Below are 57,469 nucleotides of genomic sequence, written 5' to 3'. Positions count from 1 at the left end.
CCGGGCAATAAAAAAAGAAGACCCTGAAGGCGAGTTTATTCAGCGCTATAACTTAAGCTCACTGAAACGCATTTATATGGCCGGAGAGCGTTTAGATCCGGCAACCTATGAATGGACAACCGAACTAACCGACCTGCCGGTTTACGACCACTGGTGGCAGACCGAGAGCGGCTGGCCAATGTGCGCTAACCCGGTTGGTATTGGAGCGGTAAAAGTGAGACCCGGCTCTTCCACCTTTCCGGTTCCCGGCTATGAGATTAGTGTACTGGACCCACTGGGGAAAAGTTCAGGCAGCAAAGAAGAAGGTGCAATTTGCGTGCGCTTACCTTTACCTCCCGGTTGCCTGACCACCGTATGGGGCGATGAACAACGCCTGCACAGCAGTTATCTCAATGCCTTTCCGGGTTATTACTGCAGTGGCGACGGAGGGTACATCGACGAACAAGGCTATGTTTTTATCATGGGTCGTACAGACGATGTAATAAACGTTGCAGGCCATCGCTTATCCACCGGGGAAATGGAAGAAATTTTGGCAGCCCATAAAGACGTTGCCGAATGCGCTGTTGTTGCACAACCGGATGAGCTAAAAGGCGAATTACCGGTTGGTTTTGTTATTCTTAAAAACTCTTCCACAATTGATCATGAGCAATTACAACAGGAACTTATCCAGTCAATACGCGAAGAAATTGGCGCAATTGCCTGCCTGAAAACCCTGCACATTGTGCCCCGGCTACCTAAAACACGGTCAGGAAAAATATTGAGACGCCTTATCCGACAGGTTCTGCAGCGCGAAGACGTAGCAGTTCCCTCGACTATTGACGACCCAACAAGTATTGATGCTATTAAGGAAACTCTGCGTTAAACTATCGCCCTTTCTTTTTAACAGGAACAGGGTGTTATGACGTTATCGATTGTTGCGGTCATTGTGGGTTTGGCTGTTTTGGTCTGGAGTGCAGACCGCTTTGTTGAAGGCGCAGCCGCAGTAGCAAAACACCTGGGCATGGCGCCGTTAGTTATCGGTATGGTCATTATTGGATTTGGTACGTCAGCGCCGGAAATGGTCGTATCGGCACTGGCATCAATGCAGGGTAACCCTGCGTTGGCACTGGGTAATGCCTATGGCTCGAACATAACCAACATAGCTTTGGTCTTAGGTATTACCGCTATGCTCGCTCCTATTGCGGTTAAATCTGTGGTTATACGTCGCGAGATGCCAGTCTTAATCGCTATAACCCTGTTAAGTGCCGTATTCCTGCTGGACTACCAAATCACCCGGTTGGAAGCCATTCTCTTACTGGTCGTTTTTGCTGCTTACATGGGTTGGTCAATTTGGGTAGGTTCAAAAAGCAGCGACGACAGCTTAGCCGAGGAATTCACTGAAGAACTGGACTCTAATCCTCTGCCAATGAAACCCGCCATTATTTGGCTTATTGTTGGCTTATTACTGCTAATTGTCAGTTCACGCGCTCTAGTCTGGGGTGCCGTAAATATTGCGGTGTCACTCGGCGTCAGCGATTTAGTCATAGGTTTGACTGTGGTCGCCATTGGTACCTCCTTACCGGAACTGGCTTCAGCTATTGCGGCAACCCGCAAAAATGAGCATGACCTGGCCCTGGGCAACGTCATTGGTTCGAATATGTTTAACACATTAGCGGTAGTCGGTATCGCCGGAGTTATCGAGCCGGTTTCGCTAGAACCTTTAGTGTTAAGCCGTGACTGGGTTGCCATGGCCATACTGACATTACTGCTAATGGCCTTTGGTATTCGCAAAGCACGACAAGGACGTATCAATCGCGTACACGGTTTTATCTTTATTTGCCTGTACCTGCTCTATACCCTGTATTTATTGAAAACAGGCTTTATCGCACCGCAATAAAACACTATTGCAAATCGTTCGCATTTAACATAGACTGTCACTATCAAGTGAGGTGATAGTCTATGTATGTTTGTCTTTGTAAAGGTATTAACGATAAAGTCATCCATCAGGCCGTAGTTTCTGGTGAGGTGAACTCAATGCGAGACTTACGCCAGCAATACGGTGTAGCCTCACAGTGCGGCTGTTGTAAAAACTGTGCCAAAGATGTTCTTCACGAAGCCCTCGAACAACGTTCTAATCAAGCAGGTAAAGAGACTCAACTTCCGGTTTCCGTATGCTACACTTAATTCATACCTAGTGAATTAAGGAGTAATACGGCTATGAAAGGTGATGCTAAAGTCATCCAGCAACTGAATAAAATACTGACGCTCAAACTTACCGCCATTAATCAGTACTTTCTTCATGCCCGCATGTATCGTAACTGGGGCTTCGAAAGTCTGAACAAGCCTGTTTATAAAGCCTCTATTAACGAAATGAAGCACGCCGATGTGCTTATCGAACGCATTTTGTTCCTGGAAGGCATTCCTAATTTGCAGGAACTGGGTAAGTTATACGTTGGTGAAGACCCAAGAGAAATGCTGGAAATGGACCATAAAGTCCAGTTTAACGATGTCAGCGCAATACGCGAAGCCATAAAAGAGTGTGAGATACACAAAGACTATGTCAGCCGTAACGCATTACGCGATATTCTCGACTCGCAGGAAGAACATCTCGACTGGATTGAAACTCAAATTGATTTGATATCGCGCCTGGGTAACGAGGTCTATTTGCAAACAAAAATTCAAGGAGCTGAATAATGCGCAGAGATAACAATGTCGTTGAGCAGCTAAATCGCCTGCTGGCCTTTGAACTCACGTCAATTGACCAGTACACCTCACATTCGCGTCAGTACGAAGACATGGGTTTAATGAAGCTTTATGAGCGCATTAACCATGAAATTGACGACGAGCGCGGTCATGCAGACTTGCTCATTCGCAGAATTTTATTTCTGGAAGGCAAACCCAACATGAGCAATCGCGAACCTCATACCATAGGTTCGGATGTCCGGGAGATGCTGGAAAACGATTTAAAGCTTGAGCACAACAACGCCAAAACACTGCGTGAAGTCATTGAATACTGCGAAGAAGTGGATGATTACGTTACTCGCGAAATGCTGGTCGGTATTTTAAAAGATACCGAAGAAGATCACGCGTACTGGCTACAGATACAACTGAACTTAATGGATCGACTGGGTGAACAGCTGTATTTACAAAGCATGATGTAATCCAGTTCTCATACAGTCCCCTCTTTCTGCAGACACAAAAAAACCGCCTCAAGGGCGGTTTCTTTTGTATCTGGCGGAGAGAGAGGGATTCGAACCCTCGATACGTTGCCGTATACACACTTTCCAGGCGTGCTCCTTCAGCCACTCGGACACCTCTCCAGAACGGCCGCTATGGTAGGGGTTTTAGCCGTTCTAATCAAGGGGTTTAAGCAATTTTAAAGCGTTTCATGCCATTATTTAATCGTTTTGCCAGTTCGTTCAGCTCACGGCTGGCTTCACTAATTTGCTCTGAGCCTGCTGCGGTTTGCTCAGCAGCCTGAGTAATGGATGTGAAGTTCTGGTTTATCTCTTCCGCTACGGCAGTTTGTTCTTCCGCTGCAGTCGCAATTTGCGCGTTCATGTCGCTCATTTTTGCAACCGAGCTATTCACGGCATGCAGAGACTTACCGGCGGAGCGTGCCTGTTCAACACTTTCTGCGGCTTTTTCTCTGCCTTTTTCCATAACGGTAACAGCGTCGTTGGCACTCACTCGCATGGTTTCAATTAAGCTTTGAATATTACGGGTTGAGTCCTGAGTTCGGTTCGCTAGTGCGCGGACTTCATCAGCAACCACGGAGAAGCCGCGGCCATGTTCGCCGGCACGGGCGGCCTCAATTGCGGCATTCAACGCCAGTAAATTGGTCTGGTCTGCAATGCCTTCTATTACTTCCAGTACTTTATGAATTTCTGCCGTGTTATCAGACAACTGACCAATAACTTTTGATGCACCTTCAACCTGGTTTGCCAACTCTTCAATAGAGCGAATGGTCGCTTCAACTTCACGGCTACCACCAACAGTCTCTTTATCAGTGTCGTCCGCCAGCTGAGCCGCCTGCTCTGTATGCTGAGCAACTTCTCGCACCGTCTGCGCCATCTGATGAATTGCCGTTGCACCCTGAGTGGTCTGCTCTTGCTGCTGAACTACTAGTTGCTGGTTATCATTCGCTGTTTCAGACAACTCGTTCGATGAGTTCAGAATCGTATCAGCAGAATCATTAACATCCTGCAGAATTTCTCTAAGTTGACGAGCCATGCGGTTAACGTCTGCCATCATGCTATCTTCATAGCGTGTCCGGGTTGAAACCGTTAAGTCACCGTCTGCAATGCGCTGCAATACCTCGGCGGCCTCTTCGGGCTCACCGCCTATGGTATGAGTCAGCTTGGCCACTATCCGCCAGGCGGCAATACCACCACTAATAATGGCAAAAGCAGTCACCCACCACATTAAAGTGGCAAAGTTTTCGCTACGGTCCATAACACCTTCGGTACCTGACGCTATATTCTGCTCCTGATAATCGATGAAGGTATTAATACGATTCAGCCATTCAGCATAAACCGGAGACAGTTCATTCAGTACGTATTCCTGCGCCTGTTGTCGTTGACCTGAACTCAGCAAACGCTCTGTTTCATCAGCGGCGGCCAGTCCACGCACTTGTACGTCTTCAATAGCAGCCAATAATTCACGTTCTTTACTGCTAACTAAAGTGCTGTCAGAAAAAATAGCACTCATACCCTTATCTGCTGTGTTGTAATTCGCCTTTAAATCATCAATTAACTCACGCAGCGGAGGGCGATCCGCGGCATCATCCACAAGTACTAAATCGCGCAGAGCAATAGCACGGTCATGGACACTGCCACGGTAATTAATAGCAAAGCGTTGTTTTTCACTTCCTACTTCATTCACTCTTGTTAGTGTTTTATCGATTTCGCTAACCTGATACGTACCGACAATGGTCGTTATAACAAGTAACAGCAGAATAAAGGCAAACCCCGCGTACAACCGATTTGCTATGGTCATGTAATGCTCCAGAAAGTGATGATGATATATTTATCTATGTAATTGAACGATTATACTAATCAGGCTCAAGGATGGATCAAAAAAATTGATATATTGACGACGGTATAATCGGAATGTTCAATTATTGTTTGATAAGCCAACGGAAGATTCTGAGCTGGCTGGGCACATAAAAAAGATACTCAGGATGCCACTGCACACCAATAATAGTTTGTTCGGACTGCCCTTCAGAAGCCTGTAGAAAACCATCGAGATCCCAACCCACGGCAAGCATACCGACGCCGGTTTGCTTAACAATTTGTGAGTGCAGACTGTTAACTCTCAGCTTTTGTTTTTTACAAATTTTCGCCAACTGGCTCCGGGGCTCAATAAACACTTGTTTGGTTGGCAATAACCCGGGCCGATTATAGGTTAGCTGTCGTAGCTCCCGGATATTCTGATTCAGTTCACCACCCAGCACTACATTAATCAGCTGCGAGCCACGACAAATACCTAACAGAGGCTTTTTTTCTTCCAGTGCCCAACGTATCCAGGCAATTTCAAGCTCATCTCTGTCGGGGTCGTATTCGCCGTCACGCTCCGGTGGTTGATTGTACTCAGATGGACTAATGTCATCGCCGCCGCCAATAATCACGGCGTCGATACCTTCGTGGTCACAGCTGTGTCTGACACTCGCGCGCACAGGGGTTGCCCCAAGACACTTAAGAATAAGCCAGGTACACCACCAGGAAGGAGACCACCGTCTGGCGGTTCCTGTTACAACCACTCGCGGTCTTTGAGCCATTGCTGCAACCTTTCCTTCCAGTCTTTTTCTGAAACCCCTATTAGCGGGCGTTCAGCATCAGTGAACGCTTGCTTCCAGTAATCTAAAGCCTGTTCGTCGTTCGCCAGAGCATCCACTATCCACCAAATTTTCCATGGTTCGGTTAAATCCCAGTCAGGGTGTTCAAGCTGACAATTCGGTAAACGATAATGAAATGTCGGGCGGGCTTTAATCTTATTATCTTCCACCGCTTTCATAATTTTTTCTTCATTCAGAAAAGCAAACAGCGGCAACATATCCAGCGCCCGGTTACGGGTGGCATTATGTTCCAGATAATCATTAATTAGTTGCTCCCGGCTTACCTCCTGCTGAGAAACCAGCAAGCGAATGTAGGCTTCAGGATATTTATCAATATAAGGACTCAGCTTTCGTGTTGTATCAACCCGGTGAGCCTCTACCAGCCACCATTGCAACAAAGAAAATGCCTGCAAATAACGCAGCAGGACATTTGGCTCTAACGACGGCACCTCCGGGTTAATATGCACACCATAAGCAGCAATCCAGGACTCATCAGTGCCCTTCGCACCTGCTTCCCGTAAAGCATCGGTCACAGGAATTAACCGCTCACACTGCTCAAGAGTCAATGGCGGGCAAACAATTTCGATAGGTACCAGGTTCTCAGCTATGCTGCCTAACTCGCGCACCCAGGCAGAATTGTCTCCGCCTTCTGCTTTCGCTTTTCGCTTTAAATAGTCCCAGTCTATCTCAACTGTAAATGAACCCAGTTCATCCACTTCAACTTTTTGTTCCGCTTTAGAGACCGCAACCCGTTTCCCCGACAACTGTTGTTGCAGAACTTCGACAGTTCTCTCCAGAGTTAAACCGCTAAACTCCAGTTCGAAACCGACTCTTCGGTCTTCCCCTTCATAATTTAGCGGCTCGGTTAATGCTTTGAACAACGTTTTACTCAATAGAAAATGTCCCCGCTGGTCCCGGAAATACAACTGGGCTTTCAAAGCCATCGTTACTGACACTAGCTACACCGAAAATGTAATTATCGATCACCACATTCTCCAGTGTGTATTCGTTTACGTTACCCACATAGCGGCTGAACTGCCACTGAGGAGCACTGGTTAAGCGCCAGTAAACTTTATAACCCGCAATATTTTCTTTATCTTCCTCTTGCGCCGTCCAGCGCAGGGTTGTATCCGGTTTTACTGCACCTTCTATTTCGACATTAGCAGGAGGCCTTGGCGCCCAAGACATGCTTGCCATAGAAACCGCGTTCAGCGCTGTCAGTTTAGCGGCGTAGTCAAAGTCTACGCCATCGATGGTATCGCCATATTCAATGCCATCTTCCACCCGAAGGTCCTGGTGCTGACGGTTATAATTTTCGTTGGTTTCCATAATGCGGATACCGGCATAGCCTAAATCATTAAAAGGTCTATGATGCCCACCACGACCAAAGCGATCTAAGCGATAAACAATCATAGTGTCTAAATTATTGATGTAACGATCAGCCACTGTATCAATGTAGCGGGCTAAGTTGCGTGAAGGAGAATCCACTTCGCCACCATAAAAACGGCGCATGGTTGCTTCGCGATCCGATTCATTCATACGGGTGCCTTCAGCAAAAATACGTGCAGTGGTGTTATCAATAACCCCGTTAATACCTTCAATATTACCAATCATGTCATTATTAAGCACAGCGGTCAGATGCCAGTCGTCATCTTTCGCTTTTTTGGCCAGAATTTTGCCGCCAAACAGACCTTGTTCCTCGCCTGCCAGTGCCGCATAAACAATAGAACCATCAAATTCGTACTGGGTTAGCACTCGTGCCGCTTCTAACGCGCCAGCGACACCAGAGGCATTATCGTTTGCGCCCGGGGCGTCGGAGGTATAATCCATGACATCACTAACTCGCGAGTCGATGTCCCCGGACATCATCACATAACGATTAGGGTCTGTTTTGCCACGCTGAACCGCAATGACACTTTTCACTTCCACAGGATCCGGTATACGCTCTTCTCCCGAAATCGTGTCGCTGACGTACATCACTTCAAGGCAACCTCCACAGGCTTCGGATATGCGCTCAAATTCAGCATAAATCCAACGCCGCGCAGCACCAATGCCTCGCGTATCAGATTCCGTTTCAGATAAGGTATGGCGCGTGCCGAAATCCACCAGCGTCTGAATATCGCTTTCAATGCGATCAGCCTGCATGGCACCGGCTATTTCATGTAACTTTTCCTGCTCTTTATAGTCAATGCCATCCTGAGCCATAACACTTAGCGGAGTGGCTAAACCAACACTTACCGCCAGTAATGAACTTGTCCACGATTTGAACATAATTGAATACCTGTTAATTAATGAGCTTGTTTCGATTATGAGGTATACAGCGGAGGATGGAAAGCCGCGCACAGGAGCAGCAGACAACAACCTTTATGGCTGCTCCGTTAGTTGTGCAAGCCCACTTAGAGTCTGAGTCACGTCTGTCAGGGTTATGACGCCGCGCAGTTGTTTAAAACTGGATTCCAGCTCTTTAGCCCGATGCGGTAAGTAGCGTTGAATATAAGACAAGTCTGTCATCAACTCGGCTGATATTTGATTCTGACAGGGCTGCCCTGCTACCAGCAGCGCAAGAAAGTTATCATCTTCATCAAGAAAGCGAATGTATTCTGCCGCCTCTTCAAAGCTGTCGTACTCGCTGATTTCTCGCCCCATAACGCCGTCTTTCTGAGTGGCCTGAGTAACTCTTAACAGTAATATACGCGGCGACAAACTGCTGTTCTCCGACACCCGACGCAATGACTTTCTTAGTTCTGAGCTCAGGCGCCGTCCGCCAAGTAAGCGTGCGTTGTTTGCTAACCAAAATTCAGTGTCATCAAACAATTTCGGTAAACCTTCAGAAATAGACATTAATGCGGCCAGTTGAGGCTCCCAGTCAACGCCGTTTTTATACAAAAACAAGGCGCTGGATAAAGCGTAACGAAACATATTCTGCTCTGCTGACGCTTCAGGACTAAGCAGTTTACAACTCAGTGCTTTAGCTCCTTTGGTCTGGTAGTCCTGTAGTACCGATAATTTCAGCTTCTCATTGGAATGTTCGCGCCAAAGAGGTGTTTTTATCGCATTCAATTCGCCGTAGCTTAACTCATCGTCTTTGCTGTAAGTGAGCGTCAGTTGATAACACCTTGCCCCGTAACCCGCCGCACGCAATGCGTTTAGCGTAGCAATTAAGCTTTTTTCTTTTTGTATAGCCTGCAGCGGCAGTAAGTACTCACGCCAGACTTTATTTATGGGCAAGCTAATACGAAACAAGGTAACTTGTCGGCGTGTTGGTTTTCTGGATTCTTGCAACTCATTTACCACAGATTGAACCCATGGTTGCTCAATAAGCTCCGCAATAAGATCTCTCTGGTGTTGCTGCCAGCTGTTCAACAGGGTTTGATTTGAGTTTGTCTGAACTAAAGCGCAGCTCGCTGAGCCAGCTTTTAGAATAATAGGCACAGCCTGAACGGCATCAAACCAGTAGCTTTCATGCCCCCGGGCTGTAACCCTCTGGGCTAAATGCTCAACATTAACTTTATAGCGACGCCGGGACTTGCTCAACATAGCCGCTAAAAACCGGCCTAGTTCGTCATCGCCAGCTTCATCCATGCGCCTTAAGCGTAAGTAAAGACAAAAGTCTTTTTCTTTGAGCCCAACTACCCGGTATTCATATTCCTGGGTTGCGTCAAACACAAAGTCGTCGCTAAGTCCTGAAAAGTAAACCTTTACGCGTGCATACTTCAAGCCGGTTAGCTGGGGATCAAAACCTAGCTTTAACTGCAGTCCATTATTAGAGATGTCCACAGTCATAGCGCTGAATTCCTGGCCATCGGCCAGCTCCATGGTCACAGCGCTGACCAGGTTAATCCGTTGCTCACAACGTTGGTACTCACGCCCGGCCACGAAACTGGCAAGCGCCTTCTCTTGTTCCTGCTGGGCTAAGGCTTTGTCTTCCGCTAACTGCTGATGCTGTGTTTTTAACGCTAATATTTGCTGTTTCGTGTCGTTTGTAAAAACGCCCTTATACAGTCGTAAGCCGTCTTCAAATAATCGTTTCGCAGCTAAATCAAAATAATGTACGCGCCCCTGAAAAGGGTAGGGTTCAATTTCGGACTGGATTTTCTTTCGAAGATCTATAACACCCAAAGCTGGTTTCGCTAACTCGGTAATGCGCATACGCGCCTGCAGCCTCTCGGGCCCGCTAAGATGTTTTGTTTTACGTTTAAACAGAGACTCAAATTGAGAGCGGTGATAATCTGTTTTAAGCTCATCAATCAGACTTTCTATTGAAGGGTCACTGCTCATAATGGGCTATTGTTCAGTATCTATATTAAGTTCAACATTTCTTTTACATTAACGCCAAGAGGATCTTCATGCAAACGCTTTTACTCGGTTACGGCGATATTGCAGACCGCGTTGCGCAACGGCTGAGCGGGCAAAACGAGCAAGTCACCGGAGTTTGCAGAACCCCGGAGAGCAAGCCGGTACGCCAGGGGGTCAATTTAGTTGCAGCAGACTTAAACAGTGAACAAGAGCTTTACCAACTGTTCCAGAATAAATGGGATAATGTTGTCATTACCCTGACTCCTGCAAAAGGCGCAGAAGATAGCTATCATCAGGGCTATGTCGTTCCCTGTCGTCACCTGCAACAGGTACTGTCGCAGCAAAGGCATCAGCCTAATATTATTTACGTTTCCAGCACCGGCGTTTACGCACAACGCGACGGCGAGTGGATTGATGAAAACAGTGCAACGGAACCGACGTCAGACTCTGGTAAAGCTCTATTACAGGCTGAATCCATTATCAATGCCTTACCGGGGCAAACCTCAATTCTTCGTTGCAGTGGTATTTACGGCGAGGGACGTGATTTTTTATTGCGTCAATTAACTCAGGGCAATGTCCAGCTTCGTGACAGCTGGACTAACCGCATACATCAGGACGATGTCGCTGGCTTTATTGTGCATTTACTTACCCAGGTTAATCAGCCCAAACCTGTTTATTTAGTTAATGACGATGAACCAGTCAAACAATACGAAGTTTATCAGTGGCTGGCTGAGCAGCTTGGAATTGAGCTGGCAGGAAACATTAATAAGAAAGTTGGTCCCAGAGGCTCTAAACGCTGTATGAACAAGGGTTTGAAAGACAGTGGTTACCAACTTCAGTATGCGAATTTTCGCGAAGGTTATGCGCCGGTTATTAAACAATGGCAGCGCTGATTGCGCTGCTCATAACTTATACGGCGTCGAAATAATCCAGCATTCCCTCGGCGGCGTTGCGTCCTTCTGCTATCGCCGTCACGACCAGATCGGCGCCGCGCACCATATCGCCACCGGCAAATATTTTCGGGTTGCTGGTTTGCATCGCAAACTCCGTGTCGCCAGTGGCCAGCACAGTGCCCCAGTTGCTTAGCTCCACTTTATGTTGTTGTAACCATTCTGGCGGGCTGGGCTGATAGCCAAAAGCAATAATCACCGCCGTTGCAGACATTATGAATTCTGAATCCGGCACAGGTTGTGGACGTCTGCGGCCATCCGCGTCCGCCGGGCCAAGTTCAGTACGCATCATTTTCACGCCGCTAACCTTACCCGAATTGTCCGTGACTACTTCCAGCGGCTGCAGGTTAAACTCAAAAGACACGCCCTCTTCGCGAGCATTCTGCACTTCTTTGCGCGACCCTGGCATATTACCTTCGTCGCGGCGATAAGCGCAGACAACCGAACTCGCTCCCTGCCTGATTGAGGTTCTGACGCAGTCCATTGCAGTATCGCCACCACCAAGCACAACCACGGTCTCGTCTTTCACATCAATAAGTGGATACTGAGACATAGGCTCATGAGCCATAAGCTTTTGTGTATTGCCAATGAGAAACGGCAAGGCAGGATAAACCCCATCTGCGTCCAGACCTTTTAGTTTTCCATCCAGCGCTTTATAAGTCCCCAGAGCTAAGAATACCGCATCATAATTGGCTTCCAGCTCAGCAAAACTGATGTCTTTACCCACTTCGACACCCAGCTTAAACTCAATACCCATGTCGGTGAATATTTCACGACGCAACGTCATGACCGCTTTATCCAGCTTAAATGGCGGAATGCCGTAGGTTAGCAGGCCTCCAATTTCCGGGTAACGATCGTAAACGACAGCTTTGACACCATTACGCGTCAATACGTCAGCACAGGCAAGACCTGCAGGCCCGGCTCCAATGACAGCAACCCGTTCCTGACGCTGAGTCACACCGCTTAAATCTGGTCGCCACCCTTGTTTAAAGGCTTCGTCGACCATTTGCTTTTCAATACTGCCAATAGTTACTGCGCCGAAACCGTCATTCAGCGTACAGGCTCCTTCACACAAACGGTCCTGCGGACATACCCGGCCACAAACCTCAGGCAGACTGTTGGTTTTATGCATCAGTTCAGCGGCTTCAATAACCCGCCCTTCATTGGCCAGCTCCAGCCACTGAGGAATATAGTTGTGAACCGGGCATTGCCACTCACAATAAGGGTTTCCGCAGTCCAGGCAACGATCTGCCTGGCCTTTTAGCTGCACGTCAGGCATTGGATCATAAACTTCTTTAAACTCAATGCGGCGCTCTTCAACCGGACGTTTCGGCGGATCAATGCGCTGCACGTCCAAAAACTGATAAATATTCTTGTTCATTACATCACCTGCACACGTAATTCTGCGGTTGACCGCGCCCGATGCCCTAAAAGCTCTTTCACATCTGCTGCTTTTGGTTTGACGATATAAAAGCTGTCCACTACTTGCTCGAAGTTGTTTAATAACTCGCGCGAGTAGTGACTTCCCGTTGCTTCGTGATGCTCATGAATTAAACCACGCAAGTGTTCCTGAATAATCGGGGTATCCACGGCAACGGCCTCAACCAATTCGTGGTTAAGCCGACGATGTAAGTCGCCGTCGCTGTCTCTTAAATAAGCAAAACCGCCGGTCATGCCGCCACCAAAGTTGATGCCGCACTCACCCAGTACCACCACAATACCGCCGGTCATATATTCACAACCATGGTCACCAATACCCTCTACCACAGCTGTCGCGCCGGAGTTACGCACCGCGAAACGTTCACCGGTACAACCGGCAGCATAAAGTTTTCCGCCAGTCGCGCCATACAAACAGGTATTGCCCATAATGACGGCTTCGTGCGTGTTATAACGACAGCCTGCTGGCGGCTTAATAGTAATTTCACCACCGGCCATACCTTTCCCAACGTAGTCGTTGGCGTCTCCGGTCAGATGAAGCTTTAAGCCTCCGGCATTCCATGCACCAAAGCTTTGTCCTGCGGTACCGATGAAACCTAAAGTAATTGGCGCAACAGCCATTCCCTGATTTCCATGCTGGCTGGCAATGTAACCCGATACACTTGCAGCAACCGAACGGTCGTCATTACGGATAGTCAAAGACCAATGACCTCCGCTGCGCTTATCGATAGACTCCTTGCACAACTCCAGCAATCGCTGGTTCAGCTGGCCCTGATCAAACGGCGGGTTCTTCTCGGTGCAATATAAAGAATGCTCTGAGCGAACCCCGGCTGACTGCAACAAGGCAATTAACTGTAACTGCTGCTGACGTTTGGTTTCACCAGTCAGCCGTTCCAGTAGGTCAACCCGGCCAATAGCGTCGGTTAACTTTTCCAGCCCCAATTGAGCGAGAATGTCACGCACCTCTTCCGCCATAAACTCAAACAGTTTCACCACACGTTCCGGCAAGCCGGAAAAATGCTCCCGCCGCAGGGTTTCATCCTGAGTGGCCACGCCTGTTGCACAGTTGTTCAAATGACAAATGCGTAAATACTTACAGCCCAGAGCAATCATAGGGGCGGTGCCAAAACCAAAGCTCTCAGCGCCTAAAATAGCCGCCTTCACAATATCCATACCGGTTTTTAAGCCGCCATCGACCTGCAACCGAATTTTGTGGCGCAAGTTATTCGCCACCAGGGCTTCGTGCACCTCAACCAAACCAAGCTCCCAGGGCGAGCCGGCATACTTGACCGAGGTCATGGGGCTAGCACCAGTTCCGCCATCGTAGCCGGACACAGTAATTAAATCGGCATACGCTTTCGCGACACCTGTAGCAATGGTGCCAATGCCAGGCGTAGAAACCAGCTTGACTGAAACTAAGGCTTTCGGATTCACCTGCTTTAAGTCAAAAATCAGCTGAGCTAAATCTTCAATGGAATAAATATCGTGATGCGGCGGCGGCGATATCAAGGTAGTACCAGCCACGGCGTATCGCAGTTGGGCAATTTCCGCAGTCACTTTTTCGCCGGGCAGTTGACCTCCCTCACCGGGTTTGGCTCCTTGCGCAACCTTTATCTGAATAACATCGGCATTAACCAAATAATGCGGCGTGACACCAAAGCGCCCCGAGGCCACTTGCTTAATTCGCGAGTTTTTTGCGTTGTTAAAGCGCTTCGGATCTTCCCCACCCTCGCCAGAATTTGAATGCCCGCCAATAGTATTCATGGCAATAGCTAAGGCTTCGTGAGCTTCGGCGCTTAACGCGCCTATCGACATAGCTGCTGTATCGAAACGCTGAAACAGGAGTTCTTTGGCTTCTACTTTTTCTTTTTTAATTTTTGCCTTTTCAGGCAATTTGATACTGAGCAAATCACGCAGGTGAGTCACCGGCCTCTCGTTAACAAACTTAGCGTAAACGTCGTAATCTCGCTGCTCGCCTGTTGCCACCGCGCGTTGCAGCGACGTCACAACATCCGGGTTATAAGCGTGGTACTCCCCACCATGCACATATTTCAGTAAACCGCCCTGAGCCAGTTTTTTTCGTGTTAACCAGGCGCGATGGAAGCTCTGCTGAAGATCCTGCTGTATATCGTCAAATCCGGTACCATCAATGCGTGCTGGTACGTTCTCAAAGCAAAGACGGCGCACATCTTCGTTCAGCCCAACCGCCTCAAACAAGGAGGAGCCCCGGTAACCTGCCACGGTCGCAATACCCATTTTCGAGAGTATTTTCAGTAAGCCTTTATTCAGGCCTTTACGGTAGTTGAGCAATGCTTCTTTTATGTCCAGCTGAACTTTGCCCCGGGCGACCAGTTGCTCCACGGTTTCATACGCAAGGTAGGGATAAACCGCAGTGGCGCCTAAGCCTATTAATACCGCCATATGGTGCGGATCACGCGCGGATGCGGTTTCAATAATAATGTTTGAGTCACAGCGAAGATCATTCTTCACCAGCACTTGTTGCACCGCCCCAACGGCCATGGCTGCCGGTATCGTCAGCTGTTCTCGCTGTAAATCCCGGTCACTGAGAACCAGAATAACCGTTTGCTCATCCTTAACCGCGGTTTTTGCCTGCTCAACCAGGCTATCGATGGCTTGTTGTAAATTCTGCTGCTCTGGTTTAAAACCCAGCGACAAGGTGGTTGCCCGGTAATGTTGTTCATCAAGTTCCCGTAGCTGCTTTAAATCGGTGTACATGAGGATAGGAGATTCAAATACTACCCTGTCGGCATCGCCGGATGCCTCGTTAAATACATTATGCTCACGGCCTATGATAGTGGAAAGCGACATAACATGGCGTTCACGGATAGGGTCAATAGCCGGGTTAGTCACCTGAGCAAACTGCTGCCGGAAATAGTCGTAAAGCAAACGCGGCTGCTTTGAAAGCACGGCGGTGGGTGTATCGTCCCCCATAGAACCCACGGCTTCCTGACCATCTTTCGCCAGAACACTGATAATTTGCTGTATTTCTTCTTCGGAGTACAAATACGCTTTATGAAAAACCAGCATGGTCTCGTCGTCATACAAACGCTTACCCAGCTTGTCGGCGTGGCTGCGTTCAAACGGTATCAAGTGGCGACGGTGTTGTTCCAGCCATTGTTTATAAGGGTGACGCTGCTTGAGTTCTTCTTCAATTTGGTCGTTATACCAAATTTTGCCGGTATAGGTATCCACCGCCATCATTTGTCCCGGTCCTAAGCGGCCTTTTTCAATCACTTCCTGCTCGTCGTAATCCCAGATACCCACTTCTGAGGCAATGGTCAGAATACCCGAACGGGTAAGAACATACCGCGCCGGACGCAGACCATTTCTATCCAGACTGCAGGCCACATGCCGACCGTTACTCATAACCACGCCGGCAGGCCCATCCCAGGGCTCCATATGCAGGGAGTTAAACTCGTAAAAGGCACGCATGTCATCAGACATGGTGGCATCGCCCTGCCATGCTGGTGGGATCAACAGGCGCATTGCCCGGAATAAATCCATGCCGCCAGCCAGCAATAGCTCCAGCATATTGTCTAAAGACGCAGAATCGGAGCCTGACAGTCCCACCAGTGGCTTTGCGTCCTGTAAGTCAGGCAGTAAGGGGGTCTGGAATTTATAAGCTCTTGCCTGCGTCCACTGTCGATTCCCGCGTATAGTATTAATTTCGCCGTTGTGGGCAAGGAACCGGAACGGCTGAGCCAGCGGCCAGCGCGGTTCCGTATTAGTAGAAAAGCGCTGATGGAAAACACAAATAGAGGTTTTCATTTCGGCATCGGCTAAGTCAGTGTAATAAGCCGGCAAGTCAGCTGCCATCATCAGGCCTTTATAGACTAAGACCAGACTCGACAACGAGGAAATATAGAGCTCATCCTGATTAGGCATCAGCTTTTCGACGCGTCTACGCGCCATATACAAGCGTCTTTCCAAATCTTTTTTACGCCAGCCCGGCGGAGCCGACACCAGAACCTGCTCAATAACCGGCTCAGACGATTTAGCGCCTTCACCCAGTACTTGGTTGTTGACCGGAACTTTACGCCAGCCAGTGACCGCTAAAGTCTCTCGTTGAAGCTCTTGCTCAATAAGGTGGCGGGCAGACTCGCGCTTATCCTTATCGCGACTAAAAAATACCATACCGACAGCGAATTTCTTACTGAGCTGCCAACCTTGAGTTTCTGCGTACTGGCGGAAAAACTGCTCGGGCATTTGCAGTAGTAGTCCGCAGCCATCTCCGGTTTTACCGTCGGCACCAATACCACCACGATGTTGCATACGGTCCAGCGCTTTTACTGCGGTAGAAATTAAACCTTGCTGAGCTTCGCCATTAATATCAGCGATAAGGCCGAAGCCGCAGTTATCACGGACATCAGCTGGATCATAAAGTCCCATGCTTATACCACTCGAATAATTATTCAATAAAGCTAGATTACCATGCAGGCATCAGCTTCGGTAGGCACTGGGGCTATTATTGTTACAAATATGTTGTATAGACAAAAAGTAAAAAGGCTCCCGAAGGAGCCTTTTAAATCACTTTAAAGTCGCTGCAAATTCCAGCATTCGGTCTAGCGGCACCATGGCTTTTTTGCCCAGAGCTTCATCGACATGAATCTCATGTGTTTCTCCACCGTCCGTTAACGCTTCTTCTATCGCTTTTAAGCCGTTCATTGCCATCCAGGGGCAATGCGCACAACTGCGACACGTTGCGCCGTTACCCGCAGTGGGGGCTTCAATAAAGGTCTTATTCGGTTGCAGCTGCTGCATTTTATAAAAAATGCCTTTGTCGGTAGCCACTATGAAGGTTTCATTTGGCAATTCCTGACTCGCCTTAATAAGCTGCGAGGTAGAACCGACCGCATCCGCCATCGCGACAATATTCTCCGGAGACTCCGGGTGCACGAGAATAGCCGCCTCGGGGTGAAGCTTTTTCATATCCTGCAGGGCTTTCGCTTTAAACTCATCATGCACGACGCAGGCGCCCTGCCACAACAACATATCAGCTCCGGTTTCCCGTGCAATATAACCGCCTAAATGCTTATCTGGTGCCCAAAGAATTTTTTCTCCTTTTGCATCCAAATGGTCAACAAGCTCAAGCGCCATACTGGATGTCACTACCCAGTCTGCACGAGCTTTTACCGCTGCTGAAGTATTCGCATAAACGACAACTGTCCGGTCAGGATGTTGATCACAAAATTCAGCAAATTTTTCTGGTGGACAGCCAAGATCAAGGGAACATTCGGCTTTCAATGTTGGCATCAACACTTGCTTATGAGGCGTAAGAATTTTAGCCGTCTCGCCCATAAAACGAACACCAGCTACAATCAGCTTCTTTGCCGGATGGTCGCGACCAAATCGAGCCATTTCTAAAGAATCGGCCACGCAGCCACCAGTTGCCTCGGCTAACGCCTGAATATCGGGGTCTGTGTAGTAGTGAGCCACCAATACAGCGTCTTCATCAATCAGAAGCTGCTTAATACGATTAATGGTTTCGGACTTCTCTTCCGCACTTAACGGTTTAGGCTTTGGCGGAAAAGTATAATCAAGGCTATCCAGAGTTTGAATCTCGGTCATGATACTACGGCTTGTTTTCCAAGTGTTCTTAATAAGTGAGGACTATTATAGCGGAATTCAAGGGATGCTTATAGCTAAGTCAGTATCACTCTTAATTCATCAGTATGGTTTGAGTGGTTTTCTTAATGGGGTATTCAGTGAAGTGGTGGGTTGTGCAGGATTCGAACCTGCGACCAATTGATTAAAAGTCAACTGCTCTACCAACTGAGCTAACAACCCATATTCTGGTAAATATTTTTATCGGCGACGTGGTGGGTTGTGCAGGATTCGAACCTGCGACCAATTGATTAAAAGTCAACTGCTCTACCAACTGAGCTAACAACCCAACGCCAATAATATTGCCCGTTTCTGCTTGGCAACGGCGGCATAGTTTACTGAAATAGTGCGCGTATGCAACTGAAAATTGAAAAAAACTGTGCGACTGCTTAATTCACGAACACATGTTGCCCAGTTGTTACTGATTTAAGCGTTGTTTTGCCAAATTAGCTTCGGTACTTTCCGGGTATTCTTCAATCACTTGCTGGTAATAAGCTTTTGCATCTGCCGATTTATCTTGCTCACTGGCGATAGCACCAAGCTTTAATAAACAATCACCACGTTTATTACTGTCTGGGTAATCATTAACGACAGTTTCAAACTGTTGCTTTGCCTGATCGTATTGACGTTTGGCAAAAAACAGCTGACCTAACCAGTAGTGAGCATTAGGAGAGTAAGTCGAGTTTGGAAAGTTCTTCAGAAAAGACTCAAATGCGGGTATAGCTTCATCATAACGCTTATCCTCAAGGACTAAAGCTATCGCCTTGTCATAAGCATCATTCTCGCTAAGGTTTGGAGAATAGCTGCTATTGTCTGTTTGTGTCGGTACCTGCTCAAGGCTATTGTAATCGTTGCCGGCAGTTTCACTCTGGTTATTGCTCGACTTCAAATTACTGAAGCGACGATCAATTTCCTGATACAGCTCGCGCTGGCGTTGCAACAATTGCTCCAGACGGTACTCGTGCTCTTCCGTTATGCCCCTTAATTCAGCAACATCTTGCTGCAAAGAACCTAACTGATTAAGCATTTCAAGCTGAGCACTGGAACGGGCTTCGAGCATGCGCTCGATTTGTTCCAGTCGTTGCTCAACACCGCCTGAAGACGACAGTCCAGAAACAGGTGCCTGGGCCATAACAGCCCCAGGCACACACAAACATACAGCTAACAGCGTTTTTCTCATTACTATCCGTTACTTTTAAATTAGTAAACTAAAACAGCGCGACGGTTTTTCGCGTATGCGCGTTCGTTTGAACCATTTACCATTGGTTTTTCTTCGCCATATGAAACAGTCGAGGTTTGAGAATCCTGAACACCCAAGTTGTGCAAGTAGCTCTCAACTGCTTTAGCACGTCTCTCACCTAACGCGATGTTATACTCAGGCGTGCCGCGCTCGTCGGTATGACCTTCAATAACCACTTTCACAGACGGGTTTTTGACTAGGTAATCAGCGTGCGCCGACAACAGGTCGGTGTACTCTGACTGAACGTTAGATTTGTCAAAAGCGAAGTAAACGATGTGTTCTTTACGTAACGCTTCCATTTTTTGCTGACGTTCTTCTTCCATTCTTTGTGCGCGGTCTGCTGCACCAACTTCAACACCAGAGTCTTGCTCAGCTTGTTGATTGGTTTCCTGACCTGCGCCCATACCTGAATCAGTTTCCTGGTTTGAGCTACAAGCGGCCAGAGTTGCCATTGGTACAACGATTGCCAGAGCTTTTAAAAGTTTATTAAGCTGCATCCTTTTCGTCCTTATCGTTTTTATCGAACAATTCAACCATTCAGGCTTTTGTTTTACATAAATGGCGACCAAGCCGGTGACTTAATTTCACCATCGGTAGCCGGTAATCGTGCTTTAAAACGCCCATCGATAGAAACCAAAGCCAGTACTTGTTTATTATTATGCGTTGTACTGTAAATAACCATACTGCCATTTGGTGCCACACTTGGTGACTCATCTAAAGACGTTTTCGTTAAAACTTGCATGTTTCCACGCGGAAACTCTTGCTTAGCGATATGATAGTTACCACGTGTCCGGTTCACTAAAATCATATCTTCGCCGGACGGCACTAAGGTACCACCTAAATTCTGCTCACCATCAAAGGTTAACCGACGAACCTGACCTGATGATAAATTTACGCTATATAGTTGCGGTCTGCCACCTCTTTCTGAGGTAAACACTAAAGATTCACCATCTGGCGTCCAGTTAGGCTCTGTATCAATCGTACGATTACGAGTAACACGTTGCAAGTCCTTAGTTTTAATATCAAACACATAAAGCTCAGGATTTCCATCCTTAGATAAAACCATAGCTAACTTTTTGCCATCTGGCGAGAAAACAGGGTTACCGTTTATCCCGGGGAACGACGTCAGCTTCTCGCGGCGGGTGGTATAAATATCCTGCATGAATATTTCTGCTGTTTTATTCTCGAAACTAACGTAAGCCAGTTTATTACCATCAGGAGACCAGGCCGGAGACATCAACGGCTCGGGTGAACGTAGCAGTATTTTCTCGTTCGCACCGTCATAATCTGCAACCGCCAGTTTGTATGGATAGCGATCATCGTGGTTTACCGTGACATAAGCGATTTTTGTCATGAAAGCACCACGTTCGCCCGTTAACGCTTCGTAAGCAACATCTGAAATTCGATGTGCATAAGAGCGAAATTGATCACCATCAATAACGCTGGAGCGAGAATCAAGAACATGATCGTTACTCTGCACCAACTCGCCATTGCGTAACATCTGCGAATTACCGCCGGTAATTTGTCCCCGGAGTACATCAATAACTTCAAACTTAACCATGTAACGGTCAACTGAATACGGTTCTATTGAACCGACTAAAATAGCTTCTACGCCCATCTTAGCCCAAGCTGAGTAATCTATCTCGTCATCGGCAGCCGGGCGTTGTGGCATTGCACTTACAGGAATCGGATTAAATTTACCACTACGCATAAGGTCCGCAGCAATAACATCGGTAAGCTCGTTTGGTGCCTTTCCTTCACCTTTCCACTGAAAAGGCACAACCGCAATCGGCCGCGCCGTATCAATACCTTCCGTGATGACGATTTCCAGTACCCCTGCACGCACAAAAGCGGTTAGCGCAACAAAGAGTAAAATGCTTCTAATTAATATATTTTTCATCGGTCACCTTGTTACAACTGCGGTTTTACAGTCAATTTAATTGTACTCATTTGTTCATAAATTTCCGGATCTTCAGAAACCGGCAGTGTTGTAGCTTTTAATACGGCATTTTGTGCAGAACGACAAACGTTCGCATCACCACTACCCGTATCAACTGACTTAACGAATCCGCTAGGAGCTACTCTTATGGTTAACTCACATGACTTACCCTGCATTGAGTCATCAACATTCCAGTTTCGCTGAATAGTCTGCTGAATGAGCGCCTGATACTTTTCAACTTCACTCAGTACTTGCTGACGACGAGCAGCTTGTCGACGCGCCCGCTCTTCTTCCATTTCTTTTTGCAACTGAGCCTCACGTTCAGCCGCTTCACGCTGTTCTTGTTCACGTTTACGCTGCTCCTCGAGACGCTTACGACGTTCTTCTTCAGCCCGACGTTCAGCTTCTTCTGCTTCGCGTTTACGCCGCTCGGCTTCTTTCGCCGCAGCCTCAGCTTTGGCACGCTCCTGCGCCAGGCGTTCAGCTTCTTTCCTTTCTCGCTCTGCCTGTTTCCGTGCTTCCGCAGCTTCTTGTTTCTCTAGTTCCTGTTGACGCTCTATTTCTTTTTTACGTTGTTCTTCTCTTTCGCGTGCTTTACGCGCTTCCTCAGCACGCCGCTCAAGTCTCTCAATACGGCGTTGTTCAGCCGCCTCTTGCTCCGCTTTTTGCTGGCGAATTTTATCTGCCTGTTGTTGAACTTTGGATTTATCAACTGTGACTGCGCTAACAATCTCTTCTGACATATCCAGCTCGCTTTGATCTAAATTGACTTCCATCGCCTCCGGCGTCGAGGGAGTAAACTCAAAGCTAAATAACAACACACCCGCGATTGTAGCGTGTATAACAATCGAATATATCAGCGGTAAGGTTAAGCTATCTGATTTTGCCACAACTAATTATCCGACGAATCTGTCATTAAACCGACTGACGGCACACCCGCTCTTTGCAGTAACACCATCAGTTGCACAATTTGATTATAAGATACGGCACCATCACCATTGACCATAACCGGAGTATCAGGTTCAACCTGCAAATGAGCGGCAACCAAAGTTGCAAGTTCATCTGCCTGCATCGGCGTATCCTGGGAGTCACCCTGATTTAAATAATAGCGACCTTCAGCATCAACCGACGCCACTAAAGGCGGTTTACTCTCTTCAGAGAGAGGTTCGGCGGTTGCTTTCGGTAAATCAACTTTAACGCCCTGAGTAATCAAAGGGGCTGTTACCATAAAGATGATCAGCAGAACCAGCATCACGTCGATGTAAGGTACTACGTTAATTTCCGCAACCGGCTTACGACGCTTGCGCGGCATTACCATCATACCGTTTCGCCCTCTACTTTACTTTTGCCTGCCTGAGCCGAAGACTGCCGCTGTAAAATTGAGATGAATTCATCAATAAAGTTCATGTACTGATTATCAACTTTTTCCACACTAGTGGTAAATCGGTTGTAAGCAATAACGGCCGGTATCGCGGCAAAAAGACCCATCGCAGTTGCAATCAAAGCTTCGGCGATACCCGGTGCAACCATGGCCAGCGTAGCCTGTTGCACGGCACCTAAAGCGATAAAGGCGTTCATAATTCCCCATACCGTTCCAAACAAACCAATATAGGGGCTTATAGAACCAATAGTTGCCAGAATACCTAAGTTATTATCCAGCTTTTCGGTTTCTCGGGCGTGAGCTACGCGCATGGCACGAAACGCACCTTCAAGCATTGTCTGCGTATTTGTTGTTGAGTGGTTGCGCAGCCGAGCGTACTCTTTAAAGCCCGCGTGAAACAGTAACTCCATTCCTCGTGCATTTTTAGCACGAGCCGAGATTTCCTGATAAAGGCGTGCAAGATCGACGCCTGACCAGAATCTATCTTCAAACTTTAGCGCGTCATTTCGAGCCTGCTTCAACACTTTCTTGCGCTGAAAAATTAACACCCAGCCCCATACCGACATCGCCAGTAACATAACCATCACCAGCTTGACTAATAAACTGGCTTGCATGAATAAATCAATAAACGATAGTTCTGCTTCCACGCTTTAAACCCCTGACTGAATACGCGATATTATCGGTTCCGGAATAGCAACAGCTTTCATCGCCTGATTATCAACACAGGCTGCTAAAACAGTTGCCTGACAATGCACGCTGCCATCCTTCGCCAAAACTTGTTGTTCGAAAACCAAAGAGGCTTTCTTAATCTTTGTTACTTTAACAGTGACCATTAATTCAGCATTAAACTTAGCCGCCTGCCGTAAATCCAGTTCTACCTTGCGAACCACAAAGGCTATATTGTGAGCTAACCAGGTATCCTGTTCAATCCCTAATGATCGTAACCACTCTGTTCGAGCTCTTTCAATGAACTTGAGATAATTAGCATAATAAACGATACCACCTGCATCCGTGTCTTCGTAGTAAACCCGGATAGGCCATTCAAATTCATAATGAGACATTACCACCTCAAGTAAAGTTCCGAAAAGTTACCTTTGTGTAATATTTTGTAAAGAAGCCCCTAAAACCATAACTGGTTACTTTGTCAGCAGACTTTTTTTTATAACAGAATGAAAAGAACAAAATATCAACACCATGATTTTTAAGATATTTTCTTTTTTGTTACAAATATGTTGCGCTTTTTTTGAACAAATAATACAACTTCCGGATTAGTTATTGTAATGCGAACATCTAATTTTTCTTGTTTGATCAGAATCAGATTAACTTTATAATACTCAGCATATCAAAGACGAAGAGATTGGTTGTCACTTTTTCTGAGATTGTTTATTCAGTAATAGTTCCCTGGATTTAACTTCCTTCTTGTTGTTCTGTTTGCCCGCACATTGTGCGGGCTTTTTTTTACCTATTTTTCCGGCTTTAACCCAAAGTGCTGATAAGCTCTGGGAGTCGCTATACGTCCACGCGGCGTGCGTTGCAAAAAGCCCTGCTGAATCAAATAAGGTTCCAGAACATCCTCAATGGTATCTTTTTCTTCGCCTATCGCTGCCGCAAGGTTATCTAACCCCACAGGCCCACCCATAAACTTTTCCATAATGGCTAATAACAGCTTCCGGTCCATATAATCAAAGCCAGCCTGATCAACGTCCACCATGGTCAAAGCGGCATTGGCTGTCACTTCATCAACGTCGCCATTACCTCTGACTTCGGCATAATCGCGTACCCGACGCAATAAGCGGTTGGCTATACGCGGCGTACCTCTTGAGCGGCGCGCTATTTCACGGGCACCACCGTCGAGCATACGGACATTCATGAAGTGAGCCGAACGCCCAACAATATCGGTTAATTCATTAACATCATAAAACTCAAGGCGCTGCACAATACCAAAGCGGTCGCGTAGCGGTGACGTCAGCGCGCCAGCACGAGTGGTAGCACCAATGAGGGTAAAGGGTGGTAAATCTAATTTAATCGAACGGGCTGCAGGACCTTCGCCTATCATAATGTCGAGCTGGTAATCTTCCATAGCCGGATACAGAATTTCTTCGACAACCGGGCTCAAACGGTGAATTTCATCAATAAATAAGACGTCGTGTGCTTCGAGGTTGGTCAACAACGCCGCTAAGTCACCGGCTTTTTCCAGAACCGGACCCGAAGTTGTTTTAATACTCACATCCAGCTCATTCGCCACAATGTTCGCCAGCGTCGTTTTACCCAACCCCGGAGGACCAAAAATTAAGAGATGATCCAGGGCTTCCTGACGCTTGCGCGCGGCCTCAATGAAAATTCCCATCTGTTCAACGACATGCTTCTGCCCCGTATAATCCGCCAGAGTTTTAGGCCGTATGGCACGATCAACAGCCTCATCTTCACCCTGTACCTCGGGTTCAATGAGCCGCTGAGTTGGTATTTGATCGGCTTCTATCATGGGGCTTCCTTACGACAGCTGCTTTAGCGCCAGTCGAATCAAGGTCTCACTGTTATGTTCTGCAGAGTACACTTTTTGCAGGGCTTTTTCAGCTTGATTTTCTTTATAGCCAAGTGACTGCAAGGCGCTAATAGCATCGGTTCTTGCATCGGCCGGATGTTCTCTTGCATCCATACCCTGGCTATCCAGCGGTGCACGGTCGGTAAATGGCGTAGACGGCTGCCAGTCTTTGAGTCGGTCACGCATTTCAATAACCAGACGTTCGGCGGTCTTTTTGCCTACACCTGGCAATTTCACCAAACGAGTAACATCGTTTTGGTTCACAGCCATGACAAACTCATCTGCTGACATGCCGGATAAAATAGCCAAAGCCAGTTTCGGGCCAACTCCCTGAGTTTTCAGTAGTAACCGGAACAGCGAACGTTCTGAAGCAGAAATAAAACCATACAATAGCTGTGCATCTTCGCGCACCACAAAATGTGTGATTAATTTTATGGTTTCGCCCACCGGCGGCAATTGATAGAAGCAGGTCATTGGCAACTGAATTTCATAACCAATGCCCTGTACATCTAATACCACTTCCGGTGGTTGCTTGCTGGTAAGTACGCCCTGAATATGACCTATCACTTTTTTACTCCGTTAACGCAAACGCCCGCGCACAGTTTTACGCGCGGCGCCTGCCATTTTAATCAGGTTTTGTGAACTGTGAGCATGACATAAGGCAACGGCGAGTGCATCTGCGGCATCTTCCTGAGGGCAACGCTGCAGATTCAGTAACGCCATCACCATATGCTGAACCTGAGACTTTTCTGCACCACCGTTACCCACCACAGACTGTTTAATTTGTCGCGCTGAATACTCCGCTACCGGAAGCTCTGCACGTGCGGCAGCTACTATCGCCGCCCCTCGCGCCTGCCCAAGCTTTAAGGCGGAATCCGGGTTCTTTGCCATGAACACTTGCTCTATTGCGAATTCGTTCGGCTTAAACTGAGTAATGAGTTCACTGACGCTGTCATGAATGCGACGCAGCTTTTCCGCCAGGGTTAAAGGCTCTTTAGTGGTACCAATAACCTTTATACAACCACTACCAAGGTAATTCAGCTGCCGTCCGCGCTGCTCTATAACGCCGTAGCCGGTCAGTCTCGAACCCGGGTCGATACCCAGAATAATCGCCACTTAGTCGTCCAGTCGCGCAATGATCTCATCAGAGATATCGGCATTGTGATAAACGTTTTGCACGTCGTCTAAGTCTTCCAGCGCATCCAACAGTTTTAAAAAGGTTCGTGCGGATTCCTCATCCAAATCAACGCGAGTGTCAGGAACCTGAGTCACTTCAGCGTTGCTGGCTTCCAATCCTTTTGCATCCAGAGCATCTTTAACTGCACCGAAGTTCTCCGGTGATGTAATGACATCGATACTCCCTTCTTCATAAGCAAGGATATCTTCCGCGCCAGCTTCCAGCGCCGGTTCCATAACCTGTTCTTCGGTCACACCGTCAGCATAGCTAATAACGCCCTTCTTATTAAATAAGTAGGCGACAGAGCCGTCGGTACCCAAGTTACCGCCTAACTTACTGAACGCGTGGCGAACATCTGACACCGTCCGGTTTCGGTTATCGGTCATGCATTCAAGCAGGACAGCCACGCCGTTGGGGCCATAACCTTCATAAGTCAACTCATCAACGTTATCGCCTTCGAGATCACCCGAACCGCGTTTGACCGCAGTATCTATGGTGTCGCGCTTCATATTATTGGATAAGGCTTTATCGATAGCCGCACGTAAACGCGGGTTGGTTTCAGGGTCTCCGCCACCTTCGCGGGCAGAGACCGTTATTTCACGAATTAACTTGGTAAAAATTTTGCCGCGCTTAGCGTCCTGCGCGGCTTTCCGGTGCTTAATATTAGACCATTTGGAATGACCAGCCATATGTCACCTCTGTTGATTACTTGTCTTCCTTCACAATACTTTTTACGCCCAGCTCTTGCAATGCTGCCGGGTTCGCTGCGCCAGGCGCATCGGTCAGAACACAAGCTGCGGTGGTTGTTTTCGGGAAGGCGATAACGTCACGAATAGAGCTTGCGCCAACCATTAACATCACCAGGCGGTCTAAACCAAAAGCTAAACCTGCATGTGGTGGCGTGCCGTACTTCAATGCTTCCAGCAGGAAGCCAAATTTTTCCTGCGCTTCGTCTTTTTCAATACCTAACACTTCAAACACCGCTTGCTGCATTGCGTTTTCGTGGATACGAACCGAACCACCACCTAACTCAACACCATTCAACACCATATCGTAGGCGTTTGAAATAGCGGCTGCCGGGTTAGCTTTTAGCTCCTCGGGAGTCACATTGACCGGTGCGGTGAACGGGTGGTGTAACGCGGCCAGACTGCCGTCGTCTGCAACTTCGAACATTGGGAAGTCTACAACCCATAGCGGTTTCCACTCGTTACTGACCAGTTCAAAGTCTTTACCTAACTTCAGGCGTAAAGCACCCAAAGCTTCAGCAACAACGTTCGCTTTATCGGCACCAAAGAACAGGACATCGCCAGTTTGCGCTTTAGTGCGCTCTAATAATGGCTCAATCACTTCGTCCGGCAGGAACTTAAGAACAGGTGACTGCAAGCCTTCCCGGCCTGCACTGCGGTCGTTTACTTTAATCCAGGCCAAACCTTTCGCGCCATAAATGCCGACAAATTGTGTGTATTCGTCAATCATCTTGCGTGAAACGTTTTCAGCCTGCCCTGGTAAACGAATGGCTGCAACGCGGCCTTCTTCGTCATTCGCCGGGCCAGAAAAGACTTTAAACTCAACGTCTTTTAAAACATCAGCAACATCAACCAGCTCTAATGGGTTACGCAGGTCGGGTTTGTCACTACCAAAACGGCGCATGGCTTCGTGCCAGGTCATGCTCGGGAATTCACCTAAGTCCACATCAAGTAGTTGCTTGAAGAGGTCACGAGCCATTTGCTCGGTAATTTCCATGACCTGCTCAGCGCTCATAAACGAGGTTTCGATATCTATCTGAGTGAATTCAGGTTGGCGGTCAGCGCGTAAATCTTCGTCGCGGAAGCATTTAACAATTTGATAGTAGCGATCAAAACCCGACATCATCAGCAGCTGTTTAAACAACTGAGGGCTTTGTGGCAGCGCGAAAAAGCGTCCTTTATGAGTACGGCTTGGCACCAGGTAGTCGCGCGCGCCTTCCGGCGTTGCTCGCGTTAACATTGGCGTTTCTATATCTAAGAAGCCGTTGTCATCAAAAAAGCGACGTACTGCGCTGGTTACTTTCGCCCGGAACTGCAGTTTTTCGTTCATTTGTGGACGACGCAAATCAAGGTAGCGGTAACGCAAGCGCGCTTCTTCACTCACCTGCTGATTAAAGTCGATAGGAAGCGGCTCAGAGCGGCTTAGAATTTCTAAGTCGGTAGCCAGCAGTTCAACTTCGCCGGTTGCCATGTTTTTGTTTACCTGACTTTCCGGCCGACGGTTAACTTTACCGCTTAAGCGCACGCAGAATTCCTGACGCAGGCTGTTTGCTGTCTCAAATAACGCTTTTTGGTCCGGGTCAAAAACAACCTGCAACAGCCCTTCACGGTCGCGCAAATCGATGAAAATTAAGCCGCCTAAGTCCCGGCGTTTATTTACCCAACCACATAACGTGACTTCTTGTCCCGCTAATTCAGCATTTATTTGTCCACAGTAATGAGTTCGCATGCGCGTTTATCCTGCTAGCTGTTGCAATGAATGTTTTTACGAAGCGCAACATTATAGCGGACTGACGACGAATGTCATCCGTCGTCGCCAGCCAGACGCACATCATTTTTACCCGCGACTTTTGCCCGGTACATAGCTTTGTCCGCAGAGCGAAGCAAATCGTCAGTATTGGTACCGTTCTTAGGGTAAATAGCAACGCCAATGGATACACTAATTTCCAACTGTTGCTTTTTCACTTTATAAGGCTTGGCCAACTGCACAACCAATTTACGAGACACTGCCAGTGATGAACCGACACTGTTCGCTGTTGGCAGCAGGATAACGAATTCATCACCACCATGACGGCATACCGTATCTGAACGCCTTAATAAAGTGCCCATTCGGTGTGCAGCCTGAATTAAGAGCTCATCGCCATAACTGTGCCCAAACTCGTCATTTATTTTCTTAAATCCATCGAGGTCTAGAAAAAGTACAGCAAAGGGTTTTCCCGTTCTTTCATTCTGACTGATGGTTTGCTCCAGACGATCCTGCATTAAGTTTCGGTTCGGCAATCCAGTCAATTCATCGTGCGTTGCAATATGCCGAATACGTCTTTCCGCTGCTTTACGCAATTTAATTTCCCGGCGTAATCGACTGTTCCAGATAGCAAAGCCAACAATAATGAGTAAAACGACAGAGCCAACTTTCATGGCAATATCAAGTAACTCTTTATTGCTCCAGCCCTGCTCTAACTGAAAACCGTACCATTTATTTTTTAGTTCATTACGCTCACTTTCAGTGACACTGTCAATGCCATGATTTAAAGCCATGACTATAGGTTGCCAGTCATCTCTCACCGCCAGGTAAAGCTCTTCGCCCTGCGCATCATCAATAACAGAAAGCTCGGAGCCCGGCAGCGGCCGTTCCTGCAACTCATGAACCAACAACGGCAGGCTATCAACATAATAATCAACCGCATTATTACGCAACAAATTCACACCTTCACGTATGCCGTCCACTTCAACGGTTTGAACGCTGCGAAGCTGCGCCAGCTGCGGCACAATGTTGTAACCTTCGACCACACCAATTTTGCTATCGGTTAACTGCTCCAGATTCAGACTGCCGCTGCTCAGTTGAGTGGTATTCATGGAAGCTACAGCCCAGGGCGTCGACCAGTAACTTTGGGTAAAATCCATAAACTGATTTCGTTCAACGGAGTAAGAAACGCTGGTCAGTACATCAATCTCTTTGTTTTTTATCGCCTCAAGGCAGTCACGCCAATGGCCGCAGGGCTTCCAGACTATTTTTGCCGAAATGTCCTGGGTAAACTTTTTAATTAAATCAACATCGAGCCCTATAGCTTTACCGTCTTTTATTGATACCAAAGGCTCCATCTGATCGGGCACACCTATACGCACCTCTTCATAGGCTTGGGTCCAGTTATCAGATTGGCCTGCATGACTATTAAAGACGGTTGTAGTAAAAGTGACAAAAATAGCACTTACTACACCTAAAGCTCGTTTCAATATTTTACCCTCCGCAGCAATAGCGCGGATTTTAGTCGAATATTGCCTGTGCGTCAGTAGCATTTATCGGTAAAATGCCTATTAATCTGAATTCTTTATCGAATAAAAGTAGCTTCTATGACGCAACATGACACGATATTTTCAAAGCCTTTGCCCAGCATCTCTGACTTCTGTTTTGACCAACAGGTTGTCGAAGTATTTCCTGACATGATTAACCGCTCGGTTCCGGGCTACTCCAGTATCTTACAGACCTTGCCACAAATTGTTAGCCGCTATGTTCAGCCTAATAGTCGCTTGTACGATCTAGGTTGTTCATTGGGCGCAGCGACCCTTGCTATACGTAAAGGGTGCGAGCAGACAGAAAACTGCAAAATTATTGGAATAGACAACTCTCAACCTATGATAGAGCGTGCGCAACTGCACCTGGATGGCTTTAAAAGCCAAATCCCGGTTGAACTTCACTGTCAGGATCTCGCCGAAACCGAAATTAAAAATGCGTCAGTGGTGGTACTAAACTTTACTTTGCAATTTATTAGCCAAGATAAAAGAGACGAGGTTATACAGAACATTTTTAATGGTATGAATAAAGGCGGCGCGCTATTAGTCGCGGAAAAAGTACGCCATCCGGATGAATCTATGAATGATCTGCTCATTGAACTGCACCATAATTTTAAACGAGCCAATGGTTACAGTGAACTTGAGATTAGCCAAAAACGAGCAGCAATCGAAAACGTAATGAAAGTTGATACATTGCAGGCTCATCAACAGCGTTTTCAAAAAGCAGGTTTTCAACACAGCTCGGTCTGGTTCCAGTGCTTTAACTTCGCCGCCATGCTGGCCGTTAAATAAGGGATATTATGGTTGATTTCAGTAAAGAACTTCGCGCACTTGTGCAAAGTCCACATAGCCAGTGGCTGGACACTCTGGCACCACAACTCACGGCCTTTAAGAATAACCCTCACGGGAACTTAAAACGCTGGCAGCGGGTTCTAACACAATTGCCAAACTTGACCGCAAAACACGTTAAATTGTCCGATACCGTGCAGATAGGCGAAGCCGATGAAGCCTCTGATGCCGACAGGGCTCGCTTAACCGGCCTGCTCCAGCAGTTACAACCCTGGCGTAAAGGCCCCTTTGATTTATTCGGCGTTTTTATCGATACAGAATGGCGCTCTGATTGGAAATGGCAACGCGTAGCACCACATTTAGATGACTTAAACGGCCGTCAGGTACTGGACGTTGGCTGCGGTAGCGGGTACCACTTATGGCGGATGCTGGAAGCCGGCGCCGAGCAAGTTTGGGGAATTGACCCGGGCGAACTCTTTCTCATGCAATTCAGAGCCATTAGCCAGTTAATGCCTTTGTCGTGGCAGCAGCGGGCACATTTTTTCCCGGTTGGTATTGAACATATGCCGGAACTTAAAAGCTTCGACACCGTATTTAGTATGGGTGTGCTTTATCATCGCCGTTCACCTGTCGAGTTTTTACAGCAACTGAAATCTTTAATCCGTCCGGGCGGGCAACTGGTTTTAGAAACCATTGTTGTGGAAGGCGATGAAACCACCGTCATGATGCCTGGCGAGCGTTACGCGCAAATGCGTAACGTCTGGTTTTTGCCCAGCGCCAGTGCCTTGTCTGTCTGGCTAGAGCGATTAGGTTTCAAAGACATTTCGATAGTTGACCATAATACAACCTCAATGGAAGAGCAGCGGCGCACAGATTGGATGACTGGAGAGTCATTAGCCGATTTTCTTGATCCAAATGACAGAAATAAGACTATTGAAGGTTACCAGGCACCAATTCGAGCAGTGATTACCGCTCGGGTTTAGCCCTACCGGAGTGGAATCAAGATGAGTGTTTACCGACCTAAATCGACCATTGAGCAATGGCGTATCCTGCAAGCTGTTGTTGACTGTGGTGGTTACGCGCACGCAGCTGAAGCACTGAACAAAAGCCAGTCGTCGCTCAATCACGCGGTTGCCAAACTGCAACAAGTGGTAGGCGTACAGTTATTGGAAGTCAGAGGCCGAAAAGCTCACCTAACCGCGGCAGGTGAAGTTTTGCTTCGCCGATCACGTCAGTTAACCAACCTGACTGAAGAAATAGAACAATTGGCTGATAACCTGGAGCAAGGCTGGGAGCCGGAAGTTAAACTCGCCTTAGAGATGGCATTTGACCGCAGCCAGTTGATTCCTGTGCTGAATGAGTTCCAACAGCTGAGTCGTGGCAGTCGCCTGATTATCAACGATACCGTACTTACCGGCACCGTCGAGCAAATTCAGGAACAAACCGCTGATGTCGTTATTACGCATCACCTGCCTCGCGGCTTTATCGGAGAACCCATAGGTCAGTACAGTATGGGTTTGGTTTGTCACCCTGAACACCCGCTGGCAAAACTGGAACAACCTATTAACCAGAACGAGCTGTCTCAATATTTGCAAATAGTCATTCAGGATACCGGCAGCCAGCCGGTAGAAGACGAAGGCTGGTTAAAAGCCGAGCAACGCTGGACTGTCAGCCATTTTGATGAAGCTCTCAGACTGATTCGTAACGGATTAGGTTTTTGCTGGTTGCCAGGCTACATCGCTCAGGAAGATTTAGATTCTGGCAGACTCGCTCAAATAGAAGTTGAGGGAAGCAGTTCGCGCAAAGGCAGTCTGTATATGGTATTACCCAAAGCAGAACTAACCGGACCTTGTGCAAAAACCTTGTCGGAACTGATACTCAAGTACCAGTCCCGTTAAAAGGCCTTTATTTCAGAGACTGAATGTAGGCTTTCATGTCGGCGCCCAAATCCGGGTGTCGCAAAGCATGTTCAACAAAGGCCTGAGCGTACCCTAGTTTGTTACCACAGTCGTGGCTCTTACCTTTCATGTAATACGCATTAACCGGTTGTTTTTCCAGCAGCATTGCCATGGCATCAGTCAACTGAATTTCGTTGCCGGCACCCACCGGAGTCTGCTCCAGCAGCGGCCATAAATCAGCTGAGAAGACATAGCGCCCAACTACGGCTAAATCTGACGGTGCTTCTTCAACTGACGGCTTTTCAACCAGCTGAGTAATACCAGCCTGTTCGCCCGGACTCAACTCCGCACCATTAATATCCGCAATGCCATACTTACTGACGTCTTGCTGCGGAACTTTTTCAACCATGACTTGCGAATGCCCGCTTGCTTCAAAGTTTTTCACCATTTCAGCTAAGTTATCGCGATTCAGTTTGCAGCTGGCTTCATCAACCAGAACGTCAGGTAATACGACAGCAAAAGGCTCATCTCCAATTAATGGGCGGGCGCACAGAACAGCGTGCCCCAGGCCTTTTGCAACACCCTGACGAACATGCATAATCGTGGTTTTTTCAGGACAAATGGCTTTCACTTCAGCCAGCAGTTGGCGCTTTACCCGCTGCTCCAGAGTCGTTTCCAGCTCAAAGCTCGTGTCAAAGTGATTTTCTATCGAGTTCTTACTTGAGTGAGTGACCAGAATGACATCGGTCAAACCTGCAGCGGCGCATTCCTCAACAATGTATTGGATAAGTGGGCGATCGACCAATGGCAACATTTCTTTCGGAATGGCTTTGGTAGCAGGTAACATCCGAGTTCCGAGCCCGGCTACTGGAATAACGACTTTTTTGACCATAACAGCTGTCCTTAAATTCTGTTCACTTCAGAAGCGCAAGTTTATAACCTTTTCCCATGTTATAATGCAACCCAATTAACAAAATTCAAATGAAAGACTGACTATGGCTTTATATTTTTCTTCGCGTCACATTCCTCAACTGTCTAAGTACAGCTTTACTCAGCGAGCTATGATTTTATCAATGGCACAGGAAAAAATGCCGGTACCACGCCGCCTCATTTGTAATATGGCTAAATTGGTGCCTATTTGTCTTATTTTCTTCTTTATTGTAGAGGTCGAAGGTTGGTGGAAAGTTCCGGCTTTATTAGCGGCAGGTATTGGTTACCCACTATTTACACAACCCATTAATCTGAATATGTCACTGCCATACCTTGATAAAGCCATCAAACAGTTTGAGGCACAGCCGTCACAATAAGCTCTGTGTTCTCGTACCCGCAATGCAACTTATGTAAATGTTCTATGCGGTGCTCACGAAAATTGGCGTGCTGCCAGATACCTAACGCTAAGTCGGGTTTTGCTCCCGGCTCTGGCTCAAATTTATCTCCAGCCTGAGCCCATAACCAACTATGTTTAGCTGTATCAACAACGCCCACCAATGCATCAAAAGCGGTTCTCACCTGCGAATGACAAAGCTCGTGATTCAAATGCTGTAATAACACCCCGGGCGCAAGCAAGGTATTATCGTGTCCGGACAAATGCTGGCGAATAAGCGGGTCAATAAGAGTTTTCAATACCAGTAAGGGCAGCAGATTCTGCTCAGTTGCATTTTGCGCAGCAGCCATAATTACTAAAACCCTGCCTTCGGTTAAAGGCCGATAATCAATCCAGATCGGAGCCTTCCCTGAGTCATTAATGGAACAATTAAATTGGTAGCCATTAAGGTTTAATGGCCCGTCCGGCAGCAACTCCTCAACCAACCGTCCAACGATAACGTCGTCCTGATACAAAATATCAATATGTGCGTCCAGTTCCCACACATCGTGAAGATAGGTTTCTTCCAACTGGTAACGTTGCAGGCAATTCTCGATAGCGTTTTCAATCACACTAAGGTTTTGCACAGGTTTAACCAGATAATCCCACGCACCAAGGCGAACAGCCTCACGGATATCGGACATCTTTTCAGACGCGGAGATGACAATAATTGGAATTTGAGTACAAACTTTAAGCAGTTTCTCGATGACTTCAAGGCCATCAATGTCGGGTAGTTTTAAATCGCACAACACAATGTCCGGACATTCTTCCTGACAAAGCTTTATACCTTGCTTACCATTATCTGCACAACACACATCATACCCGCTATTTACCAGATACTGTCTGACGACAGACTGAAATACCGGATCGTCTTCAATTAATGCGATGTGCGCTCGGGGCATTGTCACTTCTTAGTTATGACTCATGCCCTAAGCATTGTTCAGGAATGGCTAATCGTCAATAAGACTCATCGACTCATTCGTCGTAATCATCGAAGTCTTCGTCGAAGTCATCGTCAAAGTCATCAAAGTTTTCTTCTTCAATCGGCGGGTTACCATCAAACACTTGATCCTGCCAGCGCTGATAATAAACGTCTTTAACAAAAGAGTAAGGGTCCAGGGAGTTTTCCAGTACTTGCTCCTGATCACGCAAGCGCAGACGCAGTTCCAGCCCTTTTATGGCGTAACGAGCCAAATCTACCGGCCAACTTAACAACGGGTATGGAAAATATTGACCATCGGCATAGTCGCCCCCCCGGTCTACGACAACGGTTGGGCCCAAAAGCGGCAACATCAAATAAGGGCCTTCCGGCACGCCCCAGACCGCTAAGGTCTGACCGAAACTTTCTTCGCGCTTGGTAAGACCCATGGGAGTTGCCACATCGAACAGACCGACTAAACCCACGGTGGAGTTGACAACAAAACGCCCCAGTGAAATGCCAGCATCGGCAACTTTCCATTGCAGCAAGTTATTCACAAAAGATGAAGGTTCATCAAGGTTCTCGACTGCATTGTATAATGAGTTTCGAATTGGCTGAGGAACATATTCATAGGTTTCAGCGGCAGGTTTTAACACCGCCTTATCAACATCACGGTTAAACTCCCACATATCGCGGTTAAAATCTTCAAACGGGTCACGTGGGTCGGCATAAGGGTCTTCAGGTGTCGATGAACACCCGACCATAAACAGGGAAAGTAGTATTAAAAAACCATATTTTTTCATTCGTCAATCCGGGTCGATAAAGTCAAAGTTAATTCGGTTGAACCGTCAGCTTGTATAGCGACAGTCTCAGCTTCCAGATCACCCATCTGGCGATCGATTTTTTCATCCTGCGAAATACGTGCATGCACCAGCCACTCGTCAAGGTCACTCAACTTATAATCCGGTAACATGGCATTACTATTCGACAAGGTCACAGTCATAGGAAACTCACTCACGGGCTGCCGGACAACCGCCGCAGGCATAGGCTGTTCTGAGCCTGTAACGTAAACAAAAACTGTACCTTCAGCAGGCAAGTAACGACGCATTTCATCACTTAGCTTAACAGTAACCTTTAGCTCAACTTCAGATTTTTCCTGCTGGCTCTTTGCATTTTCCAGCGCGTTAACAACTGCCTGATACCTACTGGAGTTTTCTGGTAAACGCTGTTTTAATAATTGCCATGCATTAATAGCCTGTTCCCAGTCCTGACGCTCGAAGGCCACAAAACCCAGTAATGATAAAGCTTCGATATTGTCGGGCTCCTGTTGCAACGCATGGGCTAGCATACGAGCCGCTTTAGGCTGCCCGCCTTCCGTTCCCGACATTAATAAAAACCGGCTGTAACTGACTAAGGTGTTCACTCTGTCAGGCTCAAGTTCCAGAGCTTTCTGAAAAGCTTCATCGGCGTCTTCACCTGCTCCCAGATCAACCATTAACCCAGCATAAATCCACCAGGCAACCGCGTCATCCGGTTCCCGCATCAGCTTTTGCCGTAAACCCAACGCAAAGGTATTTAAGTCTTCGCGGCTGGCTTGCTGGTTTTGTTGCTGCAACAATCTTTTCCCCAGCTCAGGTAACTGCTCGCGTGCATCTTCAGCCTGCAATTGTAACTGCCAACTGCCAAATGCCCAATAAAGGCCTGAGGATATAACCACCAAAAGTATCACCGGCACAATCACAGGTGCTCTTTGCCAGTTAACGCTTTCTTCAACATCCTGACTGTCATTCAAAAAGGTTTTATCCAGCTCCTGCTTTGCATGCTGATAATCTTCTTCCGGAAGACCGTGCTGAGAGCGCTCTTCTTTAAGCTCTGACAAACGTTGTTCGTACCAGCGTTGATTTTCATCCTGACGTTTCTGATAACGTCTTTGCTTTCCTGTAGCAAGAAATACGAACACTACTGCAACGAGCAACATCAACAACATTAGTAACCATAAACTACTCATCGCCCGACTTCCTCAATTGCTGTAAACGCTCTCGTTCTTGTGGTGTTAATTCAACCGCCGCTTTTTTCTTGCGAGTCAAGCCAATGGCTACACCAATGCCAATAACAACTATCAGTAAAGGGCCCCACCAAAGAATACTGGTAGCCGTTGTAAAAGGTGGCTGGTAATGCACAAAATCGCCATAGCGGGCGACCATAAACTGAATAATTTCTTCGCGTGACTTGCCCTCTTTTAACATCTGATAGCTACGATCACGCATATCTTCTGCCAGAGGCGCATTAGAATCGGCAATATTTTGATTCTGGCACTTGGGGCAACGTAACTCCTTGGTTAACTGCTGGTAGGTTGCACGCTGTTGTTCGCTGTCAAACTGGTAATTGTTCTCATTTTCTGCTGATGCCGTGGAAGTCAATACAAACACTGCGACAAAAGCTAATAGCAATGAACGGATCATTCGGCCTCCTCCAGCAATTGCTGGTAAATGCCTTGCAGTTGATTCGACCAGTTGCGTTCATTAACGTCACCCACATGGCGATAACGAATCACGCCCTTGTGGTCAATAAAATAGGTTTCTGGGGCACCGTAAACACCAAATTCAAACGCAACCTCGCCCTGCGGGTCAAATAAATTCACCGTGTAAGGGTCACCCAGTGTATTTAGCCAGTTAACGGCTTTTTCCCGGGAGTCGTCTTTATAGTTAAGGCCGACAATTGGTACACCTCTTGAGGCTAGCTCATTGAGAAACTCGTGCTCAGCGCGACAGGTTGGGCACCAGGTAGCCCAAACGTTAAGCAGCAAAGGGCCCTCGTGTAACACTGACTGGTCGTAAGTCACCTCGGTGTCATAAAGATCACTCACTTCAAACTGTGGCACCGGCTCATCAATTAACGCCGAATTCAGCTCGGTTGGGTCGCTGCCAAGGCCTTTAAGTAAAAAGCCCACCAAGCCGATGAATAAAACCAGCGGACCAAATAAGATAAACCAGCGAAACTTAGTCATTGGCCATCTCCTTTTTGCCACGCTTACGATAACGTTTATCAGCAAATGCCATAGCGCCACCTATTGCCATGATAATAGCGCCCAGCCAAACCCAGCGGACAAAGGGCTTGATATAGAAACGAATGGCCCAGGTTTCATCATCCAGCGGCTCGCCCATAGCAATATAGATATCGCGTAACAAACTCGCATCGAGCCCAACTTCGGTCATACTGGTGCGTTGTACCCGGTAAAAACGTTTCTCGCTGGTTAACTGCGTTACTTCCTGCCCGTCTTTGTAGACAGTAAATACTCCCTGATCGGCATCGTAGTTAGGTCCTTCCATATGCTGCAGGCTTTCGAACACGACGTTATAACCGATAACATCAACCGATTGCCCCGGCGCAAGCGCAATATCGCGCTCCTGCTCATAGTTTGAAACCAGGGTGATGCCGATAAGCGTTACGGCAAAACCTAAATGCCCCAGAACCATTCCCCAATGACTACCGGAAATTTTGGTCAGCCCGGCCCAACCCTGCTTGCGTTGTTTTACCGTTTGCTGGACTTCGGTCAGTGTAGCCAGAGCCACCCAGAACGCCAGAAACAGCGCAATAACCACCAACGCGGGTAATTCGTCGGCCCAAATCTTCGGCAGCGTGTAGGCCAGTATCAGCGCCAAAGAAAGTGCTAAGGCCAGCGGTTTCAGAAGTGGTTGCATAGCTTGTCTGCGCCAGCGCATTAAGGGTCCAAGACCCAGCATTAATGCAAATGGAATAACCAGCCAGCTATACAGCTCATTAAAGAAAGGTGCCCCAATAGAAATGGTACCCAGACCAATTTCTTTATGAACCAGAGGTAGCATGGTTCCCAGAAACACAACTATCATAGCCGCCATTAACAAGACATTGTTACCCAGCAGCATCACTTCTCGTGAAAGCAGTTCATAACGGCTGTAACTTTGCATCTTTCCGGCGCGCAGGCCGTAAAGAATAAGCGAACCGCCGACAACCAGCCCCAGCAGTATCAAAATAAACAAGCCTCGGGCGGGGTCGGTTGCAAACGCATGCACTGACACTAAAACGCCGGAACGTACCAAAAAGGTGCCTAATAAGCTCAAACTGAAAGCGGATATAGCCAGCAATACCGTCCAGGACTTAAAGCTGCCACGTTTTTCAGTTACGGCAAGGGAGTGCAGTAATGCCGTTCCTACCAGCCATGGCATAAAGCTCGCATTTTCAACTGGGTCCCAGAACCACCAGCCACCCCAGCCAAGTTCGTAATATGCCCACCAGCTACCAATGGCAATACCCAGTGTCAGAAAAATCCATGCCGCGAGAGTCCAGGGACGAGACCAACGTGCCCAGGCTGCATCAAGCTTGCCGGACAATAAAGCAGCAATAGCAAAAGCAAAAGCGACAGAGAAGCCGACGTAGCCCATATACAGCAACGGCGGATGAATGATCATTCCCGGGTCTTGCAGCAACGGATTGAGATCGCGACCGTCAACAGGAATGAGAGGCAAACTGGGATCAAAGGGGTTCGAAACCGTTAGCATAAACAAATAGAAGCCAATGCTGACCAGCCCCAGAATGGCAAGCACCCGGGCTATCATCGGCAATGGCATAGAGCGGGAAAATATCGCAACTGCGGCTATCCAGCCTGCCTGCATTAGCATCCAGAGAAGAAAAGAGCCCTCATGTGACCCCCACACCGCGGTAACCCGATACGCAACCGGTAGCTGACTATTCGAGTTTGCCGCAACATAAGCAATACTAAAGTCGTTACTGACAAAGCCCCAGACTAATAAAGCAAAAGCGATAGCGGTAAAGAAAAACTGGCCATAGGCAAACGGCCGGGCTAAAGCCATCATGCCGCCGTTTCCTTTCGCCGCTCCCCATAAAGGATAAACCGCCAGTAATACAGAAAAGGCCAGCGCAATCGCTATGGCAAGATGTCCTGCTTCAGCAATCATTGCCCTTCACCTTTTTCAACTGTATTTGGGTTTACATGTTTGATGCCTTTCATCTGCTCTGCCAGTTCCGGCGGCATATATTCTTCGTCGTGCTTGGCCAAAACTTCACTGGCTTTTAACACGGTAGGTTCAATCAGTTCTCCCTGAGCAACAATACCTTGTCCCTCGCGGAATAAATCCGGCAAAATCCCCTGATATAACACAGTGACTTCGGGGCCAATGTCTGTAATTTTAAAGGAAACTTCTAAAGTTTCGCGGTCACGCTCTACCGAACCTTCAACCACCATACCGCCAACTCGCATCCGCTGGCCAACCTGAGGTTTTTGTTTATCCTTGCCCTTGCCTTCAACCAGTTCCGTCGGTGTATAAAACAGATCGATGCTTTGACTCAATGCATACAGCATCAGTCCCGTTGCTACCGAAACCCCAATCACTAAAATAGCGACCCAGGTTAAGCGTTGTTTACGTCTTGGGTTCATTACCGTCTCCTACTGCTGCACGGTTGGCTGTGCGTCTGGCTAAGCGCTGTTGACGCTGTTGTAACTGCCGGCTTTTCTTAACCAACTGTCGTTTTGCCAATAAAGTTTCTAAAGCAACTCCGGCAAGAACAACAAAACTTAAAAAGAATGACAACCAGACATAAAGTCCGTACCCACCCATAGCAACGAAGTCAGTAAAACTGTCAAAAGCCATTAGTCTTGCTCCAGTCGTTGCTGTGCCCAGGTGCGGTGTAATTCGTGTCTTAGTATCTCATTTTTTAACCGCATCATCACCAAGGATACGGTTAAAAACGCGAAACCGGCCAAACAGATTAATAACGGAATTAGCATACTGGCCGCTATTGAAGGCCGTTCAAACTTGGTAATGGTCGCGCCCTGATGCAGAGTGTTCCACCATTCCACCGAAAAATGGATGATGGGCAAATTGATAACACCCACTAAAGATAAAATAGCCGCAGCCTTGGCACCGGTTCTGGCGTCATCGAAAGCAAAATACAAGGCCATAACGCCGACATAAAGAAACAACAAAATCAGTTCAGAGGTCAGCCGTGCATCCCATACCCACCAGGTTCCCCACATGGGTTTTCCCCAAATAGCCCCGGTTAACAAAGCAACAACTGTGAGTGCCGCACCAACCGGCGCAATTGCCGGAATAGCCCACTCTGCGGTCTTAATCTGCCAAATGAGTGCAATGCCTCCCATGATGGCCATACCCATATAAGCGCCCATAGAAAAAATCGCTGCAGGCACATGCAGGAAAATAATTCGGTAACTGTCACCTTGCTGATAATCTCCCGGAGCAAATGCCAGCCCCCAAATTACGCCGGTAATAAGAGTTACAAGCGTTAATGCCACAAACCATGGCAGCAGCTTTTGCAACAGGTTATAAGTTGCTTCGGGTTTTGCGTACGGATGTAACCATCGCCACATATCAATTCACACTCATTCTAATGCCAGCTGCTACAGCCAGCGGAGCCAATGTTACGGTTAAAACTGAAATTGCCGCCAGTATCGCTAACTGACCATGAACTGCAAGCCCCATTGAGGCATTTTCGACTGCCGCCGTGGCAAATATCAATAAGGGAATAAAAAGCGGAATTAAAATTAAACTGACCAGCGAACTTCCGCGCTGAACCTGCAAAGTTAACGCTGCACCAATAGCTCCCAACGCACTTAATGCCGGAGTTCCCAGCAACAAAGTCAACGCCAGTGCCCACCAACCCTGCAACGGTAAACTCAGCAACAAAGCCAGAACGGGCGACAGAATAACCAGCGGTAAACCACTTAACAGCCAGTGCGCCATCATTTTCGCTGTAACCGTAAAGGCCAGAGGCTGCGGCAATAAACACAACTGCTCCAGGGTGCCGTCCTGAAAATCATCGCGAAACAAGCGTTCCAGCCCCAGCAAGCTGGCGAGTAAAGCGGCTACCCAAATAATTCCGGGGGCAATACGAGCCAGAATATCTGGACCGGGGCCAATGCCTAGCGGAAACAACGTCACGACCATTAATAAAAAGAGCAGAGGGTTTAAGGCATCGCTACGTCGCCGTGCGGCTATTCGCAAGTCACGCTTCAGCAGGGTTAACCAGGTTTGTCTATTCGAAAGCTGGCTCATAGCACCTCACCCCGGTATTCCAGAGACAGTTTTTCGGGCGTTAAACCTGACAAAGTCAGCGACTGATGCGAGGTAAAAATAATGGTGCCGCCTGCATCTAAGTGCTCGACAAAGCGTTGTTGTAATAAAGCTATTCCCTGTACATCCAAAGCGGTAAAGGGCTCGTCTAATATCCATAGCGAAGCCTGCGTCGCCCATAATCGAGTTAATGCAACTCGTCGTTGCTGGCCGGCAGACAGTCGCGTGGTTAATTCATCTTCTAACCCCAGCAGTCCGAGCTTCTCGAGCAAATCCCAGGCATCCACGTTTTGCACCGAGGATAACTGTTGCTGCCAGTGAAAGTTTTCCAGCGCACTTAACTCGCCTTTAACCGCGGCTTTGTGGCCAATAAACAGTAACTGCTGACAGTATTCCGACCAGTTCTGATTCAGCGGCTGACCGTCAAAAGAAACAACACCGTCGGAGGGCTCCAGCAATCCGGTAAGAATTCGCAGTAACGACGATTTTCCGGCACCATTAGGCCCGCTAACCTGCCATAACTGACCAGCGCTCACGGAAAAGTCGAGATTTTCAAATAATACCCGCCCTCCACGGATTGAGCTTAGCTGCTCTGCGTGCAATAGTGGGCTGTTGGTGGAAGCAACTTGTGTCATGCGGATTTTACAACCGGAACCTTACTGGTAAGCTGACGCAAATGCCCAAGATTCTACCATAAAAATTAGGTAAAGCGCATGGCTGATATTAAGCAACTGTTACAACAAATGATGGCTTCTCCGGAACGAACTTTAGCTCGTGCCGAGCAGCAGCAATTGTCCAGCCTAATGCGTATTTTCAGCGGCTCCGCCTCTGGTGGCAATTCAGCCGCAGCCACGACTCAGGCTCCGCAACAGGGCAACCTTCCGACGCCTTCGGCGAATGCTGGCCCGCTGAATCAGGCAAATACAACCCGGTTACTCGCCCAATTATTGGTCCAGATCAGTTTACCGGTAACTTTTGAGCCCGCAAAAGGCCAGCAACCAGCTCGTATTCAGGGCAACAACTGGCAATGGCCTAACCCACCCAAAAATATTCAGCCGCCATTAACGGCTGCAACGAAATTGCAACTGACAATAACTCAACCTGATCCCAAACAACCGATAGTTCGTGTAGCTCTTAGCACTGGTGCAACAAAGCCTGTGGCTGTTGCAGAAGTGCCGGTAACTCAACTGCCGTCCAAACTGGTTAAAGCCTTTGTTGAGCAAGGTCGGGTAGCTACAGTGCAACCGACACCGCAACAGCCGGTAACATCAAAGCCAGGCGCTCAACCCATTAACCAGCCAGTGAGTCAGCCAAACGCCGCTGCCCAGCCCTCACCAACGCAAAAAGTGTCGATACCAAAGGCTACCGGGTTAGCAATAAAACAGGCTCAGCAAATAACACCCAAACAATTTCAACAGGCATTGCAGAACTTTATACCAGAAAGCCTGCGGCCTTCGCCCTTATCGACAAGCACGACTGAAAGCGTTCAGCAGCCAACGGCGCGATTATCAGCAGAAGCAGCAAGAGAAGCCTTGCAGTCGCCACCTAAGGCCTTACAACAGCTTTTAGTCAGAGTACTTCAGCAAATGCCAACACCGGATTCCATGCAGCGCCCCCAGGCCTTGCAGAGCTGGGTCAGCGACTGGTTTGCGGCGCGCCCGGTCAGTGCTCAACCCAGTCAGCAAATGGGAGGTTTAGGGCAAATGCTAATGACGCTGCTGGGGCTGGCAATGCAGCAGCAACCGGAAACGACCAGCAATAGTTCAGCAGCGAGAACCTCACCAAATCAGTTTACTCAGGCCTTTATTCAGCAGGTGCTTAACCCTGCCCCTGAAAATGCAGGCGAAGTACGCGAACGTATTAATGCCCTGCTGCAACAATTACCGCAGCAACAGCTACAGCGACTATTACAACTTTTTACCGGTATCCTTAATTCAGCGCAGAGCAGTCAGGCCAGGCTTCAGGACTCGCCTGCCCAACAACCGGAATATTACATTCTGCTACCCGCTGATACACAAAAACCACAGCAGCATGAACTGCTTATTCGCAGTGAGCGCGAAAGCAGCAATAAAGAGAGTAGCGGTCGCACCTTATGGTTATTTACTCTGCGCTTTGAACTTGAAAGTACCGGGCCTTTGCTGGTTAAAGGTCGCTATCACCCACAAGGGTCATCGGTTGACTTCTACACTGAAACGAAAGCGGCGCAAAAAGTGGTTGAGAGTAATGTCGAAAAGCTTGAAAAAAGGCTTGGCGAGCTGGAGGTTAACAGCGTTAAACTTCGGGTTCAGCAAGGCAAAATTCCAGACAATCTGGCACAGCAGCACAGCGGTATTATTCGGGTGACCGTATGAGTGACAAGAAAGAAAAACAAGCGATAGGTTTGTCTTACGACGGTTTTAATGCGCCCAAAGTCATAGCCCGGGGGTTTGACGAACTTGCTGAAGAAATTATTGCCGTTGCAAAAGAGCATGGCGTTTTAGTCCATGAAGATCCTTTGCTGTCCGATTCGCTGGCCAAACTGAATGTGGGCGATGAAATTCCACGCGAGCTGTACATTATTATTGCGGAAATTATCGCTTTCGCGTACTTACTGGATGGCAAATTCCCAAGACAATGGGAAGAGGGTTAAGCCGCTTTATGCGCCTTTCTTATGCAACGAGGTTAATAACTCAGCCTCAGCCTGCGGCAGGTCACATTCCTGCATCAGCTCTTCAACACTGGCTCCGCTCGCCACTAACTTAGCTGCGCGCTGATAAAGCTTACTACTCGGATCCTGCTCCGCAACTTCTTGCAACCTTTGCTGTAACTGCTGTTGCTCCTCGTTTAGCTGCGCAACTTGCTGTTGCAACTGAGCAACCACTTGCTGCTGAGCAAAATCAGTCTTCGAGGGTGCTTCAGAGGGTTGCTGTTTGAACTGCTCACGTAAGGACAACACTTCACTGGCAGTTTCGGTCAGCATGAGCAAGCGCTGCTGCTGACGTTCAATGAGCTCAGCTTGCCGCCGCGAGGTAATAACCACCGCGACTAAAGCAATAAGCGCCAGCCCAAGAGCCAGCGCTGAAATAGCAAATAACCAGTTCGTCATCATTTAGCTCAGACGGGAAATTTCATCCCACTCTTCATCGGTGAGCATTTTATCCAGGTCAACCAGAATCAAGAGTTCGTCATCTCGGTTACTTACGCCTTGAATAAAGCGAGCACTCTCGTCAGTACCCACATTCGGAGCGCTATCAATTTCTGAGGTTTTCAGATAAACCACCTCGGCAACGCTATCGACTAGTATGCCAATAACCTGCTGTTCAGACTCAATGATCACAATACGTGAATTGTCTGTGACTTCGGTCGTCTGCAAGCCAAAGCGCAGGCGCGTATCAATAACGGTAACCACGTTACCGCGCAAATTGATAATACCTAATACGTAACTGGGTGCGCCGGGTACGGGAGCAATTTCGCTGTAGCGCAGCACTTCCTGAACCTGCATTACATTGATACCGTAAGTTTCCTGTTCCAGCTGGAAAGTTACCCACTGCAGAACTTCGTCATTCCCATCAACGTCAGTTTCATTCTTGATAGCGCGATTGTCTTTACTCATCTCTTACTCCGCCATGCGTTATTAATCTTGCTGGATATGTCCCAGACCTTTATCCAGAAGTGTAATCAATGCGTTAACATCCAGCAATGCACACATTCTGTCACGGACAACCCCGGCAAGCCAGGGTCGCTTATTATTTGTTTCCTTACGCCACTGAATCGATTGCGGCTGCAAAGGTTCACTGGTCACTAATTCTTCACACAACAGTCCCCATGGGCTGTGATTCAAAGTAATTAAATACTGATAATCTAAACTTTCTTCCAGCTCCGGTGTACATTTTTCCGGCATGACCCAACGAGCCGTATCAACCACCTGCAGTTTATTGTCACGCTCAGTCATAATACCGCGGAACCATTTCGGTTTTCCCATCAGCGGACTAATTTTGCCCAGTTGATGGATGCCTCCCAGGCTTTTTAGCGGCACGGCCAGAGTTAAGCCTGCCACTTTAAAAAATAACGCCTGAAAGTCCTGTTCCATATACTCTGACATCGCATCGGGAAGTGGCTCCGCTGGAGGCTCAGAAACCTCAAAGACTTCAGTTTCCACTTCCGTTTCGGTGTCAGTATGTACTTCCGTATCAATGTCTGTCTCAGTGGTTGTCAGGTCAACAGTTTCTGTTTCAACTTCTGTTTCCGTAACCGTTTCAACCTCTGGTTCTTTATAGCTATCGTCCGCTTTTGCAGAAACTAAAGGTAATAAATCCTGTTCACGGTTTAAGCTAACCGTTTCTTCCTCAGCAACCGCCTGAATTTTCGGTGCCGCTTGCTCTAATAGCCGTTTAACCGGTTCATTGTCAAACTCAACCGTTTCTTCCTCAAGCAGTAAAGCATTGAGGTATTCTGCCATAGCGGCTTCACTGTTATCGCGTCTAGTCGTCATAAATCAACGCTCTTCCAGCTGCTTCAAATTAGTTAATAGTGACTGGTAAGCCAACACCCCTCGCGATTTCGGTGCATAAGCAGAAGGTGTGAGCTGCTCATTAGAGGCATCGCGGAATTTTGTATCTATTGGGATCATGCCATTCCAGACCGAGCGACCATAACGTGCAATGAGCTTCTTATACGTTTGCAAAGACGCATTGGTTCGCTTGTCATAAAGTGTCGGGATAATAGTATAAGCGTAATTCTCACCGCGAGACTTATGTATTAACGTTAAGGTTCGCATCATGCGCTCTAGCCCTTTGAGCGCTAAAAACTCAGTTTGAACTGGAATCAATACTCTCTGGCAACAGGCAAGGGCGTTGACCATAAGAACTCCCAGCACGGGCGGCACATCAATAAGAACATAGTCGAAATCATCAGCGACCATTGCCAGTCCACGTTTTAAGACCAGTCCCATACCATCCTGAGTGCCGAGTTTACGATCCAGCGTCGCCAGTGCCATAGTGGCAGGCATAACGCTCAGATGCTTAAACTGGGTAGGCAAAATACTGCGGCGCATCAAATCTGCACTTACAGCTTTACCAGCACTGAAGACATCAAAAGAGCCGGACTCCAGCGATTCTGAATCAATCCCAAAATAGTAGGTTAATGACGCATGGGGGTCAGTATCAATACAAAGGACTCGCTTACCCTGTTCAGCCAATAGGCCTGCCAGCGCAACGGTTGTGGTGGTCTTTCCGACCCCGCCTTTTTGATTAGCTACCGTCCATACGATCATTCACTCATCCTGCTATAAGCCGCTGTAACCGACTTCTTTCATAATAGCCTTGGCCATTCCTTCGAGGCTGATACTGCGGGTTGAAATGCCCGCCTGGGCAACCGCTTGTGGCATTCCGTACACAACACAGCTGGCCTGATCCTGAGCCCAGATAGTCGCACCCTGATCCTTCAGCATTCGTGAACCATCACGGCCATCAGCACCCATGCCGGTTAAAATGACACCCAGCACTTTGCCCATGTAGGTTTTCGATAAGCTGGCAAAGGTTAAGTCGACACTCGGCTTATAAGTAATACGCCCGCTAGTGTCATCTTTTATCCGTAATCTGGCGCTACCCGGACGGCCTTCAACCATCATCTGTTTGCCGCCCGGCGCTAAATACGCGGTTCCGGCTTTTAGCACATCACCGTCTTCAGCTTCTTTAACATGCACTTGGCACAGACCATCCAGACGCTGTGAAAAGGCCTTGGTAAAAGCCGCAGGCATGTGTTGAACCATAACAATAGGATAAGGGAAATTGCCGGGCAATTGAGTCAATATTTTTTGCAATGCAACAGGACCACCGGTTGAGGTTCCTATCGCCAGTAATTGATAAGCCCGGTTTATTGTTAATGCGCCAGCCGATGTCGCTGTCCGTGCATCACTTTCACGCTGACTTTGCAGTTCATTATTACGTTGCCGGATACGATCCAGCGCTGTAGTAGGTTCAGACGAACGTTCAGGTTGCTTCGCAACAGGCGGCGGTGTTGATGCTCGCGCAGACGTTCGGCTTACCGGCTGCCTCGCAATCGCTATAACGCGATCTTGCAGAGTTTTTACTGCCTCGTCGCGGTTACGGGCGATATCTTCAAATTTCTTCGGCAGAAAGTCTGCGGCTCCCGCCTCGAGTGCGTTCAGCGTTGCTGTCGCCCCCTCATGAGTCAAGGAGCTGAACATCAAAATAGGACAAGGATTGCTGCTCATAATGGCTTTTACAGCATCAATGCCGTTCATTACCGGCATTTCAATGTCCATGGTAATAACGTCCGGCTTAAGGGTTCGGCTTTGTTCTACCGCTTCTTCGCCATTATTCGCACTACCAATCACTTTAATGTTGGTATTGTCTTCTAAAATCTCAGTCACCCGGCGTCTGAAGAACGCCGAGTCGTCTACCACGAGAACTTTTACAGTCATGAACGGTTTGTCCCGTTATCTTTTGGCGTAATACTTAAGCATGCTGGGCACATCGACTATCAGAGCAATACCACCGTCGCTGGTAATTGTTGCCCCGGCCATTCCTGGCGTACCCTGCAGTAACTTATCTAAGGGTTTAATAACCACTTCTTCCTGACCAATCAGTGCGTTCACCACAAAGCCTACTTGCTGGTTGCCTATTTGCACTACCACCACGTGACCTTGCTCATTGCGGGCAGAACCATCCGGATTACGTACCAGCCATTTCTCTAAGAAGAACAGCGGAATAGCACGGTTACGTACAATGAGAGTCAACTGTCCGTCTACGGTATTGGTGCGCTTCATATCCAGGTCGATAATTTCACTGACAACAGCAAGCGGCAAAGCAAAAGTCTGATCTTTTACGGCGACCATTAGCGTCGGCAATATTGCCAGAGTCAGCGGCACTTTAATCAAGAGTTCAGTACCTTTACCTAACTCTGAGTTAATTTTAACGCTACCGTTGAGCTGGCTGATTTTGGTCTTAACCACGTCCATGCCAACTCCACGACCGGAAATATCCGAAACTTGTTCTTTGGTCGAAAAACCTGCCGCGAAAATCAAGTTATAAGCATCTTCATCGCTTAAACGTGCAGCGGAGTCTGCGTCCATAATGCCTTTTTTAACGGCTATGCCTCTTAGTTTTTCAGCGTCCATACCAGCGCCATCGTCTTTAATCGACAGCATAATATGGTCACCTTCCTGAGACGCCGACAAGGTGACGGTTCCTGAGCGCGACTTACCATTCGCTTCACGCTCATCCGGCATTTCGATACCATGGTCAACAGAGTTACGAACCAAATGCACCAAAGGATCGGCCAGAGCCTCAACTAAGTTCTTATCTAAATCGGTTTCTTCACCGTACATCTCAAGATTGATTTCTTTCTTCAGGCTACGAGCCAGGTCACGGACAACCCGAGGGAAACGGCCAAACACTTTCTTAATTGGCTGCATCCGGGTTTTCATCACCGCGCCCTGTAAGTCGCCAGTGACAACATCCAGGTTCGAAATAGCTTTGCCCATTTCAGCACTGTCTGACTCATCAGAATTACTCAGGCTCAACAAACGGTTTCTGACCAGTACCAGCTCGCCGACCATGTTCATAATTTCATCTAAGCGCTTGGTATCAACCCGCACAGTAGTTTCAACCGGAGCAGGCGCTGGTGCAGCTGGCTTTTTATCTACCGGCTGAGCCGCTGCTGGTTTCGCTTTAGACTCTGATTTCGGCTCAGGCTTCGGTTCTGGTTTGGATGCTGGTTTTGCCGCAGGTTTCGGCTGCGCTTTGGGTTCAGGCTTTTTCGGTGCTGGCTCATTAGCAGGCTTATCACCTTTCGGTGTCGGCGCTTTGCCACTGCCATGCAACTCGTCCAGCAAGGATTCAAATTCGTCGTCTGTTATTTCGTCGTCTTTTGCAGGCTCTTTCTGCTTTTCTTGTTTTTTCTCAGCACTTTGAGGCGCTTTGCCGCTGCCATGAAGTTCATCCAGCAATGACTCAAATTCATCATCTGAAATCTCATCACTGTCTTCATTTACCTTGGGCTTGGACGCCGCTGGCTTGTCTTCTTTTCCGGGACCTTTGCCTTCACCGTGTAACTCATCCAGCAACGCTTCAAACTCATCGTCCTGAATTTCATCAATGCTGTCGCTGCTGCTTTCTTCTGCTGCAGGTTCTGGTTCCGGATCTGTTTCCTCGGCAGGTTCATCTTTTGGAACCTCTATAGGCGCTTCGTCCTCAGACTCTGGTTCACTCAACTTATGCAATAATTCCAGCAACTCCGGTGAAGCTGCTTCAGGTTCTTCTTTGGCGCGCACCTGCGCAAACTGAGTATTGATAGTATCCAAAGACTGAAGAATCACGTCCATCAGGTCGGAAGTGACCGTACGTTGACCATTACGCAGGGTATCGAATACGTTTTCCGCACCATGACAGGTATCAACCAGAGCTCCCAGAGACAGGAACCCGGCACCACCTTTAACCGTATGAAAGCCACGGAAAATAGCATTCAACAGATCTTTGTTTTGCGGATCATTTTCCAGTTCAACTAGCTGTTCAGACAGTTGCTCGAGGATCTCTCCAGCCTCGATCAAAAAATCCTGCAGAATGTCTTCGTCCATATCAAAGCTCATGCGACTGATGCTCCTAGAAACCTAAACTGGACAACAAATCGTCCACTTCGTCTTGTCCGCCAACCACGTCATCGCGTTGATCAGCATCGATAATTGGGCCTTCGGCATGGGCTGCATCTTTCTTAGGCGCAGACCCTGCTTTTTCCGCGTTACGACGTTCTTCTTCTTTACCAAATATCTTCAGCAATTCAATCAGGTTCTTTTCAACGTCTTCAACCAATTGAATAACCCGACGAATAACTTGTCCGGTAATATCCTGAAAATCTTGCGCCATAAGCACTTCAGTCATTAACCCGTGCACTTGAGGCATGTTTTCACCACAGCGCTTAAGTACGTCATCGACCTCATGACATAAAGACTTGAATTCATTTATCTGAATATCATTGCTCATCAACCGGTTCCAGGCCGGCATCACTTTCTCAACACGGTGATGCATGTCGTCTGCAAGTGGCAGACAGGCTTCTACAGCATCCATCGTGCGATTCGCGGCGTCTTCAGTTTTTTCAATGACATACAGCAGACGATTTTGCGCGTCCGGAAGATCATCCTGCGTCATTTGCACAATGCGAGGGTCAACCTGAAAGTCCTGGAGCGCTTCGTGGAGGTCTCTTGTTAACTGGCCTACAGAGGTAAACAACTTGTCATTACGACGGTTGTAAACATCTTCCAGTAATTGGTTAGCCTGCTGTTGTTTCCCGTCTTCAAGCAAGGCTACTAATTCCTTGGCTTGCTCCAGAGAAATATCATGGGCGTTATCAGACATAGTCGTTCGCCCTTTAGCTGATTCGTTCGAAAATCTTGTCGAGCTTTTCTTTCAACGTTACGGCTGTAAATGGTTTAACAATATAACCATTTACTCCAGCTTGAGCTGCCATAATGATCTGCTCTCGCTTGGCTTCCGCTGTTACCATTAACACAGGTAAATGAGCCAGGTTATCGTCCTTGCGAATTTCACGCAGCAAGTCGATTCCCTGCATACCCGGCATATTCCAGTCGGTTACGACAAAGTCGAAATCACCGTTCTGCAACATGGGCAATGCGGTATTACCGTCATCGGCTTCCTGTATATTGGTAAAGCCAAGATCACGAAGTAAGTTCTTAATGATTCGTCTCATTGTAGAGAAGTCGTCCACAACGAGAATTTTCATATTTTTATCCAAAGCACCCTCCACTGAGGCTCTCGATTACAACCAAAGTTTATTCAACCCAATTTTGCATTCGCGACTTCAGTCGCAACATTGCCTGACTGTGAATTTGACTGACTCGTGATTCACTCACGCTCAGCACTTCACCTATCTCTTTTAAATTCAATTCTTCGTCATAATACAACGAAAGCACCAAAGCTTCACGTTCTGGTAACGAAGATATTGTCGAAACCAGCGCTTTATGAAACGCCGCGTTCTCAACATCTCTTTGTGGCTCATAAGCTGAACCCGTTACCTGCTCTGGCATGATAGCATCTTCTGATACACCAAGATCTTCAATACCAACGATTCGTCCCGTGCTGACATCCCGCAAAATATGATGATATTCATCCATACCCATATTCAGCTTTGCGGCCACTTCCGTGTCTTTTGCATCGCGTCCGGTTTCATTTTCAACCTGACGAATGGCTTCCAGTACACGCCGATGATTACGATGAACCGAGCGCGGAGCCCAATCACCACGACGAATTTCGTCCAGCATCGCACCACGAATGCGAATGCCGGCAAAAGTTTCGAAACTGGCGCCTTTAGTGTTATCAAAGTTACGCGCAGCTTCTAATAAGCCAATCATGCCCGCCTGGATCAAATCATCCACTTGCACACTGGCTGGAAGTCTAGCCATCATATGGTGTGCAATACGCTTAACCAGCCCGGTATGCTGTTCAATAATGGCATTCCGGTTGTCAGCAGTGGCGGCATAAACGGCAGCTTTATTCATTGGCAACATCCCGCTTACTCTCGTTATCGGCAGAAGTTATCAATTGTTCAAGAAAAAATTCTAAATGCCCGCCGGCTTGAGCCGGAACAGGCCAGTCAATGGCTTTCTTAGCCAACGCTTTTATCGCTAAAGAGGCTGGTGATTTTGGATAAGCCAGTACCATAGGTTGTTGTTTTCTAACAGCTAAACGCAAGTTGTCATCAAAAGGTATAATCGCGGCAAGCTCTAAAGCAACGTCTAAAAACCGATCGGTTACTTTAGTCAATTTATTGAACAATACTTGTCCGTCGCGCAGATTTCTTACCATATTGGCAACCACCTTGAATTTAAACAGGCCTTGCTCCCGGCTCAATACTTTGATCAGTGCATAAGCATCAGTAATTGATGTGGGTTCATCACAAACCACTAATAAAACATCCTGTGACGCTCTGGCAAAGCTGACAACGGTATTACCAATACCCGCTGCGGTATCGACAATTAATACGTCATAGTTTCCCTGAAGCTGGCTGAAGGCTCTTATTAATCCAGCATGCTCAGATTCACTCAAGTCCACCATAGAACGCGTTCCCGATGTTGCCGGAACAATTTTAATTCCTGCCGGGCCTTCAATCAGAATATCTTCCAGCTCACACTGCCCACTCAACACATGAGAAAGGTTGCGCTCAACCCGCAGGCCTAACATAACATCGACGTTAGCCAGACCTAAGTCGGCATCCAGCACTAATACTCGTTTGCCCTGCTTTGCCATTGCGATAGCCATATTCAGCGACACGTTGGTTTTCCCAACGCCGCCTTTACCACCAGTTACCGCAATAACTTTTACTTTCGATTGTTTCATTCTTCGCAGACCGCTTGCTTGATCCATCGGGCGTATCTCTTTTCTGACTAGATTGATAACAGCTTCATATTATATTGGCTAATTCAGCGAGAAAACGCCTCATTCCAGTACGATTTTGGCACGTCTGACACTGAGGAACAAATGCTTTTATCAAGCAGCCGCTCAGCCTCGGCAACCATAAAGTTGGCATCCGCTACCCGAATGTCTTCAGGTACTTGCTGACCATTTGTTAAATAACCAACCGGTAAGCCATGTTCTATTGCTACGCTGATACTCTCACCTAAACTTAAGCATTCGTCCAGCTTAGTAAAAATGCAACCAGACAAAGGCAGTGCTTTAAATTGTTTAACCGCATCCATCAGCACCTGGCTTTGTGATGTTGCAGACAACACCAGGTAAGGACGAATCCGCAATCGTGAATTCTGAATAAGCTGGCTTAACTGTTCGTTCAAACGCTTGTCGCGTTGACCCATGCCTGCCGTATCAATCAAAATAAGACTTTTTTGACGTAGCGCAAGTAATGCATCTGCCAGTTCCTGTGCATTTTTTGCCACTTTGACCGGACACCCTATGATACGACCATAGGTTTGTAATTGTTCACTGGCACCAATACGAAAGGTGTCGGTGGTAATTAAAGCCACTTTATCGGCACCATGGCGTTGCGCATAACGAGCGGCTAACTTCGCAATGGTCGTGGTTTTACCGACACCGGTAGGGCCGACTAACGCAACCGCTCCACCGCGCGTCAAAATGTCGTCAGAGGTCGTATTCAGCTGACCTTCTAATAAATGCAGAGTCTGTTCCCAGGCTTCATCATCTGATCCGCCTTCAGGAATAAAACAGGCAATCTGGTCGGCAACTCGCTCGCTCAAGCCCATATCCATTAAGCGGTTCATCAGCATAGAGCGGGTTGGTTCTTCACGATCCATTTCTTGTTTCATCAAGCCGCTTAACTGGTGTTCCAGCAACTGACGAATTCCATTGACCTGAGAGCGAAGTTCAGCAATGGCCTGGGAGTCGTCTGCTGCCGGTGCGTTTACTTGTTCAGGAAAAATATCGTCGCTGAGTTGAGAAGCGTTAAATTCTTGTGGCTCGGCTTTCGGCTCTGGCCGTTGTGCCGGTTCAGTAGTCGCTTGCGCAGCAGTGGGCTGTGTGGGCTGTGCAACCTGTGCCTGACGTTGCAACAGCTCTTGCAAAGACTCAGCCGGCACTTCCGGTGTCTTTGACGCAGCCGGCTCATTTGGGGCCTGATCAGCCATTGGCTGTGCCTGTTGCGCATCGGGGTCAATGGCTGCAACCAGCTCAATACCACCGTTTACTTTCTTATTGGACAGGATAATCGCATCCGGACCTAAGGTTTCTTTAACCTGTTGCAATCCACGGCGCATATCTTCGGCAAAAAAGCGTTTAATCTTCACAAGCGACTCCCGTTACTCTTGTGTGGCGGTTTGTTCACCACCGTTTTGTTGTCCACCAATTGAGCTGACAATGCGAATTTGTTTATCATCCGGTACTTCCTGATAGGACAACACGCGCATACCATCGGTAGCGTGACGCGCAAAACGCGCCATGGTTGACCGTAAAAGCCCTGAGGTCAGCAGTACTGAAGGTTCCCCGTTCATTTCCTGCTGCTGATGCACTTCGCGTAATGACTGTTGCAGGCGTTCGGCCAAACCAGGTTCGATTCCGGCGCCTTGCTGATTTCCGTCATTACCAGCCATTTGCAGTGACTGATGCAACATCTGTTCCAACTCTGGTGCCAAAGTTATGACGGGCAATTCCGCCGCCCCTTCAGCAATGTCCTGAACAATTAACCGACGCAGTGAAATTCTGACTGCAGCCGTCAGTACTTCTGGGTCCTGGCTACGTCCTGCATACTCAACCAAAGTTTGTACAATAGTGCGCATATCCCGAATCGCGATGCCTTCGTCCAGTAAGTTCTGCAGTACTTTCACAAAGTTGCCCAGTGACAATAGATCCGGAATCAGCCCCTCAACCAGCTTAGGATGAGTACGCCCCAGACGATCCAGCAATTCTTGTGCTTCTTCGTGGCCCAGCAGCTGAGATGCATGGTTGGTTACAATCTGACTTAAGTGAGTAGCGACTACAGTTGCAGCGTCAACCACGGTATAACCCAGAGTTTGAGCGTGCTCGCGTTGCTCAGGACGGATCCAGACAGCATCCAGGCCAAAGGCCGGATCTTTTGTCTTCTCACCGTCCAGCTCACCGAATACCTGACCCGGGTTAATCGCCATCTCCCAGTCATGACGAATTTCAGCTTCACCCATGGTCACACCCATAAGAGTAATGCGGTAACTGTTGGGGCCTAAATCGAGGTTGTCCCGAATATGTACGGCCGGAACAAGAAAACCAAACTCTTGAGACTGCTTCTTACGTACACCTTTAATGCGTGACAGCAATTCACCGCCCTGCTGCTTATCCACCAAAGGAATTAAGCGATAACCAACTTCCAGACCTATAGTGTCAACGTGGCGTACGTCATCCCAGCTGAGCTCTTTTTGTTGCGCCTGCTGAACTTGCTGCTCCTGTTCTTTTTCAACCAGTTCGCCTTCTTCAGTCTTGGTTTTCTTAAGTTTAAAGTAAGCCGCGCCGGCTAACACCGCAGACATGCTTAAAAAGGCAAAATGCGGCATACCGGGAATAACCCCCATGGCAAACAATACCGCGCTGGTAATGACCAAAACCTTAGGGTTATCGAGCAATTGCAGAACAACTGCATCGCCCATGTCCTGGCTGTTATTTTCACGCGTAATGATAATGGCGGTCGCAACTGACAGTAACAATGACGGAATTTGTGCTACCAGGCCATCACCAATGGTTAACAGCGTATAAACTTCCACTGCCTCATTGAAGGTCAGACCGTACTGGATCATACCAATGAGCAGACCGCCGATAATGTTAATAAAGAGAATAAGGATACCGGCTATGGCATCCCCTTTTACGAACTTACTGGCACCATCCATGGAGCCGTAAAAGTCAGCCTCACGGGTTACATCGCTGCGTCGTGCTTTGGCTTCTTCCTGGTTAATTAGGCCCGCGTTAAGGTCAGCGTCAATGGCCATTTGTTTACCAGGCATAGCGTCAAGGGTGAAGCGAGCGGTTACTTCTGAAATACGGCCGGCGCCTTTAGTAATAACCACAAAGTTAATAATAACCAGAATGGCGAACACCACCAGGCCGACAGTGTAGTTACCACCTATGACCACGCTACCAAAAGCTTCAATAACAGAGCCTGCAGCACCTGGCCCGTTATGCCCTTCTAATAAAACAATACGCGTAGAGGCAACGTTAAGGCTTAAGCGTAGTACCGTAGCAATAAGCAAAACGGTAGGAAAAGCGGCGAAATCCAGCGGACGTTGGGTATAAACCGCCACCAGCATAACTACCAGTGACAAAGTAATTGAAAATGAAAAGAGAACATCCAGCACCACAGCCGGAATTGGCAAAACAATCATCGCCAGAATGGCCATAATGGCCAAGGGTGTTCCAAAACCTTTGATCAGATGCGCATTGTTCTGCGTGAAATTTCTAAAATTTACTAACTTTTCGGCACCGCCCGCCATACGTCTTCCTGTTGCGTCAAAAAGTTGAACCTGCGGTG

At 47.8% G+C, this 57,469-nt stretch carries 57 protein-coding genes and 3 tRNA genes (1 of these 60 only partly in view); 12 read left to right on the top strand and 48 right to left on the bottom strand.

The window, feature by feature from the left end:
• The 5 genes from DEU30_RS00590 to bfr (DEU30_RS00570) all read left to right on the top strand — a co-directional run.
• Positions 1–862, top strand: partial view of an acetate--CoA ligase gene (locus DEU30_RS00590; RefSeq protein WP_114981582.1) — the 3' end only. The gene continues 1,010 nt to the left of window position 1, outside the view; the window shows 862 of its 1,872 coding nt (coding positions 1,011–1,872); its start codon lies beyond the left edge, outside the window; the stop codon is at positions 860–862.
• A 36-nt stretch (positions 863–898) separates the two neighbouring features.
• Entirely contained in the window at positions 899–1,876 is a 978-nt protein-coding gene (locus DEU30_RS00585; protein ID WP_114981583.1) for a calcium/sodium antiporter, read from the top strand.
• 62 nt (positions 1,877–1,938) lie between these two features.
• Positions 1,939–2,163, top strand: coding sequence for a (2Fe-2S)-binding protein (locus DEU30_RS00580; RefSeq protein WP_114981584.1), 225 nt, complete (start codon positions 1,939–1,941; stop codon positions 2,161–2,163).
• Between the two features lie 33 nt (positions 2,164–2,196).
• The gene (gene bfr, locus DEU30_RS00575; RefSeq protein WP_034819886.1) at positions 2,197–2,673 is read left to right on the top strand and encodes a bacterioferritin; all 477 of its coding nucleotides are present in this window, start codon (positions 2,197–2,199) and stop codon (positions 2,671–2,673) included.
• Positions 2,673–3,140, top strand: coding sequence for a bacterioferritin (gene bfr / locus DEU30_RS00570; protein WP_011234318.1), 468 nt, complete (start codon positions 2,673–2,675; stop codon positions 3,138–3,140). The genes bfr (DEU30_RS00575) and bfr (DEU30_RS00570) overlap by 1 nt, the downstream gene beginning before the upstream one ends.
• Positions 3,141–3,211: 71 nt before the next feature.
• Here the strand turns inward: bfr (DEU30_RS00570) and DEU30_RS00565 are convergent.
• From DEU30_RS00565 to DEU30_RS00540, 6 genes are all read right to left on the bottom strand, one after another.
• A tRNA-Ser gene (locus tag DEU30_RS00565) sits at positions 3,212–3,299 on the bottom strand.
• 46 nt (positions 3,300–3,345) lie between these two features.
• Positions 3,346–4,977, bottom strand: coding sequence for a methyl-accepting chemotaxis protein (locus DEU30_RS00560; protein ID WP_114981585.1), 1,632 nt, complete (start codon positions 4,975–4,977; stop codon positions 3,346–3,348).
• 121 nt (positions 4,978–5,098) lie between these two features.
• Complete coding sequence (locus DEU30_RS00555; RefSeq protein ID WP_114981586.1) at positions 5,099–5,758, bottom strand: gamma-glutamyl-gamma-aminobutyrate hydrolase family protein; 660 nt, start codon at positions 5,756–5,758, stop codon at positions 5,099–5,101.
• Positions 5,731–6,708, bottom strand: a complete 978-nt coding sequence (locus DEU30_RS00550; RefSeq protein WP_011234321.1) for an amidoligase family protein — start codon at positions 6,706–6,708, stop codon at positions 5,731–5,733. Before DEU30_RS00550 ends, DEU30_RS00555 begins: the two co-directional genes overlap by 28 nt.
• On the bottom strand, positions 6,701–8,086 hold the full coding sequence (locus DEU30_RS00545; RefSeq protein WP_114981587.1) for a M28 family metallopeptidase: 1,386 nt from the start codon (positions 8,084–8,086) through the stop codon (positions 6,701–6,703). The genes DEU30_RS00550 and DEU30_RS00545 overlap by 8 nt, the downstream gene beginning before the upstream one ends.
• A 93-nt stretch (positions 8,087–8,179) precedes the next feature.
• Positions 8,180–10,093, bottom strand: a complete 1,914-nt coding sequence (locus DEU30_RS00540) for a PilZ domain-containing protein (protein ID WP_034819870.1) — start codon at positions 10,091–10,093, stop codon at positions 8,180–8,182.
• Positions 10,094–10,161: 68 nt separating this feature from the next.
• Here DEU30_RS00540 and DEU30_RS00535 point away from each other — a divergent pair, with 68 nt between their 5' ends.
• On the top strand, positions 10,162–11,004 hold the full coding sequence (locus DEU30_RS00535) for an SDR family oxidoreductase (RefSeq protein WP_011234324.1): 843 nt from the start codon (positions 10,162–10,164) through the stop codon (positions 11,002–11,004).
• 16 nt (positions 11,005–11,020) lie between these two features.
• On the opposite strand, the gene DEU30_RS00530 is transcribed toward DEU30_RS00535, so the two are convergent.
• The 18 genes from DEU30_RS00530 to DEU30_RS00445 form a co-directional block, all read right to left on the bottom strand.
• On the bottom strand, positions 11,021–12,442 hold the full coding sequence (locus DEU30_RS00530) for an FAD-dependent oxidoreductase (RefSeq protein ID WP_110012725.1): 1,422 nt from the start codon (positions 12,440–12,442) through the stop codon (positions 11,021–11,023).
• A complete protein-coding gene (gltB, locus tag DEU30_RS00525) occupies positions 12,442–16,908 on the bottom strand; it encodes a glutamate synthase large subunit (RefSeq protein WP_114981588.1) in 4,467 nt (1,488 codons plus the stop codon). The genes DEU30_RS00530 and gltB overlap by 1 nt, the downstream gene beginning before the upstream one ends.
• 138 nt (positions 16,909–17,046) lie before the next feature.
• On the bottom strand, positions 17,047–18,087 hold the full coding sequence (gene nadA, locus DEU30_RS00520; protein ID WP_114981589.1) for a quinolinate synthase NadA: 1,041 nt from the start codon (positions 18,085–18,087) through the stop codon (positions 17,047–17,049).
• 143 nt (positions 18,088–18,230) lie between these two features.
• Positions 18,231–18,306 (bottom strand) — tRNA-Lys (locus DEU30_RS00515).
• A gap of 30 nt (positions 18,307–18,336) precedes the next feature.
• Positions 18,337–18,412: transfer RNA gene (locus tag DEU30_RS00510), tRNA-Lys, on the bottom strand.
• Positions 18,413–18,541: 129 nt separating this feature from the next.
• Positions 18,542–19,255, bottom strand: a complete 714-nt coding sequence (gene ybgF / locus DEU30_RS00505) for a tol-pal system protein YbgF (RefSeq protein ID WP_227016310.1) — start codon at positions 19,253–19,255, stop codon at positions 18,542–18,544.
• 68 nt (positions 19,256–19,323) lie between these two features.
• Entirely contained in the window at positions 19,324–19,860 is a 537-nt protein-coding gene (gene pal, locus DEU30_RS00500) for a peptidoglycan-associated lipoprotein Pal (RefSeq protein ID WP_110012729.1), read from the bottom strand.
• A 53-nt stretch (positions 19,861–19,913) separates the two neighbouring features.
• Positions 19,914–21,263 (bottom strand): Tol-Pal system beta propeller repeat protein TolB, encoded by a 1,350-nt coding sequence (gene tolB, locus DEU30_RS00495; protein ID WP_011234331.1) that lies wholly within the window; start codon positions 21,261–21,263, stop codon positions 19,914–19,916.
• Positions 21,264–21,274: 11 nt separating this feature from the next.
• Entirely contained in the window at positions 21,275–22,192 is a 918-nt protein-coding gene (tolA, locus tag DEU30_RS00490) for a cell envelope integrity protein TolA (protein WP_227016311.1), read from the bottom strand.
• A 2-nt stretch (positions 22,193–22,194) separates the two neighbouring features.
• The gene (gene tolR, locus DEU30_RS00485; RefSeq protein WP_011234333.1) at positions 22,195–22,623 is read right to left on the bottom strand and encodes a protein TolR; all 429 of its coding nucleotides are present in this window, start codon (positions 22,621–22,623) and stop codon (positions 22,195–22,197) included.
• The gene (gene tolQ / locus DEU30_RS00480; protein WP_011234334.1) at positions 22,620–23,330 is read right to left on the bottom strand and encodes a protein TolQ; all 711 of its coding nucleotides are present in this window, start codon (positions 23,328–23,330) and stop codon (positions 22,620–22,622) included. Before tolQ ends, tolR begins: the two co-directional genes overlap by 4 nt.
• Before the next feature lie 3 nt (positions 23,331–23,333).
• A complete protein-coding gene (gene ybgC / locus DEU30_RS00475) occupies positions 23,334–23,744 on the bottom strand; it encodes a tol-pal system-associated acyl-CoA thioesterase (protein ID WP_011234335.1) in 411 nt (136 codons plus the stop codon).
• Positions 23,745–24,145: 401 nt separating this feature from the next.
• Positions 24,146–25,165: a Holliday junction branch migration DNA helicase RuvB gene (gene ruvB, locus DEU30_RS00470; protein ID WP_011234336.1), complete on the bottom strand. Its 1,020-nt coding sequence runs from the start codon at positions 25,163–25,165 to the stop codon at positions 24,146–24,148.
• Between the two features lie 9 nt (positions 25,166–25,174).
• Positions 25,175–25,792, bottom strand: coding sequence for a Holliday junction branch migration protein RuvA (ruvA, locus tag DEU30_RS00465; protein WP_011234337.1), 618 nt, complete (start codon positions 25,790–25,792; stop codon positions 25,175–25,177).
• A 12-nt stretch (positions 25,793–25,804) separates the two neighbouring features.
• A complete protein-coding gene (gene ruvC, locus DEU30_RS00460; protein ID WP_110012732.1) occupies positions 25,805–26,341 on the bottom strand; it encodes a crossover junction endodeoxyribonuclease RuvC in 537 nt (178 codons plus the stop codon).
• Positions 26,342–27,091, bottom strand: coding sequence for a YebC/PmpR family DNA-binding transcriptional regulator (locus DEU30_RS00455; protein WP_110012733.1), 750 nt, complete (start codon positions 27,089–27,091; stop codon positions 26,342–26,344).
• A 16-nt stretch (positions 27,092–27,107) separates the two neighbouring features.
• Positions 27,108–28,877 (bottom strand): aspartate--tRNA ligase, encoded by a 1,770-nt coding sequence (gene aspS / locus DEU30_RS00450; protein ID WP_114981590.1) that lies wholly within the window; start codon positions 28,875–28,877, stop codon positions 27,108–27,110.
• A gap of 74 nt (positions 28,878–28,951) precedes the next feature.
• Positions 28,952–30,445, bottom strand: coding sequence for a diguanylate cyclase (locus tag DEU30_RS00445; RefSeq protein ID WP_227016312.1), 1,494 nt, complete (start codon positions 30,443–30,445; stop codon positions 28,952–28,954).
• A 54-nt stretch (positions 30,446–30,499) separates the two neighbouring features.
• On the opposite strand from DEU30_RS00445, the gene cmoA reads away from it, so the two are divergent.
• From cmoA to DEU30_RS00430, 3 genes are read left to right on the top strand one after another with little or no spacing between them, the layout of a single operon-like run.
• Positions 30,500–31,231 carry a carboxy-S-adenosyl-L-methionine synthase CmoA gene (gene cmoA / locus DEU30_RS00440; RefSeq protein WP_114981591.1) on the top strand — a complete coding sequence of 244 codons (732 nt, stop codon included), beginning with the start codon at positions 30,500–30,502 and terminating at the stop codon, positions 31,229–31,231.
• Positions 31,232–31,239: 8 nt separating this feature from the next.
• Positions 31,240–32,211 (top strand): tRNA 5-methoxyuridine(34)/uridine 5-oxyacetic acid(34) synthase CmoB, encoded by a 972-nt coding sequence (gene cmoB / locus DEU30_RS00435; RefSeq protein ID WP_114981592.1) that lies wholly within the window; start codon positions 31,240–31,242, stop codon positions 32,209–32,211.
• 21 nt (positions 32,212–32,232) lie between these two features.
• Positions 32,233–33,126 carry a LysR family transcriptional regulator gene (locus DEU30_RS00430; RefSeq protein WP_114981593.1) on the top strand — a complete coding sequence of 298 codons (894 nt, stop codon included), beginning with the start codon at positions 32,233–32,235 and terminating at the stop codon, positions 33,124–33,126.
• 7 nt (positions 33,127–33,133) lie between these two features.
• Here the strand turns inward: DEU30_RS00430 and galU are convergent, their stop codons facing one another.
• On the bottom strand, positions 33,134–34,018 hold the full coding sequence (gene galU, locus DEU30_RS00425) for a UTP--glucose-1-phosphate uridylyltransferase GalU (protein WP_114981594.1): 885 nt from the start codon (positions 34,016–34,018) through the stop codon (positions 33,134–33,136).
• A gap of 103 nt (positions 34,019–34,121) precedes the next feature.
• Here galU and DEU30_RS00420 point away from each other — a divergent pair, with 103 nt between their 5' ends.
• Positions 34,122–34,433, top strand: a complete 312-nt coding sequence (locus DEU30_RS00420) for a DUF6170 family protein (RefSeq protein WP_114981595.1) — start codon at positions 34,122–34,124, stop codon at positions 34,431–34,433.
• On the opposite strand, the gene DEU30_RS00415 is transcribed toward DEU30_RS00420, so the two are convergent.
• From DEU30_RS00415 to ccmA, 11 genes are all read right to left on the bottom strand, one after another.
• Positions 34,402–35,391 carry a response regulator gene (locus DEU30_RS00415; RefSeq protein ID WP_114981596.1) on the bottom strand — a complete coding sequence of 330 codons (990 nt, stop codon included), beginning with the start codon at positions 35,389–35,391 and terminating at the stop codon, positions 34,402–34,404. The genes DEU30_RS00420 and DEU30_RS00415 overlap by 32 nt on opposite strands.
• A gap of 73 nt (positions 35,392–35,464) precedes the next feature.
• A complete protein-coding gene (locus DEU30_RS00410; protein WP_011234348.1) occupies positions 35,465–36,211 on the bottom strand; it encodes a VacJ family lipoprotein in 747 nt (248 codons plus the stop codon).
• Complete coding sequence (gene ccmI / locus DEU30_RS00405) at positions 36,208–37,416, bottom strand: c-type cytochrome biogenesis protein CcmI (protein WP_011234349.1); 1,209 nt, start codon at positions 37,414–37,416, stop codon at positions 36,208–36,210. Before ccmI ends, DEU30_RS00410 begins: the two co-directional genes overlap by 4 nt.
• A complete protein-coding gene (locus DEU30_RS00400) occupies positions 37,409–37,870 on the bottom strand; it encodes a cytochrome c-type biogenesis protein (protein WP_011234350.1) in 462 nt (153 codons plus the stop codon). The genes ccmI and DEU30_RS00400 overlap by 8 nt, the downstream gene beginning before the upstream one ends.
• Positions 37,867–38,415, bottom strand: a complete 549-nt coding sequence (locus tag DEU30_RS00395) for a DsbE family thiol:disulfide interchange protein (protein ID WP_011234351.1) — start codon at positions 38,413–38,415, stop codon at positions 37,867–37,869. Before DEU30_RS00395 ends, DEU30_RS00400 begins: the two co-directional genes overlap by 4 nt.
• Positions 38,408–40,363 carry a heme lyase CcmF/NrfE family subunit gene (locus DEU30_RS00390; RefSeq protein ID WP_114981597.1) on the bottom strand — a complete coding sequence of 652 codons (1,956 nt, stop codon included), beginning with the start codon at positions 40,361–40,363 and terminating at the stop codon, positions 38,408–38,410. The genes DEU30_RS00395 and DEU30_RS00390 overlap by 8 nt, the downstream gene beginning before the upstream one ends.
• Complete coding sequence (gene ccmE / locus DEU30_RS00385) at positions 40,360–40,842, bottom strand: cytochrome c maturation protein CcmE (protein WP_011234353.1); 483 nt, start codon at positions 40,840–40,842, stop codon at positions 40,360–40,362. The genes DEU30_RS00390 and ccmE overlap by 4 nt, the downstream gene beginning before the upstream one ends.
• Positions 40,826–41,056, bottom strand: coding sequence for a heme exporter protein CcmD (ccmD, locus tag DEU30_RS00380; RefSeq protein WP_011234354.1), 231 nt, complete (start codon positions 41,054–41,056; stop codon positions 40,826–40,828). Before ccmD ends, ccmE begins: the two co-directional genes overlap by 17 nt.
• On the bottom strand, positions 41,056–41,793 hold the full coding sequence (locus DEU30_RS00375) for a heme ABC transporter permease (RefSeq protein ID WP_011234355.1): 738 nt from the start codon (positions 41,791–41,793) through the stop codon (positions 41,056–41,058). The genes ccmD and DEU30_RS00375 overlap by 1 nt, the downstream gene beginning before the upstream one ends.
• A 1-nt stretch (position 41,794) precedes the next feature.
• A complete protein-coding gene (gene ccmB, locus DEU30_RS00370; RefSeq protein WP_114981598.1) occupies positions 41,795–42,478 on the bottom strand; it encodes a heme exporter protein CcmB in 684 nt (227 codons plus the stop codon).
• Positions 42,475–43,131: a cytochrome c biogenesis heme-transporting ATPase CcmA gene (gene ccmA, locus DEU30_RS00365; protein WP_114981599.1), complete on the bottom strand. Its 657-nt coding sequence runs from the start codon at positions 43,129–43,131 to the stop codon at positions 42,475–42,477. The genes ccmB and ccmA overlap by 4 nt, the downstream gene beginning before the upstream one ends.
• Positions 43,132–43,209: 78 nt before the next feature.
• Here ccmA and DEU30_RS00360 point away from each other — a divergent pair, with 78 nt between their 5' ends.
• Positions 43,210–44,847: a flagellar hook-length control protein FliK gene (locus DEU30_RS00360; protein WP_114981600.1), complete on the top strand. Its 1,638-nt coding sequence runs from the start codon at positions 43,210–43,212 to the stop codon at positions 44,845–44,847.
• Positions 44,844–45,125: an EscU/YscU/HrcU family type III secretion system export apparatus switch protein gene (locus DEU30_RS00355; RefSeq protein ID WP_011234359.1), complete on the top strand. Its 282-nt coding sequence runs from the start codon at positions 44,844–44,846 to the stop codon at positions 45,123–45,125. The genes DEU30_RS00360 and DEU30_RS00355 overlap by 4 nt, the downstream gene beginning before the upstream one ends.
• 6 nt (positions 45,126–45,131) lie before the next feature.
• On the opposite strand, the gene DEU30_RS00350 is transcribed toward DEU30_RS00355, so the two are convergent.
• From DEU30_RS00350 to flhA, 12 genes are read right to left on the bottom strand one after another with little or no spacing between them, the layout of a single operon-like run.
• Positions 45,132–45,584: a DUF2802 domain-containing protein gene (locus DEU30_RS00350; protein ID WP_114981601.1), complete on the bottom strand. Its 453-nt coding sequence runs from the start codon at positions 45,582–45,584 to the stop codon at positions 45,132–45,134.
• Positions 45,585–46,088, bottom strand: a complete 504-nt coding sequence (locus tag DEU30_RS00345; RefSeq protein WP_011234361.1) for a chemotaxis protein CheW — start codon at positions 46,086–46,088, stop codon at positions 45,585–45,587.
• A 21-nt stretch (positions 46,089–46,109) separates the two neighbouring features.
• Positions 46,110–46,967: a chemotaxis protein CheW gene (locus DEU30_RS00340; protein WP_114981602.1), complete on the bottom strand. Its 858-nt coding sequence runs from the start codon at positions 46,965–46,967 to the stop codon at positions 46,110–46,112.
• Between the two features lie 3 nt (positions 46,968–46,970).
• The gene (locus tag DEU30_RS00335; RefSeq protein WP_011234363.1) at positions 46,971–47,747 is read right to left on the bottom strand and encodes a ParA family protein; all 777 of its coding nucleotides are present in this window, start codon (positions 47,745–47,747) and stop codon (positions 46,971–46,973) included.
• Positions 47,748–47,759: 12 nt separating this feature from the next.
• Entirely contained in the window at positions 47,760–48,920 is a 1,161-nt protein-coding gene (locus DEU30_RS00330) for a chemotaxis response regulator protein-glutamate methylesterase (RefSeq protein ID WP_011234364.1), read from the bottom strand.
• 15 nt (positions 48,921–48,935) lie between these two features.
• Positions 48,936–51,086 carry a chemotaxis protein CheA gene (locus tag DEU30_RS00325; RefSeq protein WP_114981603.1) on the bottom strand — a complete coding sequence of 717 codons (2,151 nt, stop codon included), beginning with the start codon at positions 51,084–51,086 and terminating at the stop codon, positions 48,936–48,938.
• A 13-nt stretch (positions 51,087–51,099) separates the two neighbouring features.
• Positions 51,100–51,849 (bottom strand): protein phosphatase CheZ, encoded by a 750-nt coding sequence (locus tag DEU30_RS00320; protein WP_114981604.1) that lies wholly within the window; start codon positions 51,847–51,849, stop codon positions 51,100–51,102.
• 13 nt (positions 51,850–51,862) lie between these two features.
• Positions 51,863–52,246 carry a chemotaxis response regulator CheY gene (cheY, locus tag DEU30_RS00315; protein WP_016341317.1) on the bottom strand — a complete coding sequence of 128 codons (384 nt, stop codon included), beginning with the start codon at positions 52,244–52,246 and terminating at the stop codon, positions 51,863–51,865.
• Between the two features lie 37 nt (positions 52,247–52,283).
• Complete coding sequence (locus DEU30_RS00310; RefSeq protein WP_114981605.1) at positions 52,284–53,009, bottom strand: RNA polymerase sigma factor FliA; 726 nt, start codon at positions 53,007–53,009, stop codon at positions 52,284–52,286.
• Entirely contained in the window at positions 53,002–53,874 is an 873-nt protein-coding gene (locus DEU30_RS00305) for a MinD/ParA family protein (protein WP_011234369.1), read from the bottom strand. The genes DEU30_RS00310 and DEU30_RS00305 overlap by 8 nt, the downstream gene beginning before the upstream one ends.
• Positions 53,875–53,930: 56 nt before the next feature.
• Positions 53,931–55,265, bottom strand: a complete 1,335-nt coding sequence (gene flhF, locus DEU30_RS00300; RefSeq protein WP_114981606.1) for a flagellar biosynthesis protein FlhF — start codon at positions 55,263–55,265, stop codon at positions 53,931–53,933.
• A gap of 12 nt (positions 55,266–55,277) precedes the next feature.
• Positions 55,278–57,431, bottom strand: coding sequence for a flagellar biosynthesis protein FlhA (gene flhA, locus DEU30_RS00295; protein WP_011234371.1), 2,154 nt, complete (start codon positions 57,429–57,431; stop codon positions 55,278–55,280).
• Positions 57,432–57,469 lie beyond the last annotated feature (38 nt).

The organism is Idiomarina sp. 017G, assembly GCF_004362265.1.
GTDB classification, from domain to species: Bacteria; Pseudomonadota; Gammaproteobacteria; order Enterobacterales; family Alteromonadaceae; genus Idiomarina; species Idiomarina loihiensis.
This window is presented reverse-complemented; position numbering and strand designations above follow the sequence as displayed.

Coding starts and splice junctions, on each gene's coding strand:
- DEU30_RS00585 (WP_114981583.1), top strand. CDS start 899: ATGACGTTATCGATTGTTGCGGTCATTGTGGGTTTGGCTGTTTTGGTC.
- DEU30_RS00580 (WP_114981584.1), top strand. CDS start 1,939: ATGTATGTTTGTCTTTGTAAAGGTATTAACGATAAAGTCATCCATCAG.
- bfr (WP_034819886.1), top strand. CDS start 2,197: ATGAAAGGTGATGCTAAAGTCATCCAGCAACTGAATAAAATACTGACG.
- bfr (WP_011234318.1), top strand. CDS start 2,673: ATGCGCAGAGATAACAATGTCGTTGAGCAGCTAAATCGCCTGCTGGCC.
- DEU30_RS00560 (WP_114981585.1), bottom strand. CDS start 4,977: ATGACCATAGCAAATCGGTTGTACGCGGGGTTTGCCTTTATTCTGCTG.
- DEU30_RS00555 (WP_114981586.1), bottom strand. CDS start 5,758: ATGGCTCAAAGACCGCGAGTGGTTGTAACAGGAACCGCCAGACGGTGG.
- DEU30_RS00545 (WP_114981587.1), bottom strand. CDS start 8,086: ATGTTCAAATCGTGGACAAGTTCATTACTGGCGGTAAGTGTTGGTTTA.
- DEU30_RS00540 (WP_034819870.1), bottom strand. CDS start 10,093: ATGAGCAGTGACCCTTCAATAGAAAGTCTGATTGATGAGCTTAAAACA.
- DEU30_RS00535 (WP_011234324.1), top strand. CDS start 10,162: ATGCAAACGCTTTTACTCGGTTACGGCGATATTGCAGACCGCGTTGCG.
- DEU30_RS00530 (WP_110012725.1), bottom strand. CDS start 12,442: ATGAACAAGAATATTTATCAGTTTTTGGACGTGCAGCGCATTGATCCG.
- gltB (WP_114981588.1), bottom strand. CDS start 16,908: ATGGGACTTTATGATCCAGCTGATGTCCGTGATAACTGCGGCTTCGGC.
- nadA (WP_114981589.1), bottom strand. CDS start 18,087: ATGACCGAGATTCAAACTCTGGATAGCCTTGATTATACTTTTCCGCCA.
- ybgF (WP_227016310.1), bottom strand. CDS start 19,255: ATGGCCCAGGCACCTGTTTCTGGACTGTCGTCTTCAGGCGGTGTTGAG.
- pal (WP_110012729.1), bottom strand. CDS start 19,860: ATGCAGCTTAATAAACTTTTAAAAGCTCTGGCAATCGTTGTACCAATG.
- tolB (WP_011234331.1), bottom strand. CDS start 21,263: ATGAAAAATATATTAATTAGAAGCATTTTACTCTTTGTTGCGCTAACC.
- tolR (WP_011234333.1), bottom strand. CDS start 22,623: ATGATGGTAATGCCGCGCAAGCGTCGTAAGCCGGTTGCGGAAATTAAC.
- ybgC (WP_011234335.1), bottom strand. CDS start 23,744: ATGTCTCATTATGAATTTGAATGGCCTATCCGGGTTTACTACGAAGAC.
- ruvB (WP_011234336.1), bottom strand. CDS start 25,165: ATGATAGAAGCCGATCAAATACCAACTCAGCGGCTCATTGAACCCGAG.
- DEU30_RS00455 (WP_110012733.1), bottom strand. CDS start 27,091: ATGGCTGGTCATTCCAAATGGTCTAATATTAAGCACCGGAAAGCCGCG.
- aspS (WP_114981590.1), bottom strand. CDS start 28,877: ATGCGAACTCATTACTGTGGACAAATAAATGCTGAATTAGCGGGACAA.
- DEU30_RS00445 (WP_227016312.1), bottom strand. CDS start 30,445: ATGCTACTGACGCACAGGCAATATTCGACTAAAATCCGCGCTATTGCT.
- cmoA (WP_114981591.1), top strand. CDS start 30,500: ATGACGCAACATGACACGATATTTTCAAAGCCTTTGCCCAGCATCTCT.
- cmoB (WP_114981592.1), top strand. CDS start 31,240: ATGGTTGATTTCAGTAAAGAACTTCGCGCACTTGTGCAAAGTCCACAT.
- DEU30_RS00430 (WP_114981593.1), top strand. CDS start 32,233: ATGAGTGTTTACCGACCTAAATCGACCATTGAGCAATGGCGTATCCTG.
- galU (WP_114981594.1), bottom strand. CDS start 34,018: ATGGTCAAAAAAGTCGTTATTCCAGTAGCCGGGCTCGGAACTCGGATG.
- DEU30_RS00420 (WP_114981595.1), top strand. CDS start 34,122: ATGGCTTTATATTTTTCTTCGCGTCACATTCCTCAACTGTCTAAGTAC.
- DEU30_RS00415 (WP_114981596.1), bottom strand. CDS start 35,391: ATGCCCCGAGCGCACATCGCATTAATTGAAGACGATCCGGTATTTCAG.
- DEU30_RS00410 (WP_011234348.1), bottom strand. CDS start 36,211: ATGAAAAAATATGGTTTTTTAATACTACTTTCCCTGTTTATGGTCGGG.
- ccmI (WP_011234349.1), bottom strand. CDS start 37,416: ATGAGTAGTTTATGGTTACTAATGTTGTTGATGTTGCTCGTTGCAGTA.
- DEU30_RS00400 (WP_011234350.1), bottom strand. CDS start 37,870: ATGATCCGTTCATTGCTATTAGCTTTTGTCGCAGTGTTTGTATTGACT.
- DEU30_RS00395 (WP_011234351.1), bottom strand. CDS start 38,415: ATGACTAAGTTTCGCTGGTTTATCTTATTTGGTCCGCTGGTTTTATTC.
- DEU30_RS00390 (WP_114981597.1), bottom strand. CDS start 40,363: ATGATTGCTGAAGCAGGACATCTTGCCATAGCGATTGCGCTGGCCTTT.
- ccmE (WP_011234353.1), bottom strand. CDS start 40,842: ATGAACCCAAGACGTAAACAACGCTTAACCTGGGTCGCTATTTTAGTG.
- ccmD (WP_011234354.1), bottom strand. CDS start 41,056: ATGGCTTTTGACAGTTTTACTGACTTCGTTGCTATGGGTGGGTACGGA.
- DEU30_RS00375 (WP_011234355.1), bottom strand. CDS start 41,793: ATGTGGCGATGGTTACATCCGTACGCAAAACCCGAAGCAACTTATAAC.
- ccmB (WP_114981598.1), bottom strand. CDS start 42,478: ATGAGCCAGCTTTCGAATAGACAAACCTGGTTAACCCTGCTGAAGCGT.
- ccmA (WP_114981599.1), bottom strand. CDS start 43,131: ATGACACAAGTTGCTTCCACCAACAGCCCACTATTGCACGCAGAGCAG.
- DEU30_RS00360 (WP_114981600.1), top strand. CDS start 43,210: ATGGCTGATATTAAGCAACTGTTACAACAAATGATGGCTTCTCCGGAA.
- DEU30_RS00355 (WP_011234359.1), top strand. CDS start 44,844: ATGAGTGACAAGAAAGAAAAACAAGCGATAGGTTTGTCTTACGACGGT.
- DEU30_RS00350 (WP_114981601.1), bottom strand. CDS start 45,584: ATGATGACGAACTGGTTATTTGCTATTTCAGCGCTGGCTCTTGGGCTG.
- DEU30_RS00345 (WP_011234361.1), bottom strand. CDS start 46,088: ATGAGTAAAGACAATCGCGCTATCAAGAATGAAACTGACGTTGATGGG.
- DEU30_RS00340 (WP_114981602.1), bottom strand. CDS start 46,967: ATGACGACTAGACGCGATAACAGTGAAGCCGCTATGGCAGAATACCTC.
- DEU30_RS00335 (WP_011234363.1), bottom strand. CDS start 47,747: ATGATCGTATGGACGGTAGCTAATCAAAAAGGCGGGGTCGGAAAGACC.
- DEU30_RS00330 (WP_011234364.1), bottom strand. CDS start 48,920: ATGACTGTAAAAGTTCTCGTGGTAGACGACTCGGCGTTCTTCAGACGC.
- DEU30_RS00325 (WP_114981603.1), bottom strand. CDS start 51,086: ATGAGCTTTGATATGGACGAAGACATTCTGCAGGATTTTTTGATCGAG.
- DEU30_RS00320 (WP_114981604.1), bottom strand. CDS start 51,849: ATGTCTGATAACGCCCATGATATTTCTCTGGAGCAAGCCAAGGAATTA.
- DEU30_RS00310 (WP_114981605.1), bottom strand. CDS start 53,009: ATGAATAAAGCTGCCGTTTATGCCGCCACTGCTGACAACCGGAATGCC.
- DEU30_RS00305 (WP_011234369.1), bottom strand. CDS start 53,874: ATGGATCAAGCAAGCGGTCTGCGAAGAATGAAACAATCGAAAGTAAAA.
- flhA (WP_011234371.1), bottom strand. CDS start 57,431: ATGGCGGGCGGTGCCGAAAAGTTAGTAAATTTTAGAAATTTCACGCAG.